The organism is Pseudonocardia acidicola, assembly GCF_012911935.1.
Classification (GTDB): domain Bacteria; phylum Actinomycetota; class Actinomycetes; order Mycobacteriales; family Pseudonocardiaceae; genus Pseudonocardia; species Pseudonocardia acidicola.
Window position 1 is genome coordinate 1 of record NZ_JAAXLA010000003.1, and the last position, 57,263, is coordinate 57,263.

The 57,263-nt window shown below is 71.4% G+C and carries 55 protein-coding genes, 1 tRNA gene and 1 pseudogene (1 of these 57 running past the window's edge); 23 read left to right on the forward strand and 34 right to left on the reverse strand.

Annotation, left to right across the window (positions count from 1 at the left end):
- Positions 1-2: 2 nt before the first annotated feature.
- From HF526_RS02120 to uvrB, 11 genes are all read right to left on the reverse strand, one after another.
- On the reverse strand, positions 3-1,109 hold the full coding sequence (locus tag HF526_RS02120; RefSeq protein ID WP_169379508.1) for an acetoin dehydrogenase dihydrolipoyllysine-residue acetyltransferase subunit: 1,107 nt from the start codon (positions 1,107-1,109) through the stop codon (positions 3-5).
- A 7-nt stretch (positions 1,110-1,116) separates the two neighbouring features.
- Positions 1,117-2,130: an alpha-ketoacid dehydrogenase subunit beta gene (locus tag HF526_RS02125; protein ID WP_169379509.1), complete on the reverse strand. Its 1,014-nt coding sequence runs from the start codon at positions 2,128-2,130 to the stop codon at positions 1,117-1,119.
- Between the two features lie 14 nt (positions 2,131-2,144).
- Positions 2,145-3,140, reverse strand: a complete 996-nt coding sequence (locus tag HF526_RS02130) for a thiamine pyrophosphate-dependent dehydrogenase E1 component subunit alpha (protein WP_169379510.1) — start codon at positions 3,138-3,140, stop codon at positions 2,145-2,147.
- On the reverse strand, positions 3,137-3,904 hold the full coding sequence (locus HF526_RS02135; RefSeq protein WP_169379511.1) for an acetoin reductase: 768 nt from the start codon (positions 3,902-3,904) through the stop codon (positions 3,137-3,139). Before HF526_RS02135 ends, HF526_RS02130 begins: the two co-directional genes overlap by 4 nt.
- Entirely contained in the window at positions 3,901-4,971 is a 1,071-nt protein-coding gene (locus tag HF526_RS02140) for a 2,3-butanediol dehydrogenase (protein WP_169379512.1), read from the reverse strand. Before HF526_RS02140 ends, HF526_RS02135 begins: the two co-directional genes overlap by 4 nt.
- Complete coding sequence (locus HF526_RS02145; protein ID WP_211176669.1) at positions 4,968-6,068, reverse strand: NAD(+)/NADH kinase; 1,101 nt, start codon at positions 6,066-6,068, stop codon at positions 4,968-4,970. Before HF526_RS02145 ends, HF526_RS02140 begins: the two co-directional genes overlap by 4 nt.
- Positions 6,069-6,190: 122 nt before the next feature.
- Entirely contained in the window at positions 6,191-7,573 is a 1,383-nt protein-coding gene (lpdA, locus tag HF526_RS02150) for a dihydrolipoyl dehydrogenase (protein WP_169379513.1), read from the reverse strand.
- 101 nt (positions 7,574-7,674) lie between these two features.
- Positions 7,675-8,943, reverse strand: a complete 1,269-nt coding sequence (locus HF526_RS02155; protein WP_169379514.1) for a GAF domain-containing protein — start codon at positions 8,941-8,943, stop codon at positions 7,675-7,677.
- A gap of 462 nt (positions 8,944-9,405) precedes the next feature.
- Complete coding sequence (locus HF526_RS02160) at positions 9,406-10,701, reverse strand: glycosyltransferase 87 family protein (RefSeq protein WP_169379515.1); 1,296 nt, start codon at positions 10,699-10,701, stop codon at positions 9,406-9,408.
- Positions 10,702-10,792: 91 nt separating this feature from the next.
- Positions 10,793-12,124: an MFS transporter gene (locus tag HF526_RS02165; RefSeq protein WP_169379516.1), complete on the reverse strand. Its 1,332-nt coding sequence runs from the start codon at positions 12,122-12,124 to the stop codon at positions 10,793-10,795.
- Positions 12,125-12,275: 151 nt separating this feature from the next.
- Positions 12,276-14,453, reverse strand: a complete 2,178-nt coding sequence (gene uvrB, locus HF526_RS02170) for an excinuclease ABC subunit UvrB (protein ID WP_420821576.1) — start codon at positions 14,451-14,453, stop codon at positions 12,276-12,278.
- Between the two features lie 59 nt (positions 14,454-14,512).
- Between uvrB and HF526_RS02175 the strand changes: the two genes are divergently transcribed.
- Positions 14,513-15,046 carry a ribonuclease FAU-1 family protein gene (locus HF526_RS02175; protein ID WP_211176670.1) on the forward strand — a complete coding sequence of 178 codons (534 nt, stop codon included), beginning with the start codon at positions 14,513-14,515 and terminating at the stop codon, positions 15,044-15,046.
- Here HF526_RS02175 and HF526_RS02180 read toward each other — a convergent pair whose 3' ends face one another.
- From HF526_RS02180 to rpsA, 5 genes are all read right to left on the reverse strand, one after another.
- The gene (locus HF526_RS02180) at positions 15,047-15,589 is read right to left on the reverse strand and encodes a hypothetical protein (RefSeq protein WP_169379507.1); all 543 of its coding nucleotides are present in this window, start codon (positions 15,587-15,589) and stop codon (positions 15,047-15,049) included.
- Positions 15,586-16,290, reverse strand: a complete 705-nt coding sequence (locus HF526_RS02185) for a sigma-70 family RNA polymerase sigma factor (protein ID WP_169379517.1) — start codon at positions 16,288-16,290, stop codon at positions 15,586-15,588. The genes HF526_RS02180 and HF526_RS02185 overlap by 4 nt, the downstream gene beginning before the upstream one ends.
- A 126-nt stretch (positions 16,291-16,416) precedes the next feature.
- Positions 16,417-17,619, reverse strand: coding sequence for a dephospho-CoA kinase (gene coaE, locus HF526_RS02190; RefSeq protein WP_169379518.1), 1,203 nt, complete (start codon positions 17,617-17,619; stop codon positions 16,417-16,419).
- A gap of 25 nt (positions 17,620-17,644) precedes the next feature.
- Positions 17,645-18,301 (reverse strand): hypothetical protein, encoded by a 657-nt coding sequence (locus HF526_RS02195; protein WP_169379519.1) that lies wholly within the window; start codon positions 18,299-18,301, stop codon positions 17,645-17,647.
- Between the two features lie 250 nt (positions 18,302-18,551).
- On the reverse strand, positions 18,552-20,015 hold the full coding sequence (gene rpsA / locus HF526_RS02200; RefSeq protein ID WP_169379520.1) for a 30S ribosomal protein S1: 1,464 nt from the start codon (positions 20,013-20,015) through the stop codon (positions 18,552-18,554).
- Between the two features lie 293 nt (positions 20,016-20,308).
- On the opposite strand from rpsA, the gene HF526_RS02205 reads away from it, so the two are divergent.
- The 4 genes and pseudogenes from HF526_RS02205 (at position 20,309) to HF526_RS02220 (ending at position 23,411) form a co-directional block, all read left to right on the forward strand.
- On the forward strand, positions 20,309-21,133 hold the full coding sequence (locus tag HF526_RS02205; protein WP_169379521.1) for a methyltransferase domain-containing protein: 825 nt from the start codon (positions 20,309-20,311) through the stop codon (positions 21,131-21,133).
- A gap of 250 nt (positions 21,134-21,383) precedes the next feature.
- Positions 21,384-22,214 (forward strand): annotated as a pseudogene (locus HF526_RS37265) (DNA glycosylase AlkZ-like family protein); the annotation flags it as partial.
- Between the two features lie 121 nt (positions 22,215-22,335).
- The gene (locus HF526_RS02215) at positions 22,336-22,761 is read left to right on the forward strand and encodes a hotdog fold thioesterase (protein ID WP_420821577.1); all 426 of its coding nucleotides are present in this window, start codon (positions 22,336-22,338) and stop codon (positions 22,759-22,761) included.
- A gap of 62 nt (positions 22,762-22,823) precedes the next feature.
- Entirely contained in the window at positions 22,824-23,411 is a 588-nt protein-coding gene (locus tag HF526_RS02220) for a DUF4352 domain-containing protein (protein WP_338051238.1), read from the forward strand.
- On the opposite strand, the gene HF526_RS02225 is transcribed toward HF526_RS02220, so the two are convergent.
- The 6 genes from HF526_RS02225 to HF526_RS02250 form a co-directional block, all read right to left on the reverse strand.
- The gene (locus HF526_RS02225; RefSeq protein WP_169379522.1) at positions 23,412-24,143 is read right to left on the reverse strand and encodes an ABC transporter ATP-binding protein; all 732 of its coding nucleotides are present in this window, start codon (positions 24,141-24,143) and stop codon (positions 23,412-23,414) included.
- On the reverse strand, positions 24,133-24,948 hold the full coding sequence (locus HF526_RS02230) for an ABC transporter ATP-binding protein (protein WP_169379523.1): 816 nt from the start codon (positions 24,946-24,948) through the stop codon (positions 24,133-24,135). Before HF526_RS02230 ends, HF526_RS02225 begins: the two co-directional genes overlap by 11 nt.
- A complete protein-coding gene (locus HF526_RS02235) occupies positions 24,945-26,081 on the reverse strand; it encodes a branched-chain amino acid ABC transporter permease (RefSeq protein WP_169379524.1) in 1,137 nt (378 codons plus the stop codon). The genes HF526_RS02230 and HF526_RS02235 overlap by 4 nt, the downstream gene beginning before the upstream one ends.
- A complete protein-coding gene (locus HF526_RS02240) occupies positions 26,078-27,040 on the reverse strand; it encodes an ABC transporter permease subunit (protein WP_169379525.1) in 963 nt (320 codons plus the stop codon). Before HF526_RS02240 ends, HF526_RS02235 begins: the two co-directional genes overlap by 4 nt.
- 92 nt (positions 27,041-27,132) lie before the next feature.
- The gene (locus HF526_RS02245) at positions 27,133-28,302 is read right to left on the reverse strand and encodes a branched-chain amino acid ABC transporter substrate-binding protein (protein WP_169379526.1); all 1,170 of its coding nucleotides are present in this window, start codon (positions 28,300-28,302) and stop codon (positions 27,133-27,135) included.
- Positions 28,303-28,543: 241 nt separating this feature from the next.
- Positions 28,544-29,179, reverse strand: a complete 636-nt coding sequence (locus HF526_RS02250) for a response regulator (protein WP_169379527.1) — start codon at positions 29,177-29,179, stop codon at positions 28,544-28,546.
- Between the two features lie 105 nt (positions 29,180-29,284).
- Here HF526_RS02250 and HF526_RS02255 point away from each other — a divergent pair.
- Positions 29,285-29,361 (forward strand) — tRNA-Leu (locus tag HF526_RS02255).
- Between the two features lie 489 nt (positions 29,362-29,850).
- On the opposite strand, the gene HF526_RS02260 is transcribed toward HF526_RS02255, so the two are convergent.
- On the reverse strand, positions 29,851-30,096 hold the full coding sequence (locus HF526_RS02260) for a hypothetical protein (RefSeq protein ID WP_169379528.1): 246 nt from the start codon (positions 30,094-30,096) through the stop codon (positions 29,851-29,853).
- Positions 30,097-30,926: 830 nt separating this feature from the next.
- On the opposite strand from HF526_RS02260, the gene HF526_RS02265 reads away from it, so the two are divergent.
- Positions 30,927-31,277: an STAS domain-containing protein gene (locus tag HF526_RS02265; protein WP_169379529.1), complete on the forward strand. Its 351-nt coding sequence runs from the start codon at positions 30,927-30,929 to the stop codon at positions 31,275-31,277.
- 178 nt (positions 31,278-31,455) lie between these two features.
- On the opposite strand, the gene HF526_RS02270 is transcribed toward HF526_RS02265, so the two are convergent.
- From HF526_RS02270 to HF526_RS34980, 3 genes are all read right to left on the reverse strand, one after another.
- Entirely contained in the window at positions 31,456-31,857 is a 402-nt protein-coding gene (locus HF526_RS02270; RefSeq protein ID WP_169379530.1) for a hypothetical protein, read from the reverse strand.
- A 298-nt stretch (positions 31,858-32,155) separates the two neighbouring features.
- Positions 32,156-32,455, reverse strand: coding sequence for a hypothetical protein (locus HF526_RS02275; protein WP_169379531.1), 300 nt, complete (start codon positions 32,453-32,455; stop codon positions 32,156-32,158).
- Positions 32,456-32,613: 158 nt separating this feature from the next.
- Positions 32,614-33,012, reverse strand: a complete 399-nt coding sequence (locus HF526_RS34980) for an enoyl-CoA hydratase/isomerase family protein (RefSeq protein ID WP_239028197.1) — start codon at positions 33,010-33,012, stop codon at positions 32,614-32,616.
- A 136-nt stretch (positions 33,013-33,148) separates the two neighbouring features.
- Here HF526_RS34980 and HF526_RS02285 point away from each other — a divergent pair, with 136 nt between their 5' ends.
- The 9 genes from HF526_RS02285 (at position 33,149) to HF526_RS02325 (ending at position 44,082) form a co-directional block, all read left to right on the forward strand.
- Positions 33,149-33,574: an STAS domain-containing protein gene (locus HF526_RS02285; protein ID WP_169379532.1), complete on the forward strand. Its 426-nt coding sequence runs from the start codon at positions 33,149-33,151 to the stop codon at positions 33,572-33,574.
- Between the two features lie 308 nt (positions 33,575-33,882).
- Entirely contained in the window at positions 33,883-34,926 is a 1,044-nt protein-coding gene (locus tag HF526_RS02290; protein WP_169379533.1) for a GAF domain-containing protein, read from the forward strand.
- Entirely contained in the window at positions 34,923-35,972 is a 1,050-nt protein-coding gene (locus tag HF526_RS02295) for a helix-turn-helix transcriptional regulator (RefSeq protein ID WP_169379534.1), read from the forward strand. Before HF526_RS02290 ends, HF526_RS02295 begins: the two co-directional genes overlap by 4 nt.
- A 329-nt stretch (positions 35,973-36,301) precedes the next feature.
- Positions 36,302-36,556, forward strand: coding sequence for a DUF2795 domain-containing protein (locus tag HF526_RS02300; RefSeq protein ID WP_169379535.1), 255 nt, complete (start codon positions 36,302-36,304; stop codon positions 36,554-36,556).
- Positions 36,557-36,791: 235 nt separating this feature from the next.
- Positions 36,792-37,235 (forward strand): hypothetical protein, encoded by a 444-nt coding sequence (locus HF526_RS02305; RefSeq protein WP_169379536.1) that lies wholly within the window; start codon positions 36,792-36,794, stop codon positions 37,233-37,235.
- The gene (locus HF526_RS02310) at positions 37,232-37,726 is read left to right on the forward strand and encodes a TnsA-like heteromeric transposase endonuclease subunit (RefSeq protein ID WP_338051239.1); all 495 of its coding nucleotides are present in this window, start codon (positions 37,232-37,234) and stop codon (positions 37,724-37,726) included. The genes HF526_RS02305 and HF526_RS02310 overlap by 4 nt, the downstream gene beginning before the upstream one ends.
- 50 nt (positions 37,727-37,776) lie before the next feature.
- Complete coding sequence (locus tag HF526_RS02315) at positions 37,777-40,131, forward strand: arylsulfatase (RefSeq protein ID WP_169379538.1); 2,355 nt, start codon at positions 37,777-37,779, stop codon at positions 40,129-40,131.
- Positions 40,132-41,151: 1,020 nt separating this feature from the next.
- Positions 41,152-43,401, forward strand: coding sequence for a transglycosylase domain-containing protein (locus HF526_RS02320; RefSeq protein WP_169379539.1), 2,250 nt, complete (start codon positions 41,152-41,154; stop codon positions 43,399-43,401).
- Positions 43,402-43,653: 252 nt separating this feature from the next.
- A complete protein-coding gene (locus HF526_RS02325) occupies positions 43,654-44,082 on the forward strand; it encodes a BlaI/MecI/CopY family transcriptional regulator (RefSeq protein ID WP_239028198.1) in 429 nt (142 codons plus the stop codon).
- 17 nt (positions 44,083-44,099) lie between these two features.
- On the opposite strand, the gene HF526_RS02330 is transcribed toward HF526_RS02325, so the two are convergent.
- The 3 genes from HF526_RS02330 to HF526_RS36750 form a co-directional block, all read right to left on the reverse strand.
- Complete coding sequence (locus HF526_RS02330; RefSeq protein ID WP_275403856.1) at positions 44,100-45,320, reverse strand: Nramp family divalent metal transporter; 1,221 nt, start codon at positions 45,318-45,320, stop codon at positions 44,100-44,102.
- Positions 45,321-45,559: 239 nt separating this feature from the next.
- Complete coding sequence (locus HF526_RS34435) at positions 45,560-46,012, reverse strand: hypothetical protein (protein ID WP_211176673.1); 453 nt, start codon at positions 46,010-46,012, stop codon at positions 45,560-45,562.
- Positions 46,013-46,175: 163 nt separating this feature from the next.
- Positions 46,176-47,216 (reverse strand): LuxR C-terminal-related transcriptional regulator, encoded by a 1,041-nt coding sequence (locus HF526_RS36750; RefSeq protein WP_169379541.1) that lies wholly within the window; start codon positions 47,214-47,216, stop codon positions 46,176-46,178.
- Positions 47,217-47,507: 291 nt separating this feature from the next.
- Here HF526_RS36750 and HF526_RS02345 point away from each other — a divergent pair, with 291 nt between their 5' ends.
- The 7 genes from HF526_RS02345 to HF526_RS02370 all read left to right on the forward strand — a co-directional run bounded on the left by HF526_RS02345 (position 47,508) and on the right by HF526_RS02370 (position 53,193).
- A complete protein-coding gene (locus HF526_RS02345; RefSeq protein ID WP_169379542.1) occupies positions 47,508-48,572 on the forward strand; it encodes an MEDS domain-containing protein in 1,065 nt (354 codons plus the stop codon).
- Between the two features lie 249 nt (positions 48,573-48,821).
- Positions 48,822-49,367, forward strand: a complete 546-nt coding sequence (locus HF526_RS02350) for a hypothetical protein (RefSeq protein ID WP_169379543.1) — start codon at positions 48,822-48,824, stop codon at positions 49,365-49,367.
- 774 nt (positions 49,368-50,141) lie between these two features.
- Positions 50,142-50,405: a helix-turn-helix domain-containing protein gene (locus HF526_RS02355; RefSeq protein ID WP_169379544.1), complete on the forward strand. Its 264-nt coding sequence runs from the start codon at positions 50,142-50,144 to the stop codon at positions 50,403-50,405.
- Positions 50,406-50,553: 148 nt separating this feature from the next.
- Complete coding sequence (locus HF526_RS02360) at positions 50,554-50,712, forward strand: hypothetical protein (protein WP_169379545.1); 159 nt, start codon at positions 50,554-50,556, stop codon at positions 50,710-50,712.
- A 56-nt stretch (positions 50,713-50,768) separates the two neighbouring features.
- Positions 50,769-51,668 (forward strand): chloride channel protein, encoded by a 900-nt coding sequence (locus tag HF526_RS34990; RefSeq protein WP_338051240.1) that lies wholly within the window; start codon positions 50,769-50,771, stop codon positions 51,666-51,668.
- Between the two features lie 4 nt (positions 51,669-51,672).
- Positions 51,673-52,596, forward strand: coding sequence for a chloride channel protein (locus HF526_RS36105; RefSeq protein WP_338051258.1), 924 nt, complete (start codon positions 51,673-51,675; stop codon positions 52,594-52,596).
- Between the two features lie 57 nt (positions 52,597-52,653).
- The gene (locus HF526_RS02370; RefSeq protein ID WP_169379546.1) at positions 52,654-53,193 is read left to right on the forward strand and encodes a MarR family winged helix-turn-helix transcriptional regulator; all 540 of its coding nucleotides are present in this window, start codon (positions 52,654-52,656) and stop codon (positions 53,191-53,193) included.
- Positions 53,194-53,197: 4 nt separating this feature from the next.
- Here the strand turns inward: HF526_RS02370 and HF526_RS02375 are convergent, their stop codons facing one another.
- The 5 genes from HF526_RS02375 to HF526_RS02395 all read right to left on the reverse strand — a co-directional run.
- On the reverse strand, positions 53,198-53,524 hold the full coding sequence (locus HF526_RS02375) for an anti-sigma factor antagonist (RefSeq protein WP_169379547.1): 327 nt from the start codon (positions 53,522-53,524) through the stop codon (positions 53,198-53,200).
- A 496-nt stretch (positions 53,525-54,020) separates the two neighbouring features.
- Positions 54,021-54,437 carry a CBS domain-containing protein gene (locus HF526_RS02380; RefSeq protein ID WP_169379548.1) on the reverse strand — a complete coding sequence of 139 codons (417 nt, stop codon included), beginning with the start codon at positions 54,435-54,437 and terminating at the stop codon, positions 54,021-54,023.
- Between the two features lie 364 nt (positions 54,438-54,801).
- A complete protein-coding gene (locus HF526_RS02385) occupies positions 54,802-56,388 on the reverse strand; it encodes an ABC transporter ATP-binding protein (RefSeq protein ID WP_338051241.1) in 1,587 nt (528 codons plus the stop codon).
- The gene (locus HF526_RS02390) at positions 56,385-57,185 is read right to left on the reverse strand and encodes an ABC transporter permease subunit (RefSeq protein WP_338051242.1); all 801 of its coding nucleotides are present in this window, start codon (positions 57,183-57,185) and stop codon (positions 56,385-56,387) included. The genes HF526_RS02385 and HF526_RS02390 overlap by 4 nt, the downstream gene beginning before the upstream one ends.
- On the reverse strand, positions 57,182-57,263 hold the end of the coding sequence (locus HF526_RS02395) for an ABC transporter permease (RefSeq protein WP_420821578.1). The gene runs 839 nt beyond the window's last position; only the last 82 of its 921 coding nucleotides appear in the window; its start codon lies beyond the right edge, outside the window; its stop codon occupies positions 57,182-57,184. Before HF526_RS02395 ends, HF526_RS02390 begins: the two co-directional genes overlap by 4 nt.

Genomic DNA, 57,263 nt, shown 5'->3' on the forward strand with positions numbered 1-57,263 from the left:
GGTCAGGGCTGGAGCTGTGCTTGCACCACCCGGACGATCTCATGTGGCGCCTCCATCTGCGGCATGTGCCCGGCATCGACCTCGTCGGCGTCGACGCCGTCGGGGCGCGGCAGGATCTTGTCCTGCCGGCCCCAGACGATCGTCACCGGCACGTCGACGCCGGCCAGCAGCGCCGGTGTGTCGATGGCCTGCTGATCGGAGTCGGTGAGCAGCGTGCCGAGCAGCGTGGCCAGCGCGGCCGGAACCCCGTCGAGCCGCTTGTACTTCAGCAGGTCGTCCACCAGCTGCCGGGTTACCTGCCCGGGATCGGCGAACAGGTCGCCCACGAGCGGTTTCAGCTCGCGCCGCGACGTCGCCGCCGCGAACCCGCGCAGGTACCCCGCGTTCGGGGTGCCGCTATACCCGGCCGGCGCGAGCAGCGTCAGCGACGCCACCCGGTCCGGCACGGAGCGGGCCGCCGCGGCGGCCACCGCCCCACCGAGCGAGTGCCCGACCAGGTGCGCCCGCGGGATGTCCAGCGCGTCGAGGAAGCCGAGCAGGGTGCCGGCCAGCAAGTCGAGCGACCCGTCGCCGACGTCCTTGCTCGACGCCCCGTGCCCCGGCAGGTCCAGGGCGTGCACCGGCGCCTGCTCGGCGAGCGGCTGCTGCACGAACAGCCAGGAGTTCTTGTCCCCGCCGTAGCCGTGCACCAGCACGATCGGCACCGCCTCGATCTCCGCGCCCATGGTCAGGTAGGAAATCGTCCGCCCGTCGATGTCGACGGACTCGGGAAGCAACTCCTCGGCGGCCTCCAGTGCGCCCGACTCGATCTCGGCGAGCGCCTCCGCGACGACCGCCTCGATCTCGGAGTCGGGCACCTCGGCCGGTGCGACCACCGCCAGCGTGGCCCCGATCGGCAGCTCCGAATCCGGCTGCGCGACGATCCGGCGCAGCAACCCCTCCGCCGTCGACTCCAGCGTCCCGGCGATCTTGTCGGTGTCGATGTCGACGAGGTCGTCACCCTTGTTGATCGTGTCGCCCTCGTCGACGAACCACTCCATGATCTTCCCGGTCTTCATGGAGAGGCCCCATTTGGGCATCGTGACCTTCTGGATCCGGTCATCGGTCATGGCGCTGCTACTTCTTCCACTCCACGGTCGTCTTCACCGCGTTGGCGATCTTCTGCGCGTCCGGGATGAACAGGTCCTCCAGCGAGTCGGCGAAGGGGACCGGCGTGTGCGGCCCGGTGACGAGCTGGATCGGTGCCCGCAGCGACCCGAAGGCGTCCTGCGCGATGGTGGCCCCGATGTCCGACGCCAGCGAGCACCGCGGAGTCGACTCGTCGACCACCACCAGGCGCCCGGTGTTCTCGACGCTCTCCAGGATGGTGTCGATGTCCAGCGGGCTCGTGGTCCGCGGGTCGACGATCTCGGCCTGGATGCCGGCACCGGCGAGTTCGTCCGCGGCCTCGACGGCGGTGTTCACCATCCGCCCGATCGCGACGATGGTGACGTCGCCGCCCTCGCGGACGATGTTGGCCTCGCCGAACGGGACGGCGTAGCTCTCCTCGGGGACCTCGGCCGCGGTGTCGTAGAGCATCTTGTGCTCGGCGAAGATCACCGGGTCGTCGTCACGGATGGACTGGATGAGCAGGCCCTTCGCGTCGTAGGCGTTCGACGGCGCGGCCACCTTCAGCCCGGGGATGTGGGTGAACACCGGCAGCAGCGACTGGGAGTGCTGCGCTGCCGCGCGCAGCCCTGCGCCCCACATCGTGCGGATCACGACCGGGGTCACTGCCTTGCCGCCGAACATGTACCGGAACTTCGCCGCCTGGTTGAAGATCTGGTCGAAGCAGACGCCCATGAAGTCGATGAACATCAGCTCGGCGACGGGCCGCAGGCCACCGGTGGCCGCGCCGATCGCGGCGCCGATGAACGCTGACTCCGAGATCGGGGTGTCCATGACCCGGTCCGGGAACCGCCCGTAGAGGCCCTTGGTGACGCCGAGGACGCCGCCCCAGGCGTCCATCTCGCCCGGCGAACCGGAGCCGCCGACGTTGTCCTCGCCCATCACGATCACGCGCGGGTCGCGTTCCATCTCTTGCGCGATCGCCTCGTTGATCGCCTCGCGGTAGGTGATGCTGCGTGCCATGATCATTTACCCCCTCAGTACGAGACGTAGACGTCGGTGAGCAGGTCGGCCGGGCCCGGCTTGGGGGCGGCCTTGGCCTCGACGACGGCCTCGTCGATCAGCTTCGCCACCTCGACGTCGACCGCGTCGAGCTGGTCGTTCGTGAGCTGGCCGGTCTCGGTGACCCGGCCGCGGAACCGCTTGAGGCAGTCGAGCTTGTCGCGCGCCTGCGCGACCTCGTCGCCGCGGTAGAGCTGCTGATCACCCTCGAAGTGCCCGAAATAGCGGGTGAACTTGACCTCGATCAGCGTCGGGCCACCGCCCTCGCGGGCCCTGGCGATCGCCTCACCGGCGGCCTCGTAGACGGCGAAGAAGTCGAAGCCGTCGACGATCACGCCGGGCATCCCGAACGCGGCGGCGCGGTCGGCGATGTCGTCGGTGGCCACCGACCAGGTCGAGCTGGTGGCCTCGGCGTAGCCGTTGTTCTCCGCGACGAAGATCACCGGCAGGTTCCAGATGCTGGCCAGGTTCATCGACTCCAGGGTGGTGCCCTGGTTCGACGCGCCGTCGCCGAAGAACGCGACCGCGACCCCGCCGGTGCCGAGTTGCTTGGCCGCCAGCGCCCGCCCGCAGATCAACGGCGGGCCGCCGCCGACGATGCCGTTGGCGCCGAGCATTCCCTTGGACAGGTCGGCGATGTGCATCGAGCCGCCCTTGCCGCGGCACGACCCGGTGGACTTGCCGTAGATCTCGGCCATCATCGCCCTGACGTCGACGCCCTTGGCGATGCAGTGCCCGTGCCCGCGGTGTGTGCTGGCGATGGCGTCGCGCTCGTCCAGGTGGCTGCACACGCCGGTCGCGGACGCCTCCTCCCCCGCGTAGAGGTGCACGAAGCCGGGGATGTCGCCGCCGGCGAACTCCTCGTGCACCCGCTCCTCGAAATCACGGATGGTGCGCATCGTGCGGTAGGCCTGGAGCAGCTCGTCGGGCCCCAGCTCCTGGGTCACAGCGGTCGGGAGAGTCCCGGTCATGACATCACGATCCCTCCGTCGATCATGACCGACTGTCCGGTCATGTATTCCGAATCCGGTCCGGCCAGGTACGAGACGAACCCGGCGACGTCCTCCGGGGTCTGCACCCGCCCCAGCGCGATGAGCTGGGAGTAGTTGGCGAGGGCCTCGCCCTTCGCAGTGCCGAGATAGGCACCCAACTTCTCGTCGATCAGGTCCCACATATCGGTGCCGACGATGCCCGGGCAGTACGCGTTGACGGTGATCTTGTGCTTCGCCAGCTCCTTGGCCGCGGCCTGGGTCAGCGCACGGACGGCGAACTTGGTGGCCGAGTAGTGACCCAGGTAGTCGAAGCCGGAGTGTGCGGCGATCGACGCGGCGTTGATGATCTTGCCGCCGGCGCCCTGGGCGATCATCCGCTCGGCGGCGGCCTGCAGGCAGTAGACGACGCCGAACACGTTGACCTCGAAGATCTTCTGCAGGTCCTCGGGGGTCAGCTCGAGAATCGTCTTGACCTGCGCGATCCCGGCGTTGGCCACCATCACGTCGACGCTGCCGAGCTCACTCGCCACCTGGTCGACGAGGGCGAACACCGCAGCCCGGTCGGTGACGTCGGCGGGCACGGCGATGCTGCGGCCGCCGGCGGCCGCGATCTCGGCAGCCACCGACTCGGCGCTTGTCTTGTCGATGTCGTTGACGGCGACCGCATGCCCGTCGCGGGCCAGCCGCAGCGCGATCCCGCGGCCGATCCCCCGCCCCGCCCCGGTGACGATCGCGGTGCTCACGACAGCACCTCCTTCGGGCTGACCAGGATCTTGACGTTCTGTTCCTTGTTGTCGATCAGCTCCCGGAAGCCGCCGGTCACGATGTCGTCCAGGCCGATCCGGCCGGTGATGAACTGCTCGGCGTCGACCTTGCCGTCGGCGAGCAGCGCGATCGTGTCGGCGTGGTCGCTGCAGTAGGCCAGCGAGCCGACCAGGCTGATCTCCGACAGCACCAGGTCGTTCACCGGCACCTTCGGGACGTGGCCCCAGATGGCCACGTTGACCACGGTGCCGCCCGGGCGTACCGAACCGATCGCGGAGGCGAGCACGGCGTCGATGCCGGCGCACTCGAACGCGACGTCGGCACCCACCCCCCGGGTGAGATCGCGGACGGCGTCCGGCACGTCGGCCTCGCCGGGGTCGAGCACGACGTCGGCGCCGGCGCCCTCGGCCTTCGCCTTCCGAGCCGCCGCGGGCTCGACGACGATCACCTTCCCGGCCCCGGCGGCACGCAGGCAGGCCGCGGTGACCAGGCCGATGGGACCGGCCCCGAACACCGCCGCGGTGCCGCCCTCGGGCAGCCCGGACATCCGGACCGCGTGGTAGCCGACGGCGAGCGGCTCGACCAGCGCACCCACGTCGGTGGGCAGGTCACCGAGCGAGTGCACCCACTGCGCGTCGACGACGCAGCGTTCGGCGAACCCTCCCTCGTTGCCGGACAACCCGATGAAGCCCAGCGACCGGCAGATGTTGTAGCGCCCGGCCCGGCACGCCGCGCACTTGCCGCACACGTAGTACGGCTCGACGGCGACCCGGTCGCCCTCCGCGACACCGGTGACGCCGGAGCCGACGCCCGACACCACGCCGGCGAACTCGTGGCCGATGACCACCGGCAGCGTCTGCCCGGTGAGCGGGTGCGGTGCCTGCGGCGCCGGGATGAAGATCGGCCCCTCCAGGAACTCGTGCAGATCGGTCCCGCAGATGCCGCACCAGTCGACGGTCACCTCCACCTGGCCGGGCCCGACCTGCGGGTCGGGTACCTCGTCGATCCGGATGTCGCCCTGCCCGTGGAACCGCGCTGCCCTCATCTGTCCTCCCGTGCCGCCGGGGACCCCGACGGGTTCGTGACCAGTAGTTGACGGTCCGCGGCGGCGGCGAGCACCCCGCGGACGTCCATGACCCGTGGCCCGTCGGCAGCCAGCGTGACGCTGACCGGCCGCGACGGGCCGAACTCGATCTCCCGCTCACCGTCGACCGCGACGGTCCCGGCGCGGAGCCCGACGGTGCGCGGCTCGCCGACGCGCAGCGGCTCCACCGCGCGCACCCCGATCGGGGCGATGACGCCGGGCGCGATCGGGGCGAGCACGGTGCGCCCGGCGGCCTCCCCGCCGGCCAGCCGGACCACCACGCCGTCGGGGTGGGTGCGGGCGGTCGGGCGGAGCAGCCCGGCGACGCTCGACAGCCCGATCGCGTGCGGCTCGGCGAACGAGCAGTACAGCTCGTGCAGGGTCTCCGGCTGCCACAGCGCGCGGGACCCGACGTGCGCGACGCTGGAGACGCAGACGTCCACCAGGGCCACCTCGTGGGCGCCGTCCTGACCGGAACCGGCCTGCACGTGCAGCACCTTGGCCCGGTAGCTCGACTCCTCGACGTCGACGTGGCCGGCGGCGAGCAGCCCGGCCGCGGTGCCGGCGACGGTCGCCTCCCACATCTCGGGGAACGCGTTGTTCGTGCCGGTCGACAGCGGGAGCAGCGGCACGCCGTCGCTCTCTGCCGCGGCGGCCCGGACGGTGCCGTCCCCGCCCAGCAGCACGATCACGCCGGCGCCCTGCTTGCGCATGGCCCGGACCAGTTCACGGGTGTCGTCGGCGGTGCCGGTCAGTTCGGCGAGCTCGCAGAACTCGACGTCCGGCCAGCGCCCGGACCGGCTCGTCCGCTTGTTCCGGGCCCGGACGACCCCGGCCGCGACCCCCATCGCGTCGGTGGACATCAGCACCCGTTCCACCCCGGTGGCGCCCGCGGCGGTGATCAGCCGCAGCGTCATGTTCGTCTTCTCCGAGTTGGGGAAGACCGAGGCCTGCGCGACGAGCCGGCGGATGTCACGCCCGGACATCGGGTTGGCCACGATGCCGAGCACCGACCCCGGCACCGGGGCCAGGCCGGGTCCGCTCCGGTCGGCGTCCATCCGCTGTTCCCTCGGATCGTCCGTGTCGTGGGCTCCGTACGTACCGGTCAGTTGTGACTCACCTCACCGAAGCGGGCAGGTTCGGGCAACGGTTGCAGCCGGGTTGCAGGCCGCCCGCTCGATCAGGCGTGCGCGTGCAGGGGCTTGCCGGCCAGCGCCAGGTGGGCCTCCCCCAGTGCCTCGTTCTGGGTCGGGTGCGCGTGGATGAACTGCGCCACCTCACCGGCGGTCGCGGTCCAGTTCACGATCAGCTCCGCCTCGCCGACGAGTTCCCCCACCCGGGCGCCGACCATGTGGACGCCCACCACCGGACCCTCTGTCCCCGGGGCACCGGCCTTGATCAGCTTGATCGCGCCGGAGGTGCGCAGGATCTGGGACTTGCCGTTGCCGCCCAGGTCGTAGGTCAGTGTCTGGATCTCGCCGTGCCGCTCGCGGGCCTGGGTCTCGGTCAGCCCGACCGAGGCGACCTCGGGCTCGCAGTAGGTGACCCGGGGGATGCCGGCCTCGTCGATGACCGGCGGGTTCAGTCCGGCGATGTCCTCGGCGACGAAGATGCCCTGGGCGAACCCGCGGTGGGCGAGCTGAGGACCCTCGACCAGATCACCGACCGCGTGCACCCCTGCCAGGTTCGTGCGCAATCGCTCGTCCACGCGCACGAAACCGCGGTCGGTCGCCAGGCCGGCGTCGGCGAACCCGTTCCCCGTCGAGTTCGGGCTGCGCCCGACGGCGACCAGCAGCAGGTCCGCCTCGACGTCCGCCCCGCCCTCCAGGCTGACCGTCACTGCGTCGCCGGTCTGCTTCGCCCCGGCGAACGTCGCCCCCGTCCTCGACTTGATCTTGCGGCGGCGGAAGGCGCGCTCGAGCTGCTTGGACGCGAACTCGTCCTCGTTCGGCACCAGCCGGGGCAGGGCCTCGACCACGGTGACCTCGGCGCCGAAGGACCTCCACACCGACGCGAACTCGACCCCGATCACGCCGCCGCCGAGCACCACGACCCGGTCCGGGACCTCGTCGAGGGTCAGCGCCTGGTCGGAGGTGACGATCCGGCCGCCGATCTCCAGGTCGGGCAGGCTGCGGGCCGACGAACCGGTGGCCAGCACCACGTTCGCGCCGACGTAGCGCTCACCGTCGACCTCGACCGCAGTCGGCGCCACGAAGGTCCCCGTCCCGGTCACCACCTCGATGTCACGGGCGGACACCAGCCCCTGCAGCCCCTTGTAGAGCTTGCCGACGACCCCGTCCTTGTAGGCGTTCACCCCGGCCATGTCGATCCCGGAGACCGCGCTCAGCACCCCGATCCGGTCCCCGTCGCGGGCGGCGTCGGCCACCTCCGCGGCGTGCAGCAGGGCCTTGGTCGGGATGCAGCCGCGGTGCAGGCACGTCCCGCCGAGCTTGTCCTTCTCCACCAGGACCACGGACATCCCCAGCTCGGCCGCCCGCAGGGCACAGGCGTAACCCCCCGACCCACCACCCAGGATCACCAGGTCGACCGACGTCCCCGTCATGCGTGCCTCCCTCGCCTCACCGAGCCGTAGGGGAGCCACCGTGGCCGGGCGGAGGTCGGGGGACAACGGTTGCACCGACCTTGCAACCGCGGGCCGGGCTGTCAGTCGTGGGCGGCCAGCCTCTGGACGCCGGGCGCGGTGGACGCGCGGACCAGCGCGCACTCCGCCAGATCGGGCAGCCGGACCTCCACCTCCGGGGCGATCCGGTACGGCCGGGCCAGCAGCAGACCGCCCAGGCTGCGGCGCAGCCGGGACATCTCCGCGCGCACCGTCACCAGGTGCCCGTCCTGGCCGTAGAGGGCGGTGCTCAACGCCGCCGCGTCGAGCCCGGTGGGACCGGCGTGGGCGAGCAGCAGCAGCACCTCGGCGTGCCGGGTGGACAGTGGGTGCAGCCAGACGTTGGTGCCCTCCACGATCGCCCGGGGTGGCCGGGCGTCGAGGTCGAGGGTGAGCCGCATCGGGGCCGACGCGGGGCCGCCGGTCGCGGCCCGCAGCAGCCAGCCGCCGGGCACCGGCTCGGGGATGCACAGCCCGACGCCGTGCACCGCGATCGGGCCGCACGCCCGGGGCGCGGCGACCCGGTCCACGGCGGGCATCCCGGTCACCGCGGCCACCCAGCCGTGGTCGTCGACGACGAGGCCGGGGCCGGACACGCCGGCGAGCATCGGCGCGGCGACCGCCCGCAGCGCGTCGAGCCGGCCCTCGTGCTGGCGCCACAGGCTGGCCTCGGCGAGCTTCACCGCGGTGCCGACCAGCGCGACGGTGGTCGGATGCACGGTCTCGGCCGGCCCGCTGACGTCGACGACGCCGAGCAGCTCACCGGTGCGCGGGTCGTGCACGGGGCAGGCGGTGCAGGTCCACACGTGGTGGGTCCGCACGAAGTGTTCGGCGGAGAAGATCTGCACCGGGGCGTCCTCGGCCAGCGCCGTGCCGATCGCGTTCGTGCCCACGACGGACTCGGACCAGGTGGCCCCCTCGGTGAAGCCCAGCCGGTCGGCCCGGTGCCGGACCAGCGACGAACCCTCCCGCCACAGCAGCACGCCGTCGGCGTCGGTGATCACCATGACGTGCCGCGCGTCCTCGGCCACCGAGGTCAGGGCGGCGCGCAGCTCGGGCAGTACCCGGTGCAACGGCGAGCGGACCCGGCGCTGCTCGACCTCATCGGGGCCGATCGGGCCGGGCGGGTCGCCGAGGTCGGGGTCGACACCCTGGGCCCGGACCCGTTGCCAGGACCGGGCGACCAGCCGCCGGGGGTCGGCAGGCGGACGGTCCCCGGACAGCAGCGCATCGTGCACCCGCGCCAGCATGCGGGCGTGCCGCCCGAGGTCGATCCCCGGCCGGATCGCGCAGACGCCTTCGTCCACTGCCATCCTCCGCATCACCCCGGGCCAGCGTAGGGCGGCGATGTGGGCTGCGCCATACGCTGTGTGCGCTCACCCGGCCTTCCCCGGAGGCGCCAGGGGCTCGGCCACACCGCCGCCGGTGGGCTCGGGACCGCTGCGGGCCGGGCCGGCGGGGTCCCCAGCAGCACACCGGCGACGATCACCCCCGCGGACACCGACTCGACCACGCCGGGGCGCTCCCCCAGCACCCGGCCGCGAGCGCGATCCCACGATCGGGAACGCAGCGAGTACGGGGCGACGACGCCGGCCGGATACCGGCGGCGGCACGACCGACATCCACCGCGTCAGCCGCAACGGGTCAGGCGGATCGGAAGGTGCACCTCACCGACCTGTCGGGCGAGTCCTGGATCAGCGTCGGGGTCGGCTGCCCGGTCGACGACGTGCTCCGCTCACCGGCCGTGCAGACCGGTACCGAGCCCGGATGCGCGGTCAGGCCGCGCCTGCGTCCCGCCCCTGGCCCTGGCCCTGGCCCTGGCCCTGGCCCTGGCCCTGGCCCTGGCCCTGGCCCTGGCCCTGGCCCTGGCCCTGGCGGCCGTACCGCCACCAGCCGACCGCCAGCAGCGCGATCGCGACGATCACATAGGTCGCCCCGACGACCTGCTCGAACCCGCTCCAGGCCAGTTCCGCCCCGTTGTTGTGCGGCAGGAACCGGAACGGCGCGACATAGAAGGCGACGAGCAGCACGCCGGTGACCACGGCCCAGCCGGACGACCACTGCCGCAACGCATGCCCGATGGTCACCATGAGGGCCGGCGCGATCCACACCCAGTGGTGTGACCACGACGTCGGCGAGACCAGCAACGCAAACCCTGCCACCGCGACCATCGCGAGCGGCGCGTCGGCCCGGCGCGCCACCGGCACGAGCAGCACCAGCAGCCCCGCGGTGAGCGCCAGCCAGACGGCGGTGAGCGCCGTGCCGGTCGTGCCGAGCCGGGCGAACACGGCCTGAATGGTCTCGTTGGTGTAGAAGACCGAGCCGCTGACCCCGGACGCCGGGCCGCCGAACCAGTACTTCGCGGACGCCGCGGCGTCGACCAGGAAGCCCAGCCCGGTCGCCGCCGCGGCGGTCAGCGTCGCGACGATCGCCGCCCGGAAGTCCCGGCGGAGCAGGAAGTACAGCACGAACGCGGCGGGCGTCAGCTTGATGGCCGCAGCGATGCCGACCAGCAGTCCGCGCGGCCAGCGCGGCTTCTCGACCATGGCGTCGACCGCGACCAGCGCCATCAGGATGAGGTTGACCTGGCCGAACTCGAATGTCTGGAGTACCGGTTCGAGGAGCAGGGCCAGCGGCATCGCCAGCGACGCGACGGACAGCGCACCACCGCGGCCGCCCGCCGGCCATACCCGCAGCGCCGTCACGTACAGCGTGACGGCCAGGCTGCTCAGCGACAACAGGAACAGCGTGATCCACGACGCCGTCCAGGGCAGCAGCACCAGCGGGGTGAGCACCATGGCCGCGAACGGCGGGTAGATGAACGGCAGCGCCAGCCCGCTGATCGTGGGCGGCAGGTTGCCGTACATGTCCCCGCCGGCGAGCCAGGTCTGCACGCCGAGCCGGTAGACCTCGAGGTCGATGTGGTAGCCGTGCGTGTCCACCAGCAGCCCGGCGATGACCAGGACCAGCACCGGCACGGTGATGACGAGGGTGGACCGGGGCGACGCGAGCCGGGAACGCAGCTGCCGGACGAACACGGCGGCACCGGTCGGCGTGCTCGAGACGGTCAAGCGGGTCCTCCGGCCGGTACGTGAGATGCCGATGATTCCTGTGACAACGGCTGCTGTCGAAACACACGGTAGCTGCCATGGCTGCGGTGCGTCACAGCGGCCGACCTCCGGCGCCGGGGTCCAACGGCCGGTGCGCGGTCTCCGGCAGCCGCCAGTAGACCACGAACCCGAACAGCGCCAGCACCGCCACGTAGTACGGGAACCAGGTCGGGTGCCCCGCCGCGCTCAGCCAGGTGGCCAGGTAGGGCGCGGTGCCGCCGAACAGCGCGACGGTCAGCGAGTACGGGAACCCGATCCCGGCGGCGCGCACGTGACCGGGGAAGAGCTCCGCGTTGAGCGCGGCGGCGATCGAGGTGTAGCCGGTCAGCAACACCATGCCGGCGCACTGCACGAGCAGCAGCGTCACCCACGACGATCCGATCAGCCCGAGCAGCGGGACGACGCCGATGGCGAACCCGCCCGCGAAGACCAGCAGCAGCGGCCTGCGGCCGTACCGGTCCGACAGCATCCCGCCCAGGGGCTGGATGACCGCGAAGAAGGTCAGCGCGATCGTGCCGGCGAGCAGTGCGTCGGCCGCCGGGAAGCCGTCGTTGACCTGCGCGTACGTCGGGAAGTAGGTCGTCCAGGTGTAGTAGGCGACCGTGCCGGCGACGGTGACGGCTCCGATCAGCAGCGACTGGCGCGGGTAGCGGCGCAGCGCCTCGAGCAGCGGCGGCCGCCGGCCGGCGGCGAGCCCGGCCTGCGCCGGGTGGGTCTCCTCGGCGGCCCGGCGGATCCAGAAGCCGACGAGCGCGATCACGGCGCCGACGGCGAACGGGATGCGCCACCCCCAGCCGTTCATGTCGTCGGCGGTGAGCAGCACCGCGAGCAGCGCGGTGAGCCCGGAGGCGAGGAGCTGGCCGATCGTGGTGCTGACGTACTGGAACCCGGCGAAGAACCCGCGGCGGCCGGGCGGCGCCGACTCGACGAGGAACGTGGTGGATGCCGCGAACTCGCCGCCGATGGACAGCCCCTGGATCAGCCGGGCGAGGACCAGCAGCACCGGGGCGAGCAGCCCGGCCTGTGCGTAGGTCGGCAGCACAGCCATCAGCAGGCTGCCGCCGCCCATCAGCAGGATCGTGCACGTGAGCGCGCCGCGCCTGCCGATCCGGTCGGCCACCGACCCGAGCAGCAGCCCGCCCAGCGGCCGCATGAAGAAGCCGACGGCGAACACCGCGAAGGTGTTCAGCAACGGGATCAGCGGCTGACCGGCGGCCGCGGGGAAGATCTGCCGGGCGAAGTACGCGCTCAGGAACGAGTAGGCGTACCAGTCGTACCACTCGACGGCGTTGCCCACCGACGCCGCGAGGAGCTGCCGGACGCCGCGCCGGCGCGACGTGGTCTGCGCCGGCGCCCGCAGCGGGCCGTCCGTCTGTTCCGTCATCCGCCCGCCCCCCATCCGTCGAGCGGGCTGACTCTGCCCCGCGGCCCGGCAGCCGGCAACCGCTGGCCAGGGCCCCGCCGGGTCCCACGCGACAGTGATTCGATCATGCATCGAGAACCGGGAGGTGGCACCCGGCGCGCCGGGGCGGGACTCAGCGGATCCCGGCGGCGTCCATTCCGCGCAGTTCCTTCTTCAGGTCGGCGATCTCGTCGCGGAGCCGGGCGGCGAGCTCGAACTGCAGGTCACGCGCCGCGGCGAGCATCTGGTCGGACATCTGCTGGATGAGGTCGGCCAGCTCCGCGCGCGGCATCGACGTCGTGTCGCGGCCCGCGATCACCCCCGAGCTCGCCCGGCCCGGCTCACCCGCGGCCCGCTTGCCGCGCGAGGCGTTGCGTCCGGACCCGCCGACGGGGACGGCGTCCTCCTCGGCCTCCCGGTACACCAGGTCGAGGATGTCGGCGATCTTCTTCCGCAGCGGCTGCGGGTCGATCCCCTTCTCCTTGTTGTAGGCGATCTGCTTGGCCCGGCGCCGCTCGGTCTCGTCGATGGCGTGCTGCATCGAGTCGGTGATGGTGTCGGCGTACATGTGCACCTGGCCGGACACGTTGCGCGCCGCGCGGCCGATCGTCTGGATCAGGGAGGTCCCCGACCGCAGGAAGCCCTCCTTGTCCGCGTCGAGGATCGCGACCAGCGACACCTCGGGCAGGTCGAGGCCCTCTCGCAGCAGGTTGATGCCGACCAGCACGTCGAACTCGCCGAGCCGCAGCTGCCGCAGCAACTCGACGCGGCGCAGGGTGTCGACCTCGGAGTGCAGGTAGCGGACCCGGATCCCCAGCTCGAGCAGGTAGTCGGTGAGGTCCTCGGCCATCTTCTTGGTCAGGGTGGTGACCAGGACCCGCTCGTCGCGCTCGGTGCGGGTGCGGATCTCGTGCACCAGGTCGTCGATCTGGCCCTTGGTGGGCTTGACGATCACCTCGGGGTCGACCAGGCCGGTGGGCCGGATGACCTGCTCGACGAACTCGCCGCCGGTCCGCGACAGCTCGTACGGGCCGGGGGTCGCCGACAGGTACACCGTCTGGCCGATCCGGTCGCTGAACTCCTCCCAGGTCAGCGGCCGGTTGTCGACCGCGGAGGGGAGCCGGAACCCGAACTCGACGAGGTTGCGCTTGCGAGACATGTCGCCCTCGTACATGCCGCCGATCTGCGGCACCGTCACGTGCGACTCGTCGATGACGAGCAGGAAGTCCTCGGGGAAGTAGTCCAGCAGCGTCGCCGGGGCGGAGCCGGGGCCGCGGCCGTCGATGTGCCGCGAGTAGTTCTCGATGCCGGAACAGAAGCCGACCTGGCGCATCATCTCGATGTCGTACTGGGTGCGCATCCGCAGCCGCTGGGCCTCGAGAAGCTTGCCCTGGCGCTCGAGTTCGGCCAGCCGCTCCTCCAACTCGGCCTCGATCCCGCGGATCGCCTTCTCCATGCGCTCCGGGCCGGCCACGTAGTGCGTGGCCGGGAAGATCCGCAGCGTGTCGACCTGCTTGATCACCTCGCCGGTGAGCGGGTGCAGGTAGTAGAGCGCCTCGATCTCGTCGCCGAAGAACTCGATGCGGACGGCGAGCTCCTCGTAGGCCGGGATGATCTCCACGGTGTCGCCGCGCACCCGGAAGGTGCCGCGGTTGAACGCGAGGTCGTTGCGCGTGTACTGCACATCGACCAGGGCGCGCAGCAGCGTGTCGCGCTCCACCTCGCCACCGACCGTCAGCTCGATCGACCGGTCGAGGTAGGACTGCGGCGTGCCCAGGCCGTAGATGCACGACACCGAGGCGACCACCACGACGTCGCGCCGGGACAGCAGCTTCTGCGTCGCCGAGTGCCGCAGCCGCTCGACATCCTCGTTGATCGAGGAGTCCTTCTCGATGTAGGTGTCGGTCTGGGCGATGTACGCCTCGGGTTGGTAGTAGTCGTAGTACGAGACGAAGTACTCGACCGCGTTGTTGGGCAGCATCTCGCGCAGCTCGTTCGCCAACTGGGCGGCGAGCGTCTTGTTGGGCGCCATCACCAGCGTCGGGCGCTGCACCCTCTCGATCAGCCACGCCGTGGTGGCCGACTTGCCGGTTCCGGTGGCGCCGAGCAGGACGACGTCCTGCTCCCCCGCCCTGAGCCGGCGCTCGAGCTCGGCGATCGCGGCCGGCTGGTCGCCGGCCGGCTCGTACTCGCTGACCACCTCGAACCGCCCGCCGGTCCGCGGGATCTCGCCGACCGGCCGGAACTCCGACTGGGCGACGGGGACGTCCTGCAGCGCGGCGCTGCCGGGGATCTCGGTCGCAAATGCCACGTCCTCCAGGGTACGAGCCGGCACCGACAACTCGCGCGTCGTCGGCGGAGCGCGCATCGATGCGGTCTGACAGGATCGGCCCGGTGCACCCGCCGAAGATCCAGACCTTCGACGTCGCGGCCCGCGTGAACATCGACAACAAGGGCGTGCAGCGGGCCGTCGAGGAGTTCCGGGTCGAGCCCTTCGGGCTCTACATGAGCCGCGCGATCGTGGCCCGGCCGACGGCGCACTGGATCGAGTCGTGGCTGCTGCCCGACCTGGGGATCTGCGTCACCGACTGGTGGTGGAACCCCGGCCACGAGCGCGACCAGGACTTCTACCTCGACATCGCCGTGATCGAGCGCGGCGAGAAGTGCTGGCGGATGACCGACCTCTACCTCGACATCGTCGTCAACACCGGCCGGGACTCGCGGGTGATCGACGTCGACGAGTTCGTCGCGGCCGTCGCCGGCGGGCTGCTCGACGCCGAGGCCGCCGAGTACGCGATGCACCGCACCCACCAGACCGTCGCCGCGCTCGCCGCGCACGGCCATGATCTCGACGCCTGGCTCGCCACCCTGGGGATCAGGCTGCGCTGGCGGGACCGCCCCTGATCAGCTGAACGGGCTCAGGAACCCGAGCAACGAGCCCCCGCCCCCCGTCGTCGGCGCGGGCGGGTCGGGAGTGCCCTCCGGTCCGGTCGGGGACGTGGTGGGCGGCTCGGTCGTCCGCGGCGGCCGCGTCGTCGGCCGCTCCGTCACCGGCGGCTGTGTCACCGGGGGTGGCGGCGGCTCCAGCGTGGTCCGCGGCACCCGGACCCGGGTCCGCTGAACCGGCTCCTCGTGCGGCGGGGTCACCACCGGGACAGGCTCGGCGATCGGGGGCGGCGGCGGAGCGCCGGTGGTGGTCGGTTCCGGCGTCGTCGGCACCGCGACGGGCGGCGCGGGCACGCCCGACTGCGCGGCGGCCTGCGCGACCGCAGTGATCCCGCCGAGCGCCCCGACGGTCAGCACCGCCGCCGCGGCGGCCGTGCTGGCGCGGTTGAGCGAACTGGTGCGCCGGATGACGGTGTCGACCGCGGGCAGCGTGACCCCCGCCGACAGCTCGTCGTCCAGGCGGCGGAACTCCTCGGTCACCCGGGTCAGCGGATCCGTCACCGGTAGTCCTCCTCGTACCCGCCCAGGACGGCCGGCAGCACGTCCGCCAGCCCCTCGGTCACCACGTTGCGCGCCCGCGACACCCGCGCCTGCACCGTGCCGGGCGACACGTGCTCGAGCGCGGCGATCTCGTGCAGCGGCATTCCGACCATGTGGAACAGCACCACGCTGCGCCGTTCGGCGGCATCCAGTCGGCTGAGGGCTGCCAGCAGGGCGGCGGTGCGCGGGTCGACGGCCTCGCCGGCCGGGGGCCGGGGCCGCCCGATGCCGATCCGGGACAGCACGGACCGCCAGCTGCGCATCGTCGAGCGGACGGCCACCCGGCGGATCCAGGCCGTCGAGTCGGCCGAGCTCCCGATCTCCGACCACTCACGCCAGGCCCGCGAGTAGGCATCCTGGACGACGTCGTGGGCCTCACCGGAGTCCAGCGTGATCGCATACAACTGGCCGACGAGCCGCTGGTAGTTGGCTTCCAGGTGAGCGCCGAAGTCGACGCGCAGTTCCGCGGGCGACGGCCCCGGGCCGTCCTGGACCACGGCCGCCCGCTCCTCGTCGTCGGCCGCCGGCTCCTCGTCAGCCGTCGGCTCGCCCTCGACCTGCTCCTCGACGGTCATGTCCGACGCGGCGGGCTCGCCGGGGCCCTCGGGGTCGCCCGGGTCGCCGCTGCCGGACCCGGCACGGTGCTCGACCAGCGCACTCACACCCTTGTCCCCTCGCCCGATGCTCGTCGCGGCGCCGTGCTGCCCGTCGTGAGGACGGACGGCACTGATCCCCCGCTCCCTCCATCGAGTAACGAGTGCAGGCCGTTACAGATGCGGCACCGCCGTTCAGCCTAACGGGGACCGCCATCCGGATTCAGTGGCCCAGCGCTCCGCGCGCGGGAGCGCAGCGTCGAACCAGGGTTCCTTCAGCTCGACATACCGGCCCGCGTCCGAGTCGTCGCCGCATCGGCGCTCGGCCTGCCGCTTGACCCCGAGGTACTCCGCACGCGCGGCCTCGTCGGCGCGCAGCCAGTCGCGGAACAGCAGCGCGTAGCGCCAGCCCGCGGAGCCGGCCTCCCGGACGTGCAGGTGCAGCACCCGGCCCGGGTCGGCACTGCCGTGGTAGCGCTTGCGCCAGTGCGCCGGATCCGGGTCGATAGGCTTGGGGTTGTCCTGGGTGATCGTCGGGCGCGCCGGGAAGCCGGCCTCGCCGAGCGCGCCGGCCAGCGCGTCCGCGTCGTCGAGCGACCGGACGGCGAGCTGCAGGTCGATGACGTCGTTGGCCGGCAATCCGGGCACCGCGGTCGACCCGATGTGCTCGACGCCCAGCCCGTGCTCCCCGGCCACGAGCGCGATCCGCGCGGCGGCCCGCGCGGCCTGCGCCGGCCACTGCGGGTCCGGGTCCACCAGCCGCGGCGGACCACCGGGCGCGACGCGGCGGAGCCGCAGGTTCTCCTCCAACGGCACCAGCCGCCGGGCCCACAACTCGTCGACGGCCGCGCTGAGCTCGTCGGGGGTCCCGCTGTTGTCCAGCAGCACGTCGGCCGCCGCGCGGCGGGCGTCGTCGTCGGCCTGCGCCGCGATCCGGGACCGGGCGTCGGCCTCCGGCATCCCGCGGCTGCCGACCAGCCGCCGGACCCGTTCCTCGGCGTCGGCGTGCACCACCACCACCAGGGGGAAGAACGCCGACATCCGGCCCTCGACGAGCAGCGGGATGTCCTGCACGACGATCGCGTCGGCCGGCGCGGCGGCGATCAGCTCGTCGGACCGGCGGCGCACCCGCGGGTGCACGATCGCGTTGAGCCGGTCCCGCGCGGCCGGGTCCGCGAAGACCACCGACGCCATCTTCGGACGGTCCAGCTCGCCGTCGGGGCCCAGCAGTTCCGGCCCGAAGGTCTCGACGATCTCGGCGAGACCCTCGCTGCCGGCCGCGACCACCTCGCGGGCCAGCGCATCCGAGTCGACGAGCACCGCGCCGTGCTCCACCAGGCGGCGCGCCGCCGTCGACTTGCCCGATCCGATGCCCCCGGTCAGCCCTACTCGCAGCACTCCGGTCACGCTACGCGGCCCGCGATCACGGGTGCGGCGCGGCGGCGGCCGCGGGGACGGCAGCGGGCGCGGTCGTCGTGGGCGCCGGCCCGGCCGGCGTGGCGAGGGGAGCGCTCGCCGCGACCTGAGGCAGCACCCGCTGTGTGAGGTCGACGAGCGTGTCCTGGGCCGTGCGCCCCGGAGGCGGACCGGTCAGCTGGAAGGTCAGCGCATCGCCGCCGTGGACCACCAGCAGCACCGCGCCGTTGGCGCGCTGCAGGAGCACCGCCGGCGCGGTGCCGATCGACAGGTCGCTGCTGTTGGCCTCCCCGGCCCGCTCGGCGTCGGTGTTGAGCTTCCACTGCCGGGTCGCCGCGGCCGCGTCGGTGTACCGGCGCACGTTGAGAACGAGCAGGGTGGTGCCCTTGGCCGGCCCGTTCATGCTGGTGTACGTGCAGCCGAGCCGGCCGGTCTGTCCCACCGAGGGCTCGGGGACGCCGCGCACCGTGCGGATCACGACGGAGTCCAGCGGCTGGGCGAGCAACGCCGCGAGATCGGCCGCCGACAGCAACTGGCCGCAGTCGTCGGGCAGTACGCCGTCGTGCTTGGCGGCCGAACCCGCCGCGGCGGCCGGCGTCGGATCCGCGAACGTCGGCACGGGCAGCGTCTGCCGGCCGGCGGAACTCCCGCAGGCGGCGGTCACCCCGACGAGAAGAAGAAGGAATAGGAATCTGACTGCACCGGTCACCGTCCGACGCGCCCCCCTGCCGCGCATGCGTCAACCGTAGAGCCGAAGGCGTGATCAACTCAGCAGACGCGCCCGTCGGGTCACCGAACGCAGTACAACCGTGATGCGCTGGCGCCGCCCGACACACAGACGAACGGCCCCGGTGACCGTGTGGTCACCGGGGCCGTTCGGGTCAATCAGGGATCAGGCGTCCCCGGCTGGAGGCTCAGGCCCCGCCGGAGAGCTTCTCCCGCAGCGCGGCGAGCTGCTCGTCGCTGGCCAGCGAGCCGCCGCTCTCGGCGGGCGCGCCACCCTGCGAGGAGTAGTTCGTGGCGCCACCGTCGGCGGACGCCTCGGCCTCTGCCTCGGCAGCCTTCTTGATCTGCGCGATGTGCTGCTCGTAGCGGGCGTGCGCCTCGGCGTACTCCTTCTCCCACGCCTCGCGCTGGGCCTCGAAGCCCTCCTGCCACTCGCCGGACTCCACGTCGAAGCCCTCGGGGTAGATGTAGTTCCCCTGCTCGTCGTACTCGGCGGCCATGCCGTAGCGGGTCGGGTCGAACTCGGTGTCGACCGTCATGCCCTCGTTGGCCTGCTTGAGCGACAGCGAGATGCGGCGCCGGTCGAGGTCGATGTCGATGACCTTGACCATGCAGTCGTCGCCGACCTGCACGACCTGCTCCGGGATCTCCACGTGGCGCTCGGCCAGCTCGGAGATGTGCACCAGACCCTCGATGCCCTCCTCGACGCGCACGAACGCACCGAAGGGAACCAGCTTGGTGACCTTGCCCGGGACGATCTGGCCGATCGCGTGGGTCCGGGCGTAGAGGCGCCACGGGTCTTCCTGGGTGGCCTTGAGCGACAGCGAGACGCGCTCGCGGTCCAGGTCGACGTCGAGGACCTCGACGGTGACCTCCTGGCCGACCTCGACGACCTCGCTCGGGTGGTCGATGTGCTTCCAGGACAGCTCGGAGACGTGCACCAGACCGTCGACGCCGCCGAGGTCGACGAACGCACCGAAGTTGACGACCGAGGAGACGACACCCTTGCGGACCTGGCCGCGGGCGAGCTGGTTGAGGAACTCGCTGCGGACCTCGGACTGGGTCTGCTCCAGCCAGGCACGGCGGGACAGGACCACGTTGTTGCGGTTCTTGTCCAGCTCGATGATCTTGGCCTCGATCTTGCGGCCGACGTACGGCTGCAGATCGCGAACCCGGCGCATCTCCACCAGCGACGCGGGCAGGAAGCCGCGCAGCCCGATGTCCAGGATCAGGCCGCCCTTGACGACCTCGATGACGGTGCCCTCGACGGGCTCGTCGGCCTCCTTGAGAGCCTCGATCGTGCCCCAGGCGCGCTCGTACTGGGCGCGCTTCTTGGACAGGATCAGCCGGCCTTCCTTGTCCTCCTTCTGGAGAACGAGGGCCTCGACGAACTCGCCGACCTCGACCACCTCGGCCGGATCAACATCGTGCTTGATCGACAGCTCGCGGGAGGGGATGACGCCTTCGGTCTTGTAGCCGATGTCGAGCAGGACCTCGTCACGGTCGACCTTGACGATGGTGCCTTCGACGATGTCGCCATCGTTGAAGTACTTGATCGTCTGGTCGATGGCGGCGAGAAAGTCCTCCTCCGACCCGATGTCGTTGACGGCGACCTGCGGCGTGGTCGGGGCGGCGGTGGTGTCGGTGGACATGTAGTGGGGTGCTCCGGTAATGGATATGGGGGTGGTCGTACGGACCTGGCTGGCTGTGTCGTGCTGTGACGTTGTAACAGTCACCCTTGCTCGTCGATTCCTGTGGTCGGACAGGTCGTTCAGATCTAGGCGCACGGCATGTCGGCGGTCTGCGAACAGACGGCCCAGCTGATCGCGAATTGCCGGGCGCCACGTTGACCACAGTGCGTTTTTCATGGTACGCGGCACCGGATCAGCAGGGCAATGCGGGTACCCCACCACTCTGCGCGCGTTCCGCGCGGAACCATACGGGGGTGAGCGCGGAGGAGATCCTGGGGACCACCGGTGTGGCGCGGCGCGCGGTCGGGGCGGCCGAGTCGGAGCGGGCCAGCCGGGCCTGGTGGGACGCCGACGCCGGCGACTACCTGGCCGAACACGGGGCCGACATCGGGGACGCCGATTTCATCTGGTGCCCCGAGGGCCTGCGCGAGGCCGACGCGGACCTGCTGGGGGGGCCGGCGGCCCTGCGCGGGGCACGGGTGCTGGAAGTCGGCTGCGGCTCGGCGCCGTGTGCCCGCTGGCTGGCGACGCAGGGGGCCCTCCCGGTGGCGCTCGACCTGTCCCGCGGGATGCTCCGGCACGCCGCGGCGCTGGGGGATGCGACCGGCATCACCGTCCCGCTCGTCCAGGCCGGCGCGGAACGACTGCCCTTCGCCGACGCGTCGTTCGACCTCGCCTGCTCCGCATTCGGCGCCGTCCCGTTCGTGGCCGAGCCGCGGCAGGTGATGCGCGAGGTGGCCCGGGTGCTGCGCCCGGGCGGGCGGTGGGTGTTCGCGGTGAACCACCCCATGCGCTGGATGTTCTCCGACGACCCGGGCCCGGACGGGCTGACCGTCACCCAGTCGTACTTCGACCGCACGCCCTACGTGGAGGTCGACGCGACCGGCGCCGCGACCTACGTCGAACACCACCGCACGATCGGCGACCGGGTGCGCGACGTCGTCGCCGCCGGGCTCGTCCTGACCGACATCGTCGAGCCCGAGTGGCCGGAGGGCCGGGAGACGGTGTGGGGACAGTGGTCCCCGCTGCGCGGCGCCCTCTTCCCGGGCACGGCCATCTTCTGCACCCGCCGCCCCTGACACGCTTCCCCGCGAGTCGGCACATTCGGGCGAGCGAGTCGGCAGGTTGTGTCGTCCTCGTGTGCTGGAATCCGTTTCGTGCCGGTGAGCTGGCGGCAGGTGGGCAGATGGCGGGCGCGGCGCCAACTGCTGTCCGAACCGGCGCCGGACACGCCGACGGTGGCCCGGCGGCTCTGTGGGGTGCACGCCCAGGTGGCCTCCGGCAGCACCCTGATCGCCGGGGTGCGCACCGCCGGACCGCCCCCCCGACCTGCACGCACTGCTCTGGGCCGAGCGCACCCTCGTCCGCACCTGGGCGATGCGCGGCACCCTGCACCTGCTGCCCGCCGGCGAGCTCGACCTGTGGACAGGCGCGCTCACCGACCGGGAGTCCCGGCGCCGCTTCCCGCCGTCCTGGGAGCGCGAGCACGGCGTCACCGCCGCCGAGCTGCATGCCGTCACCGCCGCGGTCGGCGCGGCCCTCGGCGCCGAACCGCTGAGCCGGGCCGAGCTCGCCGCCGTGATCTGCGCACACCCGCGCCGGCCGGAGCTGGCCGGGCCACTGTCCACCGTCACCTTCGTCTCCCCCGCCGCGTGGCTGGGCCGGGCGCCGGTACCGGTCGATCCGGGGACGGCGGCCCGGGAGGTGCTGCTGCGATTCCTGGCCGCGAACGGCCCGGCGACCGCCGCCGACGTCGCCCGCTGGTGGGGCGAGCCGCCGGCGCCGGCGAAACGATGGGTGCAGGCCGACGCCGACGCACCGACCGACGTGGAGATCGACGGTGAGCCGGGTTGTGTCGTCCGCTCCGAGGATGCCGCCGAACTGGCCGCGGTGCCCGACCGCGCGGGCGATCCGCTGCTGCTCCCCGGATTCGACCCGTGGGTGATCGCCCCGATCAGCCACCGGCGACGGGCGATCCCGGCCGGCCGCGACCCCGAGGTCTCCCGCACGGCGGGTTGGATCTCCCCCGTGCTCGTCGTCGACGGCACGGTGGCCGGGGTGTGGGAGCACGAGATCCGTGACGACGTGGTGCGGGTGACGGTGCGCCCGTTCGGCCGGGTGCCCGCAGCGGTGTGGCGGGGCGCCGAGCGGCATGCGGCCCGATACGCGGAGGTGCTCGGGGGCAGGGTGTCGAGGTGGTGTGGGGATGACGGTGTGGCGTTCGCGGCAGCGACGCCGCCGGGGCCGCGGCGCGCGGCGGGGCTGACATACAGTGCCGCTCGTGCCGATCAACCCCACCGACCTGACCGACATCCCCACGCTCGACGCAGCCGAGCTGCTGACCAGCCGGATGGGTGTCGAGATCACCTCGATGACGCTGGAGGAGGTCGTCGGCCGGATGCCGGTGACGGGGAACCGCCAGCCCTACGGGCTGCTGCACGGTGGGGCGAACGCGGTGCTGGCCGAGACGCTCGGCTCGACGCTGTCGGCGCTGCACGCGCTGCCCGAGCGGTTCCCGGTCGGGCTGGAGCTCGCGTGCACGCACCACCGGTCGGCCACCGAGGGCTGGGTGACGGGTGTGGCCCGCCCCATCCACATCGGCCGCAGCACGTCGACCTCCGAGATCGTGATCACCGACGAGCAGGGCCGGCGGACCTGCACCGCGAAGCTGACCTGCCTGCACCGCGACACCCGGCCGAAGGTCTGAGCCGAATTCCGGCCCCGCGGACCCTCGCCCGGGTGGGCCAGCGGGCGCTACGGTCGGCAACCGTGTCGGACCCGGCCGGACGGCTGCACGGCCAGCAGCCGATGCGCGGGCTGGTCGGCGCCGCGATCGGCCTCGCCGCGGTGCTGTCCGGGTGTTCCGCGGCCCCGGCCGGATCGGTCCCGGCCCCGGCCCCGGCAGGTGCGACCTACCCGCTGCCGCCGCGCCCGGTCCGTCCCGGGGAGACCCCGTTGCACATCGCGCCCGCCACCGAGGGCGACACGGTGTTCGAGGTCATCGGCTTGACGACCGGCATGGCCACCATTCTCGGCAGCCACGCGGAATGGCCGGCGAAGGGACAGTTCGTCCGGATCCGGCTCGTCGTGATCAACAACGGCCGGAGCTCGGTCCTGTTCGACACGAACCGGCAACTCCTGCTGACCGCGGACGGGCAGACACACGTCCCTGACAGCCAGGCGATGCTCATCAAGCGGCAACCGGGACAGTTCGACCTCGGCGCCGCCGACCGCCTCGAGCTCGATCTGTACTACGACATCCCTGAGGACGGGACGCCGACCGCGCTGCGGGCGTTCGGCGGCCCGTCGCTCCAGGATCTGCAGGACACGACAGGGGTCGACATCCCGCTCCGGTGATCACTGCCCGGCGGCGCCCTCGACGTCGAGGTCCCCGCCCAGGTAGGCGGCGCGCACCTCGGGGTCGTCGAGCAGCTCGGAGGCAGGTGCGCTCTTGACCACCCGGCCGGTCTCCAGGACGTAGGCCCGGTGGGCGAGCTGCAACGCCTGCTGGGCGTTCTGCTCGACGAGCAGGATCGTCGTGCCCCGGCCGTTGATCTCGGAGATGATGTCGAAGATCTGGTTGACCAGGATCGGCGCGAGCCCCATCGACGGCTCGTCGAGCAGCAGCACCCGGGGCTTGGCCATCAGCGCGCGGCCGATAGCCAGCATCTGCTGCTCACCGCCGGACATCGTCCCGCCGCTCTGCGACCGGCGTTCGGCCAGCCGTGGGAACAGCTCGTAGACCTCGGCGAGTTCCTTGGCGACGCTGCCCTTGCGCGCGTAGGAACCCATGAGCAGGTTCTCCTCGACGGTCATACCGGGGAAGATCCCGCGCCCCTCCGGAGCCTGCCCGATCCCGGCCACGACCCGCTTGTGCCCCGGCATCCGGCTGATGTCCCGTCCGTCGAACACGATCCGGCCCGCAGCGAGCGGCCGCAGCCCGGAGATCGTCTTGAGCGTGGTGGTCTTGCCGGCGCCGTTCGCGCCTATCAGAGCGACGATCTCGCCCTGATCCACCGAGAGCGTGACGCCCCTCAGGGCGGCGATCTTGCCGTAGAACACGGCGACACCGGTGACCTCAAGAAGCATGTGGGGCCCCCAGGTACGCCTCGATCACCTTCGGGTTGCTCTGCACCTCGCGGGGCAGGCCCTCAGCGATCTTCTCGCCGAAGTCGAGCACCGCGATCCGGTCGCTGATGTGCATGACCAGACCCATGTCGTGCTCGATCAGCAACACGGTGCGGCCGTCGTCGCGGATCTTGCGGATCAACCCCAGCAGGGACTGCTTCTCCGCCGGGTTCATCCCGGCGGCCGGTTCGTCGAGCAGCAACAGCCGGGGGTCGGTCGCCAGCGCCCGGGCGATCTCCAGGCGGCGCTGGTCGCCGTAGGAGAGGTTCTTCGCGTACTCGTCGGCCCGGCCGCCGATGCCGACGAACTCGAGCAACTCCTGTGCCATGCGCCGGCCCTCGCGTTCCTCCCTGCGGTGCCACGGGAGCCCGAGCGCGGCGCCGACGGCCCCGGTGCGGTGGTGCGCATCGACGCCGACCATGACGTTCTCCACCGCCGTCATGTTGTGGAACAGGCGGATGTTCTGGAACGTCCGCGCGATGCCCGCCTTCGTGACGCGGTAGCGCTTCATCCCGTCGATCCGCCGGCCGTCGAACCGCACGGTGCCTTCGGTGGGCCGGAAGACCCCGGTGACGACGTTGAAAACCGTCGTCTTGCCGGCACCGTTGGGCCCGATCAGCGCGAAGATCTCGCCCTCGCGGATCTGCAGGCTCGCCGCGCGCAGCGCGACGACACCACCGAAACGCATCGTGACGGCGTCCAACTCGAGGACGACGGCGGGCTCCGCGGCCGAGGCCCCCAGCGCGGCCTGGTCCGGGGCCGTCATCGGGCGGCCTCCACCGCGGCCGTCTCGGGTTCGGTTTCCGGTCCGGGCACCTCGCCGCCCAGTCCGCCGCCGGCGCCCTCCTTCAGTTCGGCGCGGCGTTGCCGCGACGGCAGGATGCCCTGCGGGCGCAGCGCCATCGTCAGCACCAGTGCCGCGCCGAAGACCATGATCCGGTAGTCGGCGAAGCCGCGGAAGCGTTCCGGCAGCCAGGCGATGAGGAACGCGCCGAGGATGACCCCGGGCAGGTTTCCCGCACCCCCGAGCAGTACGGCGGCCAGGATCGTCGCGGACAGGATGAACGGGAAGTTGGTGGGCGCGATGAAGATGACCTTGCTGGCGAACACGACGCCGGCCAGCCCGCCGACCGAGGCGCCCATCGCGAAGGCGAGCAGCTTGAACCGGAAGGTCGGTACGCCCATGAGCTCCGCCGCGTCCTCGTCCTCCCGGATCGCCGTCCACGCCCGGCCGACCCGGCTGCGTTGCAGCCGTAGCGAGAACACGATGGCCAGCACGATGAAGAACAGGATCAGGTAGTAGTACGGCAGCGGGTCGAGCAGGAACTCCACGCCGAACAGGCCCGGCGGGTGCGGGATCGGCGTGATGCCGCGGGCGCCGCCGATCTCGTCGGTGTTGACCGCGGTGATCCGGACGATCTCCCCGAAGCCGAGGGTCACGATGGCGAGGTAGTCGCCGCGCAGCCGCAGCGTCGGGGCACCGAGGATGATCCCGGACACCGCCGCCAGGAAGACGCCCATGACGAGCGTGGGCCAGAACGGGAATCCGTGCTTGGTGCCCAGGTAGGCCAGCGTGTAGGCGCCGATCGCGTAGAACGCGACGTAGCCCAGGTCGAGCAGGCCGGCGTAGCCGACCACGATGTTCAGCCCGATCGCGAGCAGGACGTACGTGCCGATCGGGTTGAACAGCAGCGAGGTCCAGTCGGTGTACGGCGACATGAACGCCCCGATGGCCGGCGCGGGCGCGACGATCGCCAGCGCCAGGGCCAGGCCGTAGCCGGTCCAGCGTTGCCAGCGCGGGGCGGCCGCCCACCAGTCACGCACACCGTCGGAGAGCCCCCCGGCGGCACGGCGGGCCCGGGTCAGTGGATTTCCGGGGCGGGATGCGGTGTCGGTCATGCGCGCGCCTTCTGCAGGGACTCTCCGAGGATGCCGGTCGGCCGGAACAACAACACCACCACCAGGATGACGAAGGCGATCACGTCCTTCCACTGCGAGCCGAAGAAGATCGCCCCCCAGTTCTCGACCAGGCCGAGGATGAATCCGCCGAGCAGGGCGCCCCGGATGTTTCCGATTCCGCCCAGAACCGCGGCGGTGAACGCCTTGATCCCGAGCACGAACCCGATGTTGTAGCGCAGGTTCTCGAACTCCATCGCGTAGAGCACGCCGGCCACCCCGGCCATCGCCCCGCCGAGCAGGAAGGTCACCCGGACGATCGTGTCGATGCTGACGCCCATCAGCACGGCTGCTTCCGGGTCCTGCGCGGTGGCCCGGATGCCGCGGCCGATCCGGGTGCGGGCCACGACCTGGTCGAGCAGCACCATCACGACCACCGCCGCGACGAAGACGATCACCTGGTCGGTGCGGACCTCGGCGTCGCCGATCCGGAACAGGACGTCGCGTTCCACGATCCGCGGGACCGCGGTGTCGATCCGGCCCGGCTTACCGAACACACCCGGGATGACGATCAGGGCGAACAGCTCCTGCAGGAACAGCGACGCGCCGATCGCCGAGATGAGGGCGGCCAGCCGCGGGGCCCCGCGCCGGCGCAGCGGCCGGTAGGCGACCAGCTCGAGCAGCATGGCGGAGCCACCGGACACCGCGGCCGCGGCCACCATGAGCAGCAACAGCAGGCCCAGCAGCGCGACCCCGGTCACCGGCGCCGACACCCCGATCAGCGTGATCACGAACAGCGAGGTGTAGGTCCCGATCATGAAGATCTCGGAGTGCGCGAAATTGATCAGCCGTAGGACGCCGTAGACCATCGTGTAGCCCAGGGCGACCAACGCGTAGATCGCACCGACGGCCAGGCCTCCGATGGTGCTCGGGCCGAACTGCTGGACGAAGTCAGTCAACACGAACGATCCAGCCTCTTCCGATGAGCAGGCACGGGCCACGGATGCGGGGAGCGGCCACCGTCGCGCCCGCTCCCCGTGGTCCTCGGCGTCCGTCAGCCGAGCTTGGCCTCCGTGGACTGCCCCAGCAGGTTCAAGGCACCGTTCTTCACCTCATAGATGAAGATGGCATTCACGTTGGGCTCGCCATTGGGCTTGAAGCTGATCTTCTTGGAGACGCCGTCGAGAGTCGCACCCGAGATGTAGGAGTTGATGGCGTCGGGGGTGGTGTTGCCGGCCTTCACGGCGTCGACGAACAGCGTCGCGGCGTCGTAGCCCTCGGTCGAGTAGATCGCAGGGTTGGTGTTGTAGGCGGCCTTGTACTTGTCGGTGAACTGCTTGAGCGCACCCTCGGTCGCCCCGAAGGGGATGTTGCAGGGGCAGGCGAGGACGGCGCCCTCGGCGGCCGGCGCACCGGCGCCCGCGATGAGCTGCGGGTCGAGTGATCCGTCGCCGCTGGCGAAGGTGGCGGTCACCCCGCTGTCACGGAGTTGCTTGAGCAGGCGACCGGCCTGGGCGTAGTAGCCGCCGTAGACGATGACGTTCGGGGCGGCGGCCTTGACCTTGGCGACGGTCGAGGAGTAGTCGGACGCGGCCTGCGCGAACTGGTCGCGTTCGACGGCGACGCCCTTGGACTGGAACTCCTTGAACGCGGCGTCGGCGAGCCCGACGCTGTACTCCTGGTCGTCACTGATCACGAACGCCTTGGTGGGGGCCTTGGCGCGGATCAGGAAGTCGGCGATGGCGGGGCCCTGGTCGTTGTCGTTGGCCACCACGCGGTGCCAGTACTTCCAGCCGTTCTGCGCCAGCCCGGGGTTGGTCGCCGAGGCCGACACGCTGGGGATCTTGCCCTGCTCCAGGATCGGGCCGACGGCCTTGGACTCACCGGAGAACGCCGGGCCCACCAGGCCGACGATCTTGTCGGTGTTGATGGCCTGCTGGATCAGCGGAACAGCCTGGTCCGCGCTCCCCTGGCTGTCGTACTCGACGAGCTGGAGCTTCACCGCCGGGTTGGTGGCGTTGTACTCGTCGATCGCGAGCTTCGCCCCGTTGCGGGGCGGAATGACAATGCCGGAGTTCTCGCCGGTCAGGTCCCCCATGAAGCCGATCTTGAGTGTCTGGCCGCCGCTGCTACTGCCACCTGACGTGGCGCCACCGCACGCCGCGAGCACCAGGGCTCCGGCAAGCATTGCGGCCGCCGCAACGACCGTCCGCTTCCGACCCATCGTGATGTCCTTCCCTGCCGTCCGAGCCGTCCACGGCGGGCCCCCGCAACACCGCCGGCGCCCTCACAGCTGTCGAGAGCCTGGCGGACGTTATGGGATAGATCACTCCGGCGTCATCATAACGGTGGGCCTCTTTACCAGACCGCAACCGGAATCCAGCGAACTGTCACAAGACAACTACGGGCCGTGACCCACTGAGGTCACGGCCCGTAAACAAGGATCGCCGGCGGAGCCGGTGGAATCACGATCGGGGCGCAGCCAACCCCTCGACGACGGCCTCGGCCACGGCCTTCATGGTCGTGCGGCGGTCCATCGCGGTGCGCTGGATCCAGCGGAACGCCTCGGGCTCGGTCATCTGCTGACGCGTCATCAGCAGGCCCTTGGCGCGGTCGACGACCTTGCGGGTCTCGAGCCGCTCGTTGAGCGTCGCGACCTCGTCCTCCAGCGCGCGCTTCTCCGCGAACCGAGAGACCGCGAGCTCGATGGCGGGCACCAGCTCGTGCCGCGCGAACGGCTTGACCAGGTACGCCATGGCGCCGGCGTCACGGGCCCGCTCGATCAGGTCGCGCTGGCTGAACGCGGTGAGCATGACAACCGGGGCGATCTTCTCCTCCACGATCGTCGCGGCGGCCTCGATGCCATCGACCTTGGGCATCTTGATGTCCATGATCACCAGATCGGGGCGCAGCTCACGGGCCAGATCAACCGCGACCTCGCCGTCGCCGGCCTCACCGGCGATCTGATAGCCCTCCTCGGTGAGCATCTCGGTGAGGTCGAGGCGGATCAGCGCCTCGTCCTCGACAACCAGGACTCGCCAACCGTCGGCCGGTCCGGCCTCGCTGGCGTGCTGGTTATCCTCGGAAACCTGCTGGGTCACCGGGCATCTCCTTCAGCGGCTGGGTCGAACGCAAGGGCCAAGAGTACCGGGCTACGCTATGCGTCCCGGCGTGATCTCCCGTGCAGGTGGGCGAGAACACCTCGGGCCCCCGTAGCCCAATCGGCAGAGGCAGCGGACTCAAAATCCGTCCAGTGTGCGTTCGAGTCGCACCGGGGGCACCACTTCTCCACCGGCCCGTTCGGGCCGTCCACCTGCGCGAATGCGGCCGGAGCCGGATCAGGGCCGTCCGACCGTCCCCGGCGTCGTCCGGCCGTCAGCGGGTTCTCTGCGGCCTGTACGCGGCCGCGAACCTGCTCGACGGCGTTGCCAGAGCTCTGGTCCCGCGTGACCTGTCAGGGCCGACGCGATCGACGACCTCGCGGGTCGTCCATTCGCTCGCCCCGGAGGTCACGGCAGGACCGGACCGCCTGCCGGCGGACGCCCTCGTTGACGTCGGCGAGTTGCCGCGACAGCACGTCGAGCGTCGCGGCCAGGGCGAATGCACGCTCCTGATTCCGGAACCCGGGGTACTGATCGTGGACCGCCTCGCGCCGCAACCACGCAATCGGGAGGCTTCGCACGAGGTCAGGCAGCATGCCGATGATCGGCTGAGCTGCCTTCGACGGCTGCCGTTGCTGTACTCCGCTGCTGTATGCCGGGCCCTGGTGCTGTCAGGCGCGCCGAGAGCGAACCTCGACGCCCGCTGCGGCAGCGGTCAACAGCGGCGCAGCAACACATGCGACATAGAGGAGGATCAGCGGGCCACCGACGTGCGGCCGGATGTTGGTCCCCCGAATCGGCGGTCCCGGGTTGAACGCCAGCGACGGTTTCACGTGATGCCAGCGCGTGATCTCCAGGTACATCAGGTACCAGCTGCCGGCCCATGCCGCTCCACCGAGCAGCTTTACGATGCGCATCCGCCGACATTACTAGCCCCGGTGTTTCCACGAACGGTGTAGTCGATCTTCGGCCGTTTCACCCACTAGCCGGATAGGCAGCGCCCGAGCCTTCCAACTCGCGGCATACGGGCCCGCGCCCGGACACGCAACGTGTGATCAATTTGTCATCGCAGGCGGCCGCCAGATGGCTGCCCTCACCGCAGGCCGTCGGCCACGGCTCGACAGCTCCGAACCGCCGCGCGATGGAGGCCCTCGAGATCAACCCGTGATCCATAACAGGATTTAGCCGGAAGGGACGACGATCTCGGAAAGATGTGACCAAGCTCCATTTCTTCCACTTGACGAGCGACAACCACAACCCGCGGATTGTCATGCGCCCCCGACCCCGGTGGGGTATTTCCTGCCGCGTCCTTCCGTTCCTCCTCAACCCAGTTATGCATGTGAGTCATTCATACGTGAGTGAGCCGCCATATCAGACAAATCAGATGTATTGGACCGCGTGAGGGGGACACCATGCTGACCAGCACGGCTGGTGCGCCCACCCAGTGCACGGGTCCCGGTGGGAGCAACACCCGTGCTCCGCGCTGCGACTCGCGGACCTCGCAGACAAGGCCGATGGGCCAGACTACGCCGGGCACACCCGGGGTTGTCGCAGAACAACCGGCAACCAGCGCGATGGCACTGCTGACTCGGCTGTAGCAGCGACCAAGCGCGCCGCCTCCGGCGGCGCGAGCGGTTTCGCCGGCCCTCATCCCACCCGCGGACCGCCCGACGATCGAGTCAGCGTGGCCCAGCAGGGTCGCCGTGACCGGCGTAGGGTCGGCCCCCTGTCAACCTGAGAGCTGGCTATGTCCACGCCACCTGCCCAGCACCCGCTTGAGCCGCTGAGCGTCGATCTTGAACGCCCGAGCACGAGCACGGCGGTATGCAGCGTCCGAGGTGAGATCGACCTGGCCACCGAGGCGGCATTCCGGGCCGGCCTCGAACGCACCGCCGGGGCCGCCCCGGTTGTCGTGGTTGACCTCACTGAGGTCACCTTCATCGGTTCGATCGCCGCAGCGATCATCTACGCCGTCCTCCGGGAGCTCAGCGATCACCAGGTGGTCAAGCTCGTCACCGGGCGGAGCGGCGCAAAGCTGTTCGCGATGCTCGGGCTGGACCAAGTGGTCGACTGCTTCGCCTACCCCTGGTCGATCTGAGCCGGTGACCCGGCGGGCTCCAGCACCGCATGAAGCGCCCCTGCATCGCCGCATGGGAGCACACGGCTCGCGGCACCGCCGGAAACCCGGCGCGAAGCCCCGGGGGAAGGAAGCATGTCGGGCTCCGCCCGAACCCGGCACCGCTCGGGGATCAGGAAGAACGGGGGCGGTGTTCTCCTCACGGCGTGGCGCTCGAGCTGTCCGGGCTGCGGCTGGAATGGGAAGCCGGTGTCGAGGTGTTCCCGCGGCTGTTGGCCACGGCGGGCGGCCGGCCGGCGGCCCGGCTGGTGCTGTTCGACGCCGACGAGCAGATGACCGCGGCGCTGCGCCGAGTACGCGTTCCGCGGACCGTGCCCGTGGTCGCGGACTCGGAGGCCGCGTTGCGCCGGGTGCACGACCGTCCCGAGTGGGTGCGCCGCCGCCGGGAGCTGCCGGCGGAGCCGAGCGCGGCCCGGGCCATGGCGGGCGAGGCGTGCGCAGACCGGGCCGTCGAGGACCTGGCCGAGGACGCCGTGCTGGTGGCCAGCGAGCTGGTGTCCAACGCCGTGGAGCACGCCGGCACCGGGAGCCGGTTGGCCATCGCACTCCGCGGGCGCGGCCTGTCCATCTGGGTGCGGGACCTCCGCCCGTGCGCACCTCCGCGGCCGCTGCGCGAGACCCGCACCGGCGCCGGCGGCCTGTACCTGGTCTCCGTCCTCGCTCGCCACTGGGGGGTGACCGAGCATGCGGACCGCAAGACCGTCTGGGCGCTGCTCACCCATGAGAGGCCGCCGGCGACACGTTCCAGCTTCAAGCGCCGATCCACGGGGCCGGCGCGTGCGACCGGGCCTGGAAGGCGTGATGGTTCAGGGGGGAACTGCGCTACCGGCCTTTCAACCCTACTGAGCAGCAGCGGAGTGCCCTTGGCCGTTGCGGGCCAGGTTGCTTCGGCACGCATTCGGCATGGACACCGTCGCGGTAGGGGCAGGCGCGAGCGGCTCCCAGGGCGAACAGGTGACCGGAAAGCTATAGCGGTGCCGCAGTTGCTGCTCTATAGCGGGAGTCAGGTCGGACACACTGAGTCGCACGCCGTGATCGGGGCTCGCGTCGACCCGGAGAATCCGCACCTTCGAGGTGTGCCAGTACGTGAGGTCCCGGAGGATGGCGGTCATCGCGGGGGTGATCGCAATCTCGTCCAAGACCCCTCCCTCGCTCACTGTTGTCTCGCCGGACAGGCCGACTTCGTTACCCGGCGATGAGCCGGTGCTGCACGAACGTTTACGTCACGGTGGAGTGCTTGGATTACCCGCTGCATCGGGAAGGCTGACGCCAGGGGAGACCGGCATTCTTTCTCTCGTCACAGGGATTCGATGCGGTCGCCGAGGTCGAGTTCGAGCGGGCCACGGGTCTGCAGCCCCTGCGCGAACAGGGTTGCCGCGCGGGCGTCGACCGTGTCGGAGCCGGCGACGTGCTGGAAACGCCGGGCGTCGGCGCGGATCGCGTCCCCGCCGGGCAGGGGCAGTTCGTTGAGCACCTGCTCGGTGGATCGCACCGCATCAGCGGGGAACGACGCGATGCGTCGCGCGAGTCGGGCCACGAAGGCGTCCAGTCCGGCGTCGGGCAGCGCCCGGTTGACCCAGCCGTACCGTTCGGCCTCGTCGGCGTCGAAGTCGGCCGCACCGAGAATCGCCTCATGGCCCGGCCCCGCCCCAGCAGCCGCGCCAGGTGTTGCACACCTCCCGCACCCGGGACGCACCGATTCCGACCTCGATCTGCCCCCGGTACGGCGTCCTCCCGCGCGGCGAACCGCATGTCGCACGCGAGCGGCTTGTCTACTCGCGGGTATCTGCGACCGTGGGGCATGAGCAGATCGGCCTGACCGGCCGAGCCTGATGGGCGCCATCAGCTGCACCACCGTCCCGGAGAAGGCGCTTGCGATGCGCAGGATCGCTGACGGACGTGCTTGCACGCCGGAAACCTTGACGCTTCGGTCCGATCAGTTCGAGGCCGGCGTGCCGGTCATCCACGCCGCCGGATGTCTGGACCCCGTGGCGGCGCTGGAACTGCGCCGCCGGCTCGACGACCAGCTCGCCGCGAGACCGCGGGCGATCGTGCTCGATCTCAGCTTGATGTCCGTTCGCGAGCCGGACGCCGTCCAGGTCCTCGACCACGTCGCACGCCGGGCCGGCGAGGCGGACATCGGCATGGGTCTCGTCACCGTCGACAGCGCCGTGATCTGGGCCCTCGTCACCGCCGGGATAGACGAGCTGTTCGACAGCTACCCCACCATCGAGGCAGCAACGCGCAATCTGCGCTGAGCCCCTGCGCCGCGACGGATCGCGAGGGGCCGCAGACGAGGCGGAGGGGTTCGGTGAGCCATTGTCCGCCCTGCCCCCCGATGCAGGCCGAACCGAGATCCGACCCGGCGCTCGACGGGCCACGCCCATCGCGATGATCTGCCGTTCGGCCTGTCAGGAGCACTCCTGCCTCACGTCTTGCTCTCTCAGGGTGCAGCGGCCGCGCCGCTGGTGGCCGAGGCTGACGTCGACGATCTGCACACGCTGCGACCGCGCGGGCCGCGTCGTTCGGTGTCGTCGCGGGGTCCCGGCCGGATGGGGGTCGGCACATGGCGCGGGGGACGAAGGACCCGTGGGCCGTGCTGCTCGGGGTGGGCCAGATCGTAGCTGCACCGGCCGGTTCGGTGGCAGAGCGAGCGCAGGCGCTGCTGGAACCGCTGTACCAGCTGGTCCCCTTCGCCGCCCATTGGGTCGGGCTGCGGGATCCGGACACCCAGATGTTCGGCCCGTTGGCCACCGAGGGGTTGGACGAGCGGACCCTCCGACACCTGGAGGGGCCGGGGCTCGTCTGCGATGTGGAGCTGGTGGGACTGCGTCCGGTGCGGCCAGCGATCTGCAATCGGGATTTCCCGGTTCCTCCTCAGGAGGTGCCGACCTGGGCGGAGTACCTGGAGCCGGCGGGGTTCCACGATGTCCTGGTTGTCGGGTTGTTCACCGCAGATGGCCGCCTGGTGGGGGGAATCGGGCTGAACACCGACACCTCTCCGCATCCCACCGATGCGGCGCGCGATCTGATCGGCCTGCTGACGCCAGCGATCGCGGCAGGCCTGGATCCGACCCGCACGGTGGCGGCGGCGGCCCGCGCGGTGCGCGGTGCCCTCGGTGGTGGGGTGCTGAGCCGGGCCGGCGCGGTCGTGCCGTTGACCGGTCTGCCCGGCCATCGGCTGCTGGACCGGGGCTCGGCGTTGCTGGCGGTGGTCGCCCGGCTGGTCGAGGGCGGCGCCCAGTACGCGGCGTTCCTGTGCCCGGACCGCGACACCGGTGTCCCGGTCCTGCGGCGGATCACGGTGCTGAGCTGCGGGGACGCGCCGCCGCATTTCCTGCGTGCGGCGATCGTGGTCTCCGAGGACAGGGTCCTGCACGGTCTGACCGTCACCGAACTTCAGGTCCTCGGGATGCTGGTCGATGAATGGGCCGACGAGCGCATCGCCGCCGGCCTGGGCGCCTCGCGCTACCAACTCGCCGACCACATCGACCGCGCCTGCTGGGGCCTGGGTGCTCCCGACCGTGGCGTTGCGCTGGCCCGGGCGTTCAACCAGGGCCTCTACATCCCACCCGGCCTCGGCGACCTGCACAACGGGGAGCGCAGATGACAGGACGAGCCGAGTTCGCCTCGACGACCGCCGCCGGGATCGCCGCCGAAGCCGCGGGCATCGCCGCGACGGGGACGAGCATCGAGCAGCGAGCCGAGGCCCTGCTGACACCACTGCAACGGATCATGCCGTTTCAGGCCACCTACCTGGCGTTGCTCGACCCTGAACAACACGAACACCACCAGCTGGTGGTCGACGGCTACGACGAGGCGACTCAGCGGTACCTCCACGGCCCGGCGCTTCTCCAGGAGCTGGAGCTGGTCGGCCTCACCCGGCCGGGCCCGCCCATGCGAGTACGGGACCTACCGATCCCGCCCGGCGAGATCCCGATCTGGGCCCAGCACCTGTGGCCCGCCGGGTTGCGCGAAGCCCTGGGCATCCGCCTCTACACGCCGAGCGGCACCTGTCAGGGGCTGCTGGTTCTGCACACCGACACCCCGGCCTACGCCACCGACGCGGCGCGGGATCTCGCCGGACGACTGGCCCCGCTGATCGCCCACGCGGTCGACCCGATGCGCCAGGTCAGCACCCTCGCCGGCATCGTCCGCAAGGCCGTGGCCGGGGTGGTACTCACCCGCTTCGGACACGTACTGCCCCTCGGGCGCCTGCCCGGTCACCGGCTGCTGCGCACCCGCTCAGCCGTCGCCCTCACCGCCGCCCGGCACCTCGACGACGGCGCCGACCGCGCCCGGTTCCTCTGCCCGGACACCGGCCACCACCTGCTGCGGGTCACCGCGCTGCGCTGCCCACCCCAGCCGCCACACCACCTGTGGGCCATCGTCCTGCTCTCCCCACCCGAGGACCTGCACGGGCTGACCCCGTTCGACCTCACCATCCTCGGGCTGCTCCTCGACGGCTGGCCCGACTGGCGCATCGCCGCCTGGCTGCACCTGGCCGAAGGCACCATCACCGGACGGATCCCCCACATCACCGCCATGCTCGGCGCCACCGACCGGGCGCCGGCCATCAGCCGGGCCGCCCGGCTCGGCCTCTACATACCCCGGATGCTGATCAAGCACGGGCACGAGCCTGTGCCCGGGTGCTGACCCGATCGCCACTGCGACCCTGACCAGATACAGCAGTGACAGCCGGTGGCACGGCAGCCGGTGACGGCGTCGTTCCCGGGCACCCAGCCGCGCCAGCTGCCAGTGGTGCTGGAGCCCGGTTCGCCGGCGATCTGTCAGCCTCCAGGTTCGGGCGGAGGCCCCACATCGCACGAACACCAGCCCGAACCACGGCCATCCGGTCTCGGAGAGTGATTGGTTTCTCACCCACCGGACATGCTGGTTCCGGATCGGTAACGTTTTGGTTTCCAACCAGTGCGGAGGTGACAACCGTGGTCGGGAACTCCACCCGGACCGGGTTCGTAGCTGGGATGTCACGCGACGACGTCGCACGCCTCGACCGAGCCCTTGCCGGGGTGCGCTACCCAGCAGACAAGTGGCAGCTGATCGCCCACGCCACTGAGCGGGATCGCATCAAGCGAGGCCTGGTGGACGAGCGAATGATCCGCCAGCTCTGGGCGCTGCCCGCCGGCCGCTACCCTGGCCTCGCCGACGTCCTCACCGCGGCCGCGCGGACGGCCCGCGGACATCCGCGCCGCGACAGCCCCCATCAGATCACCGGCTGAGCAACGCCGTCGCTCCCCACCTCGGGCGTCGGGGGTCGGTCGGCGTGCACGGGCATTCACACCTGCCCTGCTGTTCCAGCACTGGAGCCGATCCACGGGGCCGGCGCGCGCGACCAGGTCCCCGAAGGCATGATCCTCTCAGCGGAACCGCGGTGCCGCTTCAGCACCACTGCTGACCAAGAGACGGGCGCCGTGGCTTTTAGCATCCCGAACGTTCCGGGTATGCGGGGACATGATGCGAAACGGTGTCGGCCGGGCCCGCTGCGGCCACAGCGGTGTCAACGCCGACGCGCCGCTGTGGGCCCGGATCCGCCTCGACGCGACGTCGCTCGAGACCCTCGATCGACTCACCTACACGATCGCCCGCACGTTCGCACCGGAGTCCGCGGCACGCGAGTTCAGCCGCGTCACCAGCGAGGTCGCCGCGGACGCGATCGGCCGCGGCGGTGGGACCTGGGACCTGTGGCAGGACCCCGACTCGCTCATCTGCCAGGTCGTCCTCGGCGACCCGGACCCGGCCGACGGCCCTCGCCATCGGCCGGGCGCGGACGGCCGATCGACAGCCGGGCCGGGACCCTGGTGGCGGTACGACGCCACTCACCGGATCGACGTGTGCCCCTCTCCGACCAAGCGAGCGGTCCGGTTGTCCATCGACGGTCCCGTTGTCCATCGACGGTGACGGGGGCGGAACGCGTCGAGCGTCTCCGGGCGTGCGGGTCGGAGCCTTTCGAGTCAGCCGTGCCGGTGCGGTCGTTCCCCTCCTACCGAGGGCAGCGGAACCGGCCCGGCCTGTGGTGGTCCACGACGGTGGGCCGGCATGCCGGGTACGAGTCCTGGCTGGAGCGTGATCACGCGATGCTGCTGGCCTTCGACCCGCAGGTGCTCGGGTACTCGTCGCAACCGCGTGACGGGCTGCGGGCGAGGCGCCATGCGCCGGACTTCTCCACCCGCCTCGCGGACGGCAGCGCAGTGGTGATCGGCTGCAGACCACCGGGCCGGATCCGAGCGGCTGATGCGGTGGCGTTCGAGGCGACCACGCAGGGGTCCGAGCTGGTCGGGTGGGAGTACCGACTGGTCGGCGAGTCGCTGGCCGGCACGGTGCGCCGGCTCACCGGATACCGCCATCCCCGGCCCGGCCCCGTGGCCCGGCTGGTCACGCGCGTCGGGTGATGCGACCACGCCATCCGCGCGGGAACCGTGGACGGCAGGGAGGTCGTGTCATGACTCAGCCGTTTCATGGTGTGGTGGACCTGGACATCCGCAACTCGGTGCCGGACTGGGCGCCGTACGAGCAGCCCAAGGCCCCGCCGGGCACCCCGAACGTGGTCTACATCGTGCTCGATGATGTCGGGTTCGGCGCGTTGAGCTGCTACGGCGGGGTGATCGACACCCCGAACATCGACCGGATCGCGGCGGGCGGGCTGCGCTACACCCAGTGGCACACCACGGCGCTGTGCTCACCGACCCGCTCGTGCCTGTTGACCGGGCGCAACCACACGACCAACGGAATGGCCTGTATCACCGAGGCAGCGGTCGGGTTCCCCAACGGCAACGGCCACATCCCGGCGCAGTGCGCAACCCTCGCCGAGATGCTGGTCGAACGCGGGTTCAGCACGGCGGCGGTCGGGAAGTGGCACCTCACCGCCGAGGATGAGATGAACATGGCCTCGACCAAACGGAACTGGCCGCTCGGGCGGGGCTTCGACCGGTTCTACGGATTCCTCGGCGCCGAGACCAACCAGTGGTATCCCGACCTGACCCACGACAATCACCCGACGGATCCACCCGGTACACCGGAGCAGGGCTACCACCTCAGCGTCGATCTCACCGACAAGGCGATCGAGTTCATCGACGATGTGAAGGCGATCGCCCCGGACCGTCCGATGTTCCTGTACTACGCGCTTGGTTGCGCGCACGCTCCGCACCACGTTCCCCGGGACTGGGCCGAGCGCTACCGCGGCCGATTCGACGCCGGCTACGAACGGATCCGGGAGACCATCCTGACGCGCCAGAGGGAGCTGGGCATCGTCCCGGCAGGCACCGGCCTGCCCCCGATCAATCCGATCGGGACGGCGGCGGACCGCAGCGGCCCGGAGGGCGCGCCGTTTCCGGAGCTGGACTACACCAAGCCCTGGGACGGCCTTTCCGATGACGAACGGCGGCTGTTCGCCCGGATGGCCGAGGTGTACGCGGGGTTCCTGTCCCACGCCGACGCTCAGATCGGGCGCCTGCTGGACTTCCTGGCCGAGATCGGCCAGCTCGACAACACGGTCCTCCTGCTGGTCTCGGACAACGGGGCCAGCGGGGAGGGCGGCCCGAACGGGTCGGTCAACGAGATGAAGTTCGCCAACGGCATCCCCGACGACCTGGCCGCCAACCTGGCCCTGCTCGACGAGCTGGGCGGTCCCAAGACCTACAACCACTACCCGACCGGCTGGGCGATGGCGTTCAACACGCCGTTCAAGATGTGGAAGCGGTACTCCTTCAACGGAGGCACCTGCGACCCGTGCATCATCTCCTGGCCCGCCGGCACGAGCGCCCGTGGCGAGATCCGCGACCAGTACCACCACGCCATCGACCTCGTACCCACCGTGCTGGACTGCCTCGGGCTCACCCAGCCCGACTCCGTCAAGGGCGTCACCCAGGTGCCGATCCAGGGCGTGAGCATGCGCTACAGCTTCGACACCCCCAGCGTCCCCACCGCCAGGAAGGCGCAGTTCTACTCGATGCTGGGCACCCGGGCGCTGTGGCACGACGGGTGGAAGGCCGTCACGACCCACCCAGCGATCAGCGGCTGGACCCACTACGAGCAGGACACCTGGGAGCTCTACAACACCCAGACCGACCGCGCCGAGCTGCACGACCTCGCCGCCGAGCACCCGGACAAGCTCAGAGAACTGATCGGGCTGTGGTTCTACGAGGCCGGGGTCAACCACGCCTTCCCACTCGACGACCGGTCCGCGCTGGAAATCCTCCTCACCCCGCGCCCGCAGCTGGTGGCCCCCCGCGACCGGTACATCTATCGACCCGGCGGCGCCGAGATCCCCGAAACGGTCGCGGTCAACGTGCGCAACCGGTCCTACATCATCGCCGCACAGGTTGACATCCCGCAGGCCGGCGCGCGGGGCGTGCTGTTCTCCCACGGCAGCCGGTTCGGCGGCCATGCCCTCTACGTCAAGGACGACCGGCTCTGCTATGTCTACAACTTCGTCGGGTTGACCGAGCAGAAGATCGTCGCGACCGAGGACGTACCCGTCGGCGAGAACCTGCTGTTGTCCGCCGGCTTCGACAAGACCGGCGAACAGCCCAGAGGCGTCGCCCAGGGAACCCTGTCCCTGTACTACGGCGACCGCCTCGTCGGCGAAGGGAAGATCCAGACCCAACCCGGACGGTTCGCCCTCGCCGGCGAGGGCCTCAACACCGGCCGCGACGCCGGCGAGCCCGTCACCGACGACTACCCCGGCACCGCCCCATGGGCATTCACCGGCACCCTGCACCGCCTCGCCATCGACGTCAGCGGAGCGCCCTACCTCGACCTGGAACGCGAAGCCGCCGCCATGCTCGCCCGCGAGTAGAACCTGGAGCACCGGCTGGACCCCGAGCCACCGCTACGGCGGCCGACCTCGCTGCGAGTCGCCGTTGGCAGATCGGGACGCAGGCGAGCCGCAGGCCCGGCGAAAGCCTGTCTGCCGCCGGAGGGAGATGCTTCGTGAGCGAGGGAAGCCGGTCCGGCGATGCGATGTTGCGGCTCACCCACTGCCGGACATCCGCCCCTCACCGGGAGGCTTTCCGCAGGGGCGCTCCCTTCTCCCGGCGCGGGCCACGGGCCGGCCTGTTCGACGAGGCTCCGGGTGGACCAGGCGTCCAGCGGGCCGGGGTCGAGACCGCCTCGGGCGACCTGCACCTTGAGGTCCGCACTCCCGCGTCCGTGGTCACGCGCAGGCATGCGTGGCCGGCGTGCAGCCCCTCACGCAGATAGGGCAACAGTCGACACGGTCCTCACCGCCACCGCAACGATGCTCGCCGCGCCGACTACACCCGTCCCGTCAGCGGGGCACGAGCGGGCCTCGCAAGGCGCTCGAGATCTTCTTCTACACTCATGTAGAAGAAGATCTCGAGCGGGAGGCATGTGCGTGGACGACCACCGGGAAGATCCGCGTCGCTCCGGCCGCCCGCCATGGCCGGGCGGTGGCCGGCCGTCCTGGGCGCCGCGACGCCCCGGACAGGGGCCGGCTCGCGGCGCCGGTCCACACCCCGGATCGCCGGATGATCGTCGCCAGCCGCCGGGTGGCCCACGGCCGCCACACCAGCCCCCGCCACCGCCTCCGCCGGCCGGGCAGCCACCGTACGGCACTCGCCGACCCGTGGGCCCGCCTCCTGCGGCCGGCGGGGCAGGCCGATCGGGACCGTATCGGCCCGCGGGCGCGCCGGGGAACGGGCCGGCGGGACCCGCCCGCGGTGGCCCCGCGCGTTCGGCGTCGAGCGGCGCACCGCGCCCGCCGAGGGAAGCGGATCTGCTCACCTCTCGGGACGGCCGGCCGAGCCGGGCGGCGTTGTGGCGTCGAGTCCGCCGCGTTGCGTACGTCCTGATCCCCGTGGCGATCCTCGGGCCGATCGCGGCCTTTTTCATCGCCTACCAGTTCGTCTCGGTGCCGGACCCCAACGCCCTGGTCGCCAAGCTCAATCAACCCGTCGACCTGTACTACTCGGACGGCTCGACGATGTACACCAAGGCCGGCGCGGGCGGCAGCCACCAACTGGTGACGTGGGCACAGATTCCGCAATCCATGAAGAACGCGCAGATGGCCGCCGAGGACGAGACCTTCATGACGAACTCCGGGTTCGACCTGAAGGCCATCGTGCGCACGTTGTGGAACCAACTGAGCGGTGGCACCGGCGGCGGCTCGACGATCGGCCAGGAATACGTCAAGAAGGCGACCGGCAACGACCAGCACACCTTCACCCGCAAGTTCCTGGAGTTGGTCGAATCGTACAAGATGACCAACACCTACTCCAAGCAGGACATTCTCACCGCCTACCTGAACACCGTCTATTTCGGACGCGGCGCCTACGGGGTCCAGGCCGCGGCCAAGGCGTTCTTCGGTGAGGACGTCGGCCAGCTCACCAACGAACAGGCTGCATTGCTGGCCGGCATGGTCCAGTTGCCCTCCTACGCCAACAGTGCCCCGTACGAACAGCAGCGCTACAGCTACGTGATGGGCCGGCTCCTGGCCAACCGCTGGATCAGTCAGGCCGAGTTCAACGCGGCCCAGTTCCCCACCCCGGTCCCCGAGTCCACCGGCACGACGTCGCTGTCGCCCACCCGCCAGTACATCGTGACCGAGATCTTCAACGAACTGGCCCAGAAGGGTCTGTCGGAGCAGGCCCTGTCCCGCAACGGCGCCAAGATCTACACCACGATCAGCCCGGCCGCGCAGGCCGACGCGGAACGAACCGTCCCCAAGATCATGTCAGCGGACAAGTCGTATCCCGACGAGGCGGCCGCCCTGGTCTCGATCGATCCCCGCACCGGCGGCATCATCGCCTACTACGGCGGGGACGGCTCGACCTCCTACGACCTGGCGATGACGCCGCAACAACCGGGGTCCTCGTTCAAGCCCTACGTGTTCGCGGCCGCCCTGCAGAACGACCCGCAGGACATCGGCCTGAACACGCTCTACGACGGCAGCGACAACCAGACCATCGACGGCCAGGTGGTGCACAACGCGGATGGCGAGAGCACCCAACAGACGACCGTGAAGGAGGCGATGACCAAGTCGATCAACACCGTCTTCTATCGCATGGGGGCGCAGGTCGGGGTGGACAACGTCCGTACCGCCGCCTGGGAGGCCGGGATTCCGAAGCGGATCACCTCGTCGCTGGGCTCCAGCTACGACTCGTTGCAGCAGGACGACCAGACCGGCAAGGGCACCGGCCAGACCCAGCTGGGCATCTCGATCGGCCAGTACCCGGTCCGTCCGATCGACCAGGCCCAGGGCTACGCGACCTTCGCCGACAACGGCATGTACATCCCGGCCCACTTCGTTGCCAAGGTCAGCGACTACCAGGGCGGCGAGCTGTACCGGTTCGACACCCCGGCAACCCAGGCATTCAGCTCCGACCCGACGACGAACGCGGAGATCGCGCACACGGTCACCGAGTCGATGACCGACGTGGCCGGCTCCTCCGGGGACGGGCTGGACAACAACCGGCCCGACGCCGCCAAGACCGGCACCGCCCAGTACCAGAACAGCGGGCACAACTCGGAGGCGTGGATGGTCGGCTACACCCCGCAGGTGGCCACGGCGGTGTGGTTCGGCAACAAGAAGCAGCCCGCGCCGATCTACGGCAATTACCACAACGGCTTCGGCCCCGAGTCCGGCTACAACGTCTACGGCCGGGAAGAACCGGGCTACATCTGGCAGGCGTTCATGAACACCTATCTCGCCGACCAGCCGATGACGCCGTTCCCCGACGCCCAGACGATCGAGGGCGGCACCAACTACAGCGGCATGCCCACCACCACCGTCAGCGCGCCGCCATCAGCCACTGACTCCCCCACGACGGCACCGGCCACCGACACACCGACCCCCACGACGACCGACGGCCAGCCGACCACGACCAGCCCGGCAAAGCCGTGTCTGTTCGGCTGCAGGAGGACGAACTCGGGCAACGCCGGAACGAGCAGCGCGGGCGGCGGCGGGACGGACGGCGCGGGCAGCGGCGGGACGGGCAGCGGGCAACCGAACGGCGGCGGGGGCAACGTGCAGCCCGACAGCGGGCAGTTCGGCAGCGGGCAGCCCGGTAGCGATCAGCCCGGTAGCGATCAGCCCAGCGGCGGCTAGCGGAGGTCCGCCGCGGCGCCGCGGCCCCGGTTCCGGACGGCGGCCGCGCGATCCACGACGCGGCCCGGGAACGCGGGATCAGCCCGTGCAATCACGGCGTTGCCCGGGCAATCACGTTCACCCCATTGAACAGTCGGTCGTCCGGGACCATCGCGGGATTCGTGCGATCCTTCACCAGCGTGTTCTTTCTACAGCCATGTAGAAGTCATACTCTGATGTTCGGGAGCGGGCACGCGGTGGAAGGGGACCTCGATGGCACCGGACGACCCGGACGAGGCGGGGCGCGACCACATCGGGGCGGCCGCACCCCGGCGAACCTCGGGCGCGCTGGCCGGCGAGATCATGAACGTCCTGCTCGCCGCGGACACCTCGTTGACCGGCACCGAGGTGCTGCGCCGGCTGGCCGAGCGTGACCCTGCGGCGGCCGCACTGCGCCAGACGACGATCCTGACCATCCTGTCCCGCCTGCAGGCCCATGGCCTGCTCACTCGGACGCGGTTGGGCCGGGCCTACTCCTACCGCCCGGTCGCCGACAAGCCGGGCCTGGCCGCACGGCGGATGCGCCGGGTACTCGACGACGAAGCCGACCGGAACGCAGTACTCGCGCGCTTCGTGAACGACCTGTCCCCCCACGACGAACAGGTCCTGCGACGGCTTCTCACCGGCGAGCTGGACAGCTGACGAGGTTGCAGCCCGGATCAACCGTGGCTCACGAGCTGCTGGACGATGTACGCCAGGCCGAGCGTCGTGATCAGCGTGGTGACGACCCAGCCCGCGACCAGCAAGGGACGCGCCGCCGGACGGTCGTTCATCAGCTTCCGGTCGCCCGCGACCCGGAGCAGCATGATCAACCCGATGGGCGTCGCGACACCTCCGACGATGCCGGCGACGAACAGGAGCCGGATGGGGGCGACTCCGCTGAAGGTGACCACCGTGCCGAGCACGGTGGCTGCGATGAGCGCCCCGTAGAACAGCGGGGCCTCGCTGATCCGCAGGGACAGGCCCCGCCGCCATTTCAGCTGGGCACCGGTGACATAGGCGGTGGTGGCCATGATGACCGGCAGCGCCACGACGGCCGATGCGAGCAGCCCCAGGGCGAACAGCGCGCCGGCGAGGTCTCCGGCCACGGGACGCAGCGCCTGCGCGGCCTGCGCGGCGGTGTCGACCCGAAGGTGGTCCACACCGAGGGTGGAGCCGGTGGCGACGAGGATGAACCACATGATCGCCACCGCGAAGAAACTTCCGACGGCCGAGTCGATCTGCCGGGTCCGGTACAGCCGCCACGGCTGCTGCTCCTCGGCCTGCCCGATGGTCTGCCAGATGTAGACATAGCTGGTCAGCGTGGTGCCGAGCAGCGACAACGCGTCGGCGATGTACTCGCCGTTCAACGGGAAGTGGGGCACGAGACTGCCCCGCACCACCTCTCCCCAGTCCGGCTGCGCCCGGACCGTCGCGACGACGTAGGCGAGCAGGCACAACAACAGGTACTTCAACGCTCGCTGCACCTGGTGGTAACCGGCAGCCAGCAGCAGTGTCAGCAGGACGACCGACAGCGGCAGTACGAACCACCGCCAGTCGGCGTCCACGAGCAGCCCGAGCGCGGCGGCCCCGGCCTCCAGATCCGCCGCGATCGTCACGACGTTGACCACCAGGATCGAGAGCACGAACGGCCACCGCATCAACTGGCTCTGGCTGTCGGCGACGATGGTCGGGAGATCCCGGCCGCCGGCCAAGCCGACCTGCGTGCTCAGCGCCTGGATCACGGCGATGATCGGGAACAGCGACAGGGTGAGCCAACCGAGCCCGAACACCGTGCCGGCCCCGATGACCGCCATGGTCGCCACCGTGGTCGGATCCACGTCCGACGCACCCGCCACCACACCGGGCCCGACCCACTGAAGGCACCGCCGCCACCCCATCGAGCCGCTCCCTCTGCCGATTGCCGCATCCACTCCCGAGCAGGACCGGGCGAGCGCTCGGCGTCCCTCTTCGATGTTGTGCAGGTACCGCGCCGACGCGATCGCGGCAGCGGCGCCCCGGGCCCCGCGCGGTCACGCCACGGCGGCGACGCGCATCGTCGGCACCGCGACCACACCGGGGCGCACGGCGAACAACCCCGCCGTGATCCGGGCGCGGGTGGGACCGGCCGCTCGCCGGATCAACTGCTGGCGTTCGTGGTGCTGCGGGACTCCTCCGCCCCCTCGTCCGACCCGGCCCGGTCCGACGGGGCCTCCTCCGGCCCGCGACCTCTGGCGCGAGCCAGCGCGGTGCCGGCACCCACGGCGATCGCCACCGGCCATTCGATCAGGTCGACCACGGCGAGCAGCCCCAGTCCCGCGTAGTAGGCGAGTTCTGCCGGCGAGAGCGACCGCGCCCTGTCGGCGACCGCGCTCACGGCCTCACTCGCCTCCCGCCGGCCCAGCCGCGGCAGGTGCAGGTCAGGTCTGCGGAACTGGGCCGTGACGAACGGCAGGTGCACCGTGGCCGTCCGGTCGCCGTCCTCTCGCCGGCCGCTCTCCTCGGCCGCGGCGCCCGCGGCCGGTTCCGCGAGCTGCTGCGGCTCGCCCTGGGACTCCTCGACCTGCGGTGTCCTCGCCCTCGCAGGGGCCATGGGGTTCCTCCCAAGGAATCGGCGGTGATGGCACCCCGGTGTCCCGGACGCGGTAGCGGCCCGACTGGAGTTCACCACGACACCCGATGGCGTTCACCTTCTGTTCTAGCATTGTTCATTCGCTGGTGGGATCGACCTGCGCGGTCCGCGGCCAATGGCCGTTTCACGTGGTCGGTCCCCGATGAACTCGAAGTCGACGCGGAATGTAGGTGCCTGCGCGTTGGGCGCGCACCGCGGCACGAACCCGCGTCGGGACGCCCAGCTTGGTGCGGATGTGCTCGAGGTGGGCGGCAACGGTGCGGGGAGTCACGACGAGCTCGGCGGCGATGCGGGCGTTGGACCAGCCTTCGATGAGCAACCCGAGGATCTCCAGCTCACGGCAGGTGAGGCCGTGGAGCTCACCCACCGGCGAGGCGACCACGATCCCGGCGAGATGCGTCGGTATGTCGGACGGAGCGGCCAGCACGGTGATCCGCACATACCGGCCCGCCGGTCCCGGCACCGGTCGTGGGACCAGGAAGGTGACGTATTCGGCGCCCTCGGCCAGATGCTGGGCGGCTACGCCGAGCACCGGTGAGCCCGGTGCGAACAGGTTCGACGGGGCCAGGCCCGGAAGCGGAAGGGCGTTCCCGGCCCGGGTGAGCACGGTGCCGGCGGCGGCGCCGTGGACGATCCGCGCGGCGGCGCTGAGGACCCGGACCGGGTCAACGGCATGGGCGATGCTGCGGGCGAGCGCGCCCAGCAACGCGAGAGAGGTGCCGGGCGCCGGTACCGGCGACTCGGTGAACATGCTCAGGAAGCCGACGTGCCGGCCGTCGTCGGTGAACAGGCCCACGGCCAGGCCTTCCCGGAAGCCCGCCGGGATCAGGCATTCGGCCCAGGACTGAAGCTCGCCGACGGGGAAGGACAGGTCGGCAGCCCGCATCGGTGGCCGGTCGCGGGTGAGCCCGGCGATCTCGATGTCCTCCGCCACGACCGGCCCGACGAGGTAGTCGTGGACCGGGTCGTCACAGCCGTGGCTGCCCAGAGTGACGTGTCCGGGGCGGTCCGGGTTGACCAGGGCGAGCCAGGCCGCGTCGAACCCGAAGAACCGCTGCAGCGGCACCAGCAGGGCTTCCGCGCGCTGGGCTGGTGGGATCGAGGCGGCTGCGAGCTCCGCTACCGCCACCACCAGTTCCTGCTCGATCGGGACCCGCCCCGTCACCGGCCGGCACCTCCCACACCTCCGCCCGCCGGCCACCGCGGCGACGCCCCTCGCGCACGACGGATCCGACAGGCCGGGGTAGGAGGAGACATGCGGTCCGCGAACCCCCGACGTCACCCGCGTGTCGAGCTCAGCGGGCACACCCCAGCCATCAGCGTTGTGACCAGCGGGAGGTGCGTCAAGGGCTGAGGCGGCGAGGGAAGACGCGTGCCGGTGACGAAACGGCCCTGACATCGGCAGATCTGCCGATGGACGCCGTCCGCGGCCGGCGGGACATTCGAAGGTTCCGGGATGCACACCCCCCCCGGGACCGCGCCCGCGGCGATGTCCCACGAGCGACTCCCGCCGTCGCTTCAGCTCACCCAACCTTGCGAGGTGCCGGTCGTGCCGTCACACGACATGCCCACCCAGGGGGGCTCCACCGCGATCCTGCTGCGCACCCTGCAGACACACCACCGGGTCGGATGCGACATCGCCAGGACCGCGGCGGCCCTCGGTGTCCACCCCAGCACCGTCCGATACCGCCTCCACCGGATCCGTGAACTCACCGGGCTCGACGCCGCAGATCCCCGAGCCCTGCACGCCCTCCGCTTCATCACCGGCACCCAGGTGCAGACCGTCCAGTCGCCGGCGTCGCCTCGGTTACCGGTGTTCGACGATCCTGCCTCTTCCTGCGCGGGCACGCTCGCCACCGATCAGCACATCCCGCTGACCGGCCTGTCGGCCCGCACACCCGCAGTCGACGTTCGGGTCGGAGACCACATCTGCGCACTCCACACCAGCATCCGCGAGCGCGATGAGGTGCTCGTGCCCTTCCTGCGCGAAGGCCTGCGCGGCGGGCAGAAGTGTCTCGCCGGACTGACCGACCCCGACCCCACCGCCGTACTGGCTCGGCTCGGCAGCCCGGACAGGGTCGACGACTGGCTCGCCTCGGGGCAGCTGGAGGTGCAGGGCCCGATCGACACGATCTCCTCCCCGGACGCGGTCTCGATCGAAGACATGATCGCGTTCTGGACAAGCCTGACCTCCACCGCCGTCACTGATGGAGGGTTCGAGTCCACGCGGCTGGCCGCCGAGGCCGACTGGTGGCAACCGCAGCTCCCCGGACCCGGCGAACTGATCCGCTACGAGTCCGCCCTGAACAGCTTCGCCGGCCGATGTCCCACCGCGATCCTGTGCCTCTACGACATCAGCACCCACGACGGCGGGCTGATCATCGACTTGGTGCGGACCCACCCGCGGCTGCTGCTCTGCGGCGTTCCTCTCCACAACCCCTACTACCTGCTGCGTCCCCGAGGGGTTCCCGGCCTCGATGGCGGAGTGAAGCAGCCACGGATGGGTCCGCGCCGGGTCTGACTCGGGCAGGCCCCGACGCGATCCATTCCCGAGCAAGCACGGCGGCGGCTTCGCGTTGCGAGCCGACGGAGGGCGAGGGCCGCCGGCGCGGCGGCGGCGCAGCTCGCTGGTCCGGGTGTTCCGGCGGCTGTCACCCGTCGTGGGTGAGGCGTCCCGCATGGGGCGCGGTGAGGCTGAGGCTCCGGTCGCTACCGAGTGGCGTCACCGGACGGCATACGAGGATCGCGGGCCGACGGAGAGGGAACAGACATGGCAATCGGACCTGTCCAGCTGATAGTGCTCGGATTCCGGCATCCGGACTTTCACGGCAGGATCATCGAAGAGTTGGAGCGGTTGCGGGAGAGCGACACCGTGCGGGTGATCGACTCGCTGGCGGTCTACAAGGACGCGGCCGGAAACCTCGAGGCGATGCACCTGAGCAACCTGTCCCAGGACGAGGCGATCGAGCTCGGCAGCAAGATCGGCGCCCTGATCGGTCTCGGCTTCGAAGGCGAGGAGGGAGTCGAGGCCGGCGCGCGGGCCGGCGCCGAGGCGGCGGCCGAAGGGGCCGCCGTCTTCACCGACGAGGATGCATGGGAGGTCCTGGAGGACATCCCGAACGACTCGGCCGCCGCGCTGCTGCTGCTCGAACACCACTGGGCCGTCCCGTTGCGCGACGCGATCGCCGAGGCCGGTGGCTACCGCCTCAGCGACGGCTTCATCAGCCCGCTGGACCTCGTCGAGATCGGCCTGCTCTCCGACACGGAGGCGAAGGACCAGCACGCCCTCGAAACGGCGTCCGCCAGCAAGAAGTGACGCGCGACTCGGAGGACCACGACAACCACCACGACGGCACGGAGGTAGAGATGTTCGGATCACGCAGGGTCGCGCGGCGCACCGCTCGACGCACCGCTCGCCGGGTCGACCGGCGCCGGGGCTGAGCAACTGACGCACCGGGCGGCGGTCCGTCCATCGGCCGGACCGCCGCCCCACAGTGTCAGCCGCTCCGGCGACCCTCCGGAGGGCGTTCGAGACACGTCCCGCTGCGGCCGTGGCCGTGGCCGGTGTGACGTGGCCGACCCATGACGTCGTCGGCGCGATGTACGGGTCGGCCGTCTGCGGCGTCACCGGATCACGCCCGCCGGACGGCCGGCCCGACGATGCGACCGCGTCCGCTCTCCCGGCTGTGCCGGCGCAGGCTGCAACGCCGGATCCCACTCCCCGAAACCGCCGGCTCCGCTCCGCAGGATTGACCGCCGAACTCCCGACCGTCCGACCTGCTACGGACGCTTTCCGCAGAAATCGATTGTGGGGCCGTATTGTGACGACGCCATAATCAGCAGCAGGCACCGATGTGATGGGACCACAAATCACCCACCGCACTCCGCCGTCGAAGATCGACGATCTCCGAATGAACCGCGCCGGCTCGCGCGCTTGCCCCGCCCGTGCACAGCGACGTACGCTGACTTCACTGCTGGTCAGCGAACCTTCCGCCCCGCTGCCCCGACGCGGCGAGGAGCGCCCGAAAATCCGGAGGCTGCATTGCAGAATCCTGCGAACATTCCAGAATCCGACGCGGCAGCTCGGAATATGAGAAAGCTCGCCGATGCGCAGGACGACACCGGGAACGACCTGATCCGAACGCTGTGGATCTACGACCTGTGCGACGGCGATCCAGGACGAACCGCATCCATGCTCAGGATCCACGTCAGCACGGTACGATTTCGCATCTGGCACATCCGGGAGATCACCGGCCTGGAGATCGGCCAGGCCGCGGTGCGGCAGCGATTCCTCCGGTCGACCCGCGCCGGGTTCCGGCCCGACTGCCCACCGGGTGCAGCAGCAGTCGGCTGACCACACGGCCATGCCTCCCGCCACTCGCAGCAGCCTCATGACGCAGCGGGGCCGGCCGACGGATCGACGTGGTAGGGGTGGTCCAGCACCACGCCGGTGACCCAGACCTCGGGAGTTGCAGGGTCCGCAACTCGAGACCGTCCTCGCAGTGGTCGCACCTCCCGCGCCGGTCTGCAGGCTTCTCGCCGAGCGGGTGCCGCAGCGCCGCGTCGGCGCGGCGCCGGTTCCCGATCGCACGGCGCGCCGACCGCTCGGGTTGCTCAGCGCAGCGATGGGCGACCTGGGGTTCGTCATGCCGGCGGCGTAAGGACCATCTAACGCAAAAGTTGCGTCCACACACTCATTGCGGTCAGGATGTCCGCCGTGCACGTGCCGCGCCACCTGGGCGACTTCACCCTGACCCCGCGGGTCCTCGTGACCATCGCGTGGGCCCTTCCGATCGGAGCAGTCGGGGCCATCGCGGCCTGGGCCCTGCTGCGGCTCATCGGTGCGATCACCAACCTGGTCTTCTACCAGCGGTTATCGGTCGAGATGGTGGCTCCCGGCGCAGCGCCGCACCCGGCCTGGCTGATCCTGCTCGCGCCGGTGGCCGGCGGGCTCCTGGTCGGCCTGATGGCCCGCTACGGGTCGGAGAAGATCCGCGGGCACGGCATGCCGGAGGCCATCGAGGCGATCCTCATGCGCCGCAGTCGCGTCGAGCCCCGGGTCGCGGTGCTCAAGCCGCTGTCCGCGGCGGTCAGCATCGGCAGCGGCGGGCCCTTCGGCGCCGAGGGGCCGATCATCATGACCGGCGGCGCGCTCGGCTCCATCCTCGCCCAGCACCTGCACCTCACCGCCGACGAGCGCAAGGCCCTGATGGTCTCCGGCGCCGCGGCGGGCATGGCGGCGACGTTCAACGCGCCGCTGGCGTCGGTGCTGCTCGCCGTCGAACTGCTCCTGTTCGAGTGGCGCCCCCGCAGCTTTCTGCCGGTCACCGCCGCCGTCGCCGTCGCCGTCGCCGTGCGGAGCCCCCTGCTGGGCAGCGCCCCGATCTTCCCGGTCGGCATGCCCGGGATCGCGCTGACGCCGGCCGTCGACCTGCTGTGCGTGGTCGCCGGAATCGCCGGCGGCATGCTCGCCGTCGCGGTGACCGCACTCGTCTACTTCTCCGAGGACTGCTTCGCGCGACTGCCGCTGCACTGGATGTGGTGGCCGGCCATCGGCGGAGCGATCATCGGGGTCGGGGGGGCTGATCGAGCCCCGCGCTCTCGGCGTCGGCTATGACGTCATCGGCGAACTCCTCGACGGCCGCGCCACGATCTCCCTCATCGTCGGCATCCTGACCGTGAAGAGCCTCATCTGGGGCCTCTCCCTGGGGTCCGGCACATCGGGCGGCGTGCTCGCCCCGGTGTTCATGATCGGCGCCGCGCTCGGCGCCCTCGAGGGGCAACTCTTCCCCACCCCCGCGCCCGGGTTCTGGGCGATCATCGGCCTCGCCGCCGTCGTCGGCGGCGTCATGCGCTCCCCGCTGACCGGCGTCGTGTTCTCTCTCGAACTGACCCACGCCTGGCCCGCGCTGCTTCCCCTGCTCATCGCCTCGGCCGCGGCCTACGGGGTCTCGGCGCTGCTGCTGCGCCGCTCGGTGCTCACCGAGAAGATCGCCCGGCGCGGCTACCACCTGTCCCGGGAGTACGACGTCGACCCCCTCGAGGTGCTGCTGGCCGACGAGGTCATGCACCCCGGTCCGGCCGTCCTGAGCTCGTCCGATCCCGTTCCCGTGCCGCCTGACCTGCTCACGGCGACCGTGCCCCGCCGCGGCGAACCGGCCACCGGGACGGCGGGCGTCGGTGACCCGCTGCAGCGCCTGTTCCCCGTGCTCGACGGCGGCACGCTCGTGGGCGCCGCCCCCCGCCGGGCCCTCGAGGCCCCCGGCAGCGCCACCACCGTGGCCGACGTGCTCATCTCCGGGCCGCTGGTGGTCCACGCCGACGACACGCTGCGGGCCGTCGCGTCCCGCTTCGCCGAGAACGCGATCGGCGCCGCCCCGGTCGTCGATCGGGCCGATCCCACCCGGCTGCTCGGGCTGATCACGGTGGAGCAACTGCTCGACGGCCGGCTCCGTGACCTGGCCGAGGAGCATCATCGCGAACGCACCCTGACCGCGCTCCCCTGGCTCGGCCGGCAGCGGACGTCGGCGAGCGCTGCCCGGTGAGCAACGGGAGCCGCGACGACTTTGCCGACGCGTAACGGTCTGCGGGACACTGACGGCATGACGTCCGCGCGCTCCACCGCCGACGGCGGCCGGCCCTCCGCCGAGCAGATCGACGCGGTGATGCTCACCGCGCGAGTGCTGGTCGGCGTCACCGCGCGGTCCTTCGCCGCCATCGAGGACCGGGTGACACTGCCGCAACTGCGCGTCCTCGTGATGATCGCCAGCCGCGGTCCGCTCAACCTGGGCGCGGTCGCGGAGGGTCTCGGGGTGCACCCCTCCAACGTCACCCGGGCCTGCGACCGGTTGGTCGCCGCAGGCCTGCTGCACCGCAGCGACGACCCTGCCGACCGCCGCAACCTCGTCCTCGAGCTCACCGACTCCGGGCGTGCTCTGGTGGACACGGTGAATCAGCACCGCCGGGAGGCGATCGAGGGCGTCCTCGAGCAGATGCCGGCGCACCGGCGGCGGAGCCTGGTCCCGGCTCTGCTGGCCTTCGCCAGGGCGGCGGGCGAGCTGCCGGAATCGAACGCCTGGAGCCTGGGCTGGACGACCGAACAGCCGGTCCGCGGCACCCCGACCGGAGGCACCGCGGCCTAGATCGTCATCCGCCGGCGTCGGCCTCGACCAGGCTCACCAGGAGCTCACCGGTGCTCGACTGCTCGATCGGCAGTACCGGGGCGAGCCCGGACAGACGCAGCACGCGGGCCGTGGACGGGGTGTCGGTCCCGGTCAGGTGCAGCTGGGTGCCGGCGGCCTGGGCCGCGCTCTTCGCCGCCAGCAGGCTGTGCAGGCCACTCGACCCCAGGAACGTGACGTCGCGCATGTCGATGACGGCGTGATCGCGACGCTCCAGGTGCATCTCGACGCGCTCGAGCAGCACGGGCGCGGTGAGCATGTCGAGCTCGCCGGCGGGCGTCAGCACGACCACCGACGGCGTCGGCTCGTCGACCCGGATGGACAGAACCTCGACTGCCGGGTGCTGAGTGGATAGGTCGCTGATGGAGTCTCTCCTCGGCGATCGCTGCCGCGACCCGGTCCGTCGCCATCGACTCGAGACCGGCCGGGCTCGGTTGGCCGCACGCTGGTGTACTCAACGAGGCGACCGCGGATCTCCACCATGCTTCAGAACCGGAGTGGATCGCAACCCCCGGTACTCCATCGGTCACGGTCCGGCAGCTGATCGGTCGAGGGGTGCCGGCTCTCACCGATGCCGAGCAGCGCGACACCCACCGATGCCGAGCAGCGCGACACCCACAACCAGGTGTACTCATCGTGGGTGGGGCAACGCCCGAGCCGAGCCGGTGCAGCGGCCGGTGGCCCCGGCGCCGCCGGGCCGTCGCCACCCACCACCACCGTGGTGATCCGCCCCGAGCCATACGGGGACCGCCCGCCGACGACGGCCTGGACGGACAGGAGTCGAGGCGTCAATCCATGGACAGGGCTTCGAGCAGCAACCCGGTCTCGGGGTCGTCCAGCCGCCGGGCGACGTCGGCCAGCGCGATCACCCCGACCAGCCGGTGGCCGTCGACGACCGGTACCCGGCGGACCTTGTGCTCGGCCATGGTCCGCAGCAGGTCGGCGGCGTCGTCGTCGGCGCCGATGGTCACGACGTCGCCCTGAGCCAGCTCACCGGCGCGCACCGCGCGGGGGTCCTCACCCCGGGCGAGAACCTTCACCACGATGTCCCGATCGGTGAGCATGCCCGTCACCCGATCGTCCTCACCACAGATCGGCAACGCACCGACACCCAGGTCGGCCATCCGGACGGCGGCCTCGTGCACGGGGTCGCCGGTCCGCACACAGGTCACCTCGACGCTCATGATCTCGCGTGCGGTGGTCACGGATTCCTCCTGAAGCCGACTCGCTCGTTCCGTCCCCCTGGGCCTACCCCCGGTCCCACCCGGCGGAAACGACCACGGGGGCGGCTTTCGCGCTGCGCCGGACCACGGTCAGCGCAGCGCCGCGAGCACGTGGTCGTCGCCGGACTGCCACACCGGCCCGACCGCGGCGAACCCGGCTGCAGTGAGCAACGCTGCGTGCGCGGCGACGGTTCGTCGCGCACCACGTGCGCCACCACATCCCCGATCACCGCGAACCGCTCCTCGCGGTCGGCGATGTAGCGGGTCTGCTGGGCGTCCCACCGGTCGATCCACCGGCCGGCCAGGTCGGGGGCGAGCCCGCTCGCCGGGCCGGAGTCGGGACGGGTCATGGAGTGTTCTCCCCTCGGTGATCCGCGACGACGGCACCCGTCGTCGCGGCGGCGGCCAGCAGCGCCCGGGTGGGCCCGGTGCGCGGCTCGGCGAGTAGTTGCCGGGTGGGCCGGTGCTCGGCGCAGCGACCCTCGTCGATCACGCAGACGCTGTCCGCGACGCCGCTGACCAGGGCGAGATCGTGGCTGATGAGCACGACGGCGGCGCCGGCCAGCACGGCGGGCGCGGTGATGGCGGCGAGCAGCTCGGCCTGCCGGTGGGTGTCCAGCGCCGAGGTGATCTCGTCGCACACCAGCACCGCGGGGCGGGCGAGCAGCGCCCGGACCACGGCGGCCCGCTGCAGCTGCCCCCCGGACAAGCCGGCCGGGCGGCGGTCCGCTGCGGCCCCGTCGATCCCCAGCGCAGCGAGCAGCTCGCGGGCCTCCTCCCGGGCGGCGGCAGCCGGCACGCCGCGCAGCAGCTGGGCGGTCCGGGCCAGCTGAGCGGTGACCGACCGGTGGGCCACGAACGACGCCCGGGCGTCCTGATGCACGTACTGCACCGCGTGCAGCCCGGCGCGGCGGCGGCGCCGCGCGTCGGCCGCCAGCACGGTCCCGTCGACCTGCACCTGCCCTGCCGTCGGCACGACCAGCCCCGCCAGGCAGCGCGCCAGCGTGGTCTTGCCCGCCCCCGACCGTCCGACCACGGCGACGACCTCCCCGGCTTCGGCGGCCAGGTCGACGCCGTCGAGCAGGATCGCCCCGGAACGCAGCTGCACCCGCAACCCACTCGCCTGCAGCCGCGGCGGCGCCCCGGCGCGGCCGGCGGACCCGGTACGCAGCCGCGGCTCGGCGGCGACGATCCGCCGGGTGGCCGGGTGCGCCGGGGCGGCGAGGACGCCCGCGGCCGGGCCCTGCTCGACGACCCGGCCGCGGTCGAGCACGACGACGCGGTCGGCCAGCAGCCGCACCGCCGCCAGGTCGTGGGTGAGCAGCACCAGGGTGGTGCCGCCGGCGACCAGCTCACCCAGCTCGGCGAGCGCCCGGGCCCGGGTCACGGTGTCCAGACCGGTGGTGGGTTCGTCGAGCACCAGCACCCCGGGACGGGTGACCAGCGCCTGGGCCAGCGCGACCCGCTGCTGCTGGCCGCCGGAGAGCTGGTGCGGGTAACGCCGCAGCAGCGCACGATCGGCGGGCAGGTGCGCGGCCCGCAGCGCGGCGGCGACCGCCGCCCGGCGCTGCGCCCGGGTGGGGTGCACCAACCGGGCCAGCTCACCGAGCACCCCGCCGATGCGGCGCCCGGGGTGCAGCGCCGACGCGGGCTGCTGCGGGAGGTAGCCGACGCGGCCGGCCCGCCGGGCCCGCAGCTCCCGGTCGGCCGGCCCCACCAACTCCGCGCCGTCGGCCCCGAGCCGGACACTGCCGGTCAGCCGCACCCCGGCGGCGTGCTCGCCGAGCAGGCCCAGTCCGAGCGTCGTCTTGCCGCAGCCCGACTCCCCGACAACCGCGACCACCTCACCCGCCGCCAGCTCCAGATCGGTCGCGGCCAGCAGCGGCGCGGCGCCGGCGTGCGCGGCGAGGCCGGACACCCGCAGGACCGTCACACCCGCACCTCCCGCGCGCATCGGGCGGCGAGGCCACGGTCGATGAGCAGGGTCAGACCGGCGCACAGCGTGACCAGCAGCCCGGCGGGGACGAGCACGGCCAACGGCTGCAGGAACAGCGCCGTGCGGTTCTGCTCCACCAGCACCGCCCAGTCGGCGCTGCCGGGCGGCAGCCCGAGGCCGAGGAAGTTGGCCGAGGCCAGCAGCCCGAGCACGCCCACGGTGCGGGTGCCGGCGTCGACGATCGCGACGGGCAGGACCGCGCGGCCGACGTAGCCGAGGTGGATCCGCCACCAGGGCTCGCCCTGCAGCGTCATCGCCTCCACGGCCGCGCGACAGCCGGGAGCGAGCGCCGCGGCGCGGACGAGCCGCAGGACCGCGGGCAGTTGCAGCAGGGCCACGGCCAGCACGAGCGGGACGAGCCCGCGCCGCCCGGTGGCCGCGAGGACCAGCACGAGCAGCAGCGACGGCACGGCGAGCAGCAGGTCCAGGCTGCGGACGAGGGCCTCGTCCACCCAGCGGCGCCGGCTGCTCACGGCGCACAACGCGAGCGGGACCGCGACCAGGTAGGCCAGGGCCAGCGCTCCGGCGGTCAGCCCGACCACGCTCGCCCCGCCGCGCAGCACCAGCGCCAGCAGGTCCCGGCCCAGTGCGTCGGTGCCCAGCAGGAAACCGCCGCCGGGGGGCTGCAGCGGCGCCGCGACCGACCGGGCCGGCGCGGCGACGACCGGCCCGGCCACCGCGATCAGCAGCGGAACCCCCACCAGCACGCCCCCGGCGATCCGTCCCGCGCTCACCGCAGCAGCTCCCGCTGCGGGACCAGCCGGTGCGCGGCGAGGTCGGCCACCAGGTTGACGGCCACCGTGGTGACGCCG

Excerpts from the sequence above, each read along its gene's own strand:
- HF526_RS02330 (WP_275403856.1), bottom strand. The coding sequence starts at position 45,320 with ATGGGGTGGCGGCGGTGCCTTCAGTGGGTCGGGCCCGGTGTGGTGGCG.
- HF526_RS02270 (WP_169379530.1), bottom strand. The coding sequence starts at position 31,857 with ATGGCCAACCGGCTCCCGGTGCCGGCGTGCTCCACGGCGTTGGACACC.
- HF526_RS02260 (WP_169379528.1), bottom strand. The coding sequence starts at position 30,096 with ATGCGCATCGTAAAGCTGCTCGGTGGAGCGGCATGGGCCGGCAGCTGG.
- HF526_RS02125 (WP_169379509.1), bottom strand. The coding sequence starts at position 2,130 with ATGGCACGCAGCATCACCTACCGCGAGGCGATCAACGAGGCGATCGCG.
- HF526_RS02130 (WP_169379510.1), bottom strand. The coding sequence starts at position 3,140 with ATGACCGGGACTCTCCCGACCGCTGTGACCCAGGAGCTGGGGCCCGAC.
- HF526_RS02175 (WP_211176670.1), top strand. The coding sequence starts at position 14,513 with ATGCGGTCTGACAGGATCGGCCCGGTGCACCCGCCGAAGATCCAGACC.
- HF526_RS02155 (WP_169379514.1), bottom strand. The coding sequence starts at position 8,943 with ATGGCAGTGGACGAAGGCGTCTGCGCGATCCGGCCGGGGATCGACCTC.
- lpdA (WP_169379513.1), bottom strand. The coding sequence starts at position 7,573 with ATGACGGGGACGTCGGTCGACCTGGTGATCCTGGGTGGTGGGTCGGGG.
- HF526_RS02225 (WP_169379522.1), bottom strand. The coding sequence starts at position 24,143 with ATGCTTCTTGAGGTCACCGGTGTCGCCGTGTTCTACGGCAAGATCGCC.
- HF526_RS02325 (WP_239028198.1), top strand. The coding sequence starts at position 43,654 with ATGGCACCGGACGACCCGGACGAGGCGGGGCGCGACCACATCGGGGCG.
- HF526_RS34435 (WP_211176673.1), bottom strand. The coding sequence starts at position 46,012 with ATGGCCCCTGCGAGGGCGAGGACACCGCAGGTCGAGGAGTCCCAGGGC.
- rpsA (WP_169379520.1), bottom strand. The coding sequence starts at position 20,015 with ATGTCCACCGACACCACCGCCGCCCCGACCACGCCGCAGGTCGCCGTC.
- HF526_RS02300 (WP_169379535.1), top strand. The coding sequence starts at position 36,302 with ATGTCACGCGACGACGTCGCACGCCTCGACCGAGCCCTTGCCGGGGTG.
- HF526_RS02165 (WP_169379516.1), bottom strand. The coding sequence starts at position 12,124 with ATGACGGAACAGACGGACGGCCCGCTGCGGGCGCCGGCGCAGACCACG.
- HF526_RS02315 (WP_169379538.1), top strand. The coding sequence starts at position 37,777 with ATGACTCAGCCGTTTCATGGTGTGGTGGACCTGGACATCCGCAACTCG.
- HF526_RS02265 (WP_169379529.1), top strand. The coding sequence starts at position 30,927 with ATGTCCACGCCACCTGCCCAGCACCCGCTTGAGCCGCTGAGCGTCGAT.
- HF526_RS02145 (WP_211176669.1), bottom strand. The coding sequence starts at position 6,068 with ATGGACGCCGACCGGAGCGGACCCGGCCTGGCCCCGGTGCCGGGGTCG.
- HF526_RS02245 (WP_169379526.1), bottom strand. The coding sequence starts at position 28,302 with ATGGGTCGGAAGCGGACGGTCGTTGCGGCGGCCGCAATGCTTGCCGGA.
- HF526_RS02120 (WP_169379508.1), bottom strand. The coding sequence starts at position 1,109 with ATGACCGATGACCGGATCCAGAAGGTCACGATGCCCAAATGGGGCCTC.
- HF526_RS02345 (WP_169379542.1), top strand. The coding sequence starts at position 47,508 with ATGCACACCCCCCCCGGGACCGCGCCCGCGGCGATGTCCCACGAGCGA.
- HF526_RS02235 (WP_169379524.1), bottom strand. The coding sequence starts at position 26,081 with ATGACCGACACCGCATCCCGCCCCGGAAATCCACTGACCCGGGCCCGC.
- HF526_RS02305 (WP_169379536.1), top strand. The coding sequence starts at position 36,792 with ATGCGAAACGGTGTCGGCCGGGCCCGCTGCGGCCACAGCGGTGTCAAC.
- HF526_RS02350 (WP_169379543.1), top strand. The coding sequence starts at position 48,822 with ATGGCAATCGGACCTGTCCAGCTGATAGTGCTCGGATTCCGGCATCCG.
- HF526_RS02140 (WP_169379512.1), bottom strand. The coding sequence starts at position 4,971 with ATGAGGGCAGCGCGGTTCCACGGGCAGGGCGACATCCGGATCGACGAG.
- HF526_RS02290 (WP_169379533.1), top strand. The coding sequence starts at position 33,883 with ATGGCGCGGGGGACGAAGGACCCGTGGGCCGTGCTGCTCGGGGTGGGC.
- HF526_RS02230 (WP_169379523.1), bottom strand. The coding sequence starts at position 24,948 with ATGACGGCCCCGGACCAGGCCGCGCTGGGGGCCTCGGCCGCGGAGCCC.
- HF526_RS02285 (WP_169379532.1), top strand. The coding sequence starts at position 33,149 with ATGGGCGCCATCAGCTGCACCACCGTCCCGGAGAAGGCGCTTGCGATG.
- HF526_RS02370 (WP_169379546.1), top strand. The coding sequence starts at position 52,654 with ATGACGTCCGCGCGCTCCACCGCCGACGGCGGCCGGCCCTCCGCCGAG.
- HF526_RS02355 (WP_169379544.1), top strand. The coding sequence starts at position 50,142 with ATGAGAAAGCTCGCCGATGCGCAGGACGACACCGGGAACGACCTGATC.
- HF526_RS02295 (WP_169379534.1), top strand. The coding sequence starts at position 34,923 with ATGACAGGACGAGCCGAGTTCGCCTCGACGACCGCCGCCGGGATCGCC.